The organism is Pseudoalteromonas sp. MB47, from assembly GCF_011319765.1.
GTDB classification, from domain to species: domain Bacteria; phylum Pseudomonadota; class Gammaproteobacteria; order Enterobacterales; family Alteromonadaceae; genus Pseudoalteromonas; species Pseudoalteromonas simplex.
On the sequence record NZ_VFBD01000008.1, the window covers coordinates 115,343 to 173,013 of the forward strand.

A 57,671-nucleotide genomic window follows, 5' to 3' on the forward strand; every position below is an offset into this window, starting at 1 on the left:
GCTAGCACTTGGCTTAGTGAGCAGTCACTATCAAGAAACCTTATATTTACTGCTACATTTATTATTTTAACCGTTGCGATTATCTCTAAAGGCGTCGAAAACGGCATTGAAAAATGGTCGAAGCGCTTAATGCCTGCCCTGTTAGGTATTTTGTTTATGCTGATCATCTATGTAATGACTCAAGATGGCGCAATGGCAGGCCTAAAAGCGTATTTAGTGCCAGACTTTTCATCGATTTTAAACCCTGAGTTATTAGTGAATGCGTTAGGGCAAGCATTTTTCTCACTATCGCTTGGTACCAGCGTAATGATCATCTACGGCTCATACATCAGCAAAAAGGAGAACTTAGTATCGTTAGGCGCTTATGTGACTTTAATCGATGTGTTCATTGCATTTGTTGCCGGTTTACTTATTATTCCTGCGATGTATGTAGCCCAGGCACAAGGTGTTGAGATTTTCTCTGCAGAAGGTGCACTACTTTCAGAAGATACCTTAGTATTCCAAGTGTTACCGGCGCTTTTCACCAGCATGGGTGATGTGGGTATTTTTGTTGGTTTTGCTTTTTTCGCGTTAATGAGTATTGCAGCATTAACGTCATCAATTTCGATGCTAGAAGCACCTGTTTCTTATGCTGTTGAACGTTTTGCGCTAAAGCGAGTGCAAGCGACTTGGATCATTGGCGGTATTATTGCCCTTATCAGTTTTACAATTGTCTTTAACCTAGGCACCTTATTTGGCTTTGTGATCACCTTAACAACTAAGATTGGTCAACCTATTCTAGGCTTAATGTGTTGTATTTTTGTTGGTTGGATTTGGCATCGCGGGTCGTTACTAAAAGAAATTCAACAAGGGTGCCCAGAAGCTGCTAGTAGTTTCTTTTGGAAAGTATGGCCATGGTATATCAAGTTTATTTGCCCACTCGCCATTGCACTCGTATTCGCGAACTCTTTGTTAAGCTAGTAAGCATTTATGTTTGAAGTGGCCCCATAGGCTACTTCAAACACATATCCTGATGTGGAATACCATCTTCTAAGTAATCATTCCCCACATTTTCAAAACCAAATTGCTGATAAAACCCTGTTAGGTAACACTGAGCACCAATCATAATCGCTTTATCAGGCCAATGCCTCTTACATGTATCAATCGCGGTTTGCACTAGCTTGGTTGCGAGTCCTTCACCACGAAATTGCTCTGCTACCAGCACACGACCAAATGCGCTAAATTGTTCATTCTTTTTATAGCATCGTGCATAGGCTGCCACCTGCTGACCTTTAAACAAGAACACATGTTGGGTCAGTTCATTGTTATCCACTTCGTCAATTTCTGGGTAAGGGCAAGTTTGCTCTACCACAAATACATCAACCCGCGCCCGTAAAATGGCAAATAACTCATCTTTACTGAGTTCGTTATAACTTTTAATAGAAAACATAATGCTCCTTAATGAAGACAAAAAACCCAGCCGTAGCTGGGTTTTAACTCGCTATTCAGTCGTTAATCTTTAAGCAAATAATCGCTCTAGCTGATCACACAGCTGCGACAGGTTTACATGATCATGCTCAATCGTTAAATCGACATAACCATCCCCTCTAAAGGCACGGTCAAGCTCGATTAATACATGAGTTTTATGTGCTTCAGGCACAAACGACAACTCAATCTCTTGTAAGCCAAATAGGCTTCGGCTATTTGGGCGATATTCAAGTTCTTGATAACAGCCTGAATGCGATTGAAAAGTAGGTGCTTTTAAATAACCCTTTTCTACATCTGCTTTCACTAAGCTAAAACCAAGTCTATCCATCGCTTCCATTAACGTGCTTACAGCGTCATTAGGATAAATGTGTAATGCATCACGGTCAGTTGGATCAAGGGCTAGATCAATGTCTAAGCCTGTTTCAAGCCAAACATGCGATTGGTTATAACCAGCGTTAATTTCAGTGATCGGGGTTTCAGAATGTAGGCGAGCTTCAAATGGGATATGCTTTTCAGCGCCCGCTGCAATCATGCCAATATCTGTAATTCGCCATTTTTCTATCACATGGTTTGTAAAATACTCACCGTCATCACTTTCAACTTTCACACGGGTCATAAGTGCTAGGTCTAAACCCGAAATTTCTTGATCAACATCACCACCTTTGATGACTATCACGGCATTAAATTTTTGACCAGGTTGTAAATGCTCTGTCTCAAGTACAGTGTCAACTTTTGCTGCACCAATACCTACTGATGCAAGGATTTTCTTAAACATCTATTCTCCTTAAGCCAGCTTCTTAGTTATGGCTTAAATTCCTTTGTTAATGCATCTTAACCACAATTAAAAGCTATTGTCAGCGAAAAAATGTTGCTTTTGGCGGATTAATCAATAAATCATGGATAAGTGCTTATTTTTTGAACTCCTCTTGCTCGATATTGTTTTCCAATAACGAATATTTCGCTACACTGCTAGCAAATGAAGCTAAAAGAACAATTATGGAACTTATCTACTTTGCTACCGCTTTCGTGTTTGGCTTTGCCATTTATCAATTAAAGCTACCTCCTCTCATCGGCTTTTTATTAGCAGGCTTTGCGCTTAATCTTTATGGCTATAAAACAACCGAACTACTAAATACATTAGCAAACCTCGGTGTAACACTATTACTTTTTAGCATAGGTCTAAAACTTAAAGTGTCTAATTTAATGAAACCGCAAGTGTGGGCGCCTGCCTCAATGCACATTGTTCTGAGCAGCACGCTGTTTAGTGGTTTTATGTTACTGCTAGGTGCCCTTGCACTGCCTTTATTTAGTGAACTTACTTGGCAAAGTGCATTGTTAGTCGGCTTTGCTTTTAGCTTTTCAAGTACCGTATTTGCCGTAAAAGTATTGGAAGAACGCGGTGAGATGGCAAGCCTGCATGGTAAAATCGCCATTGGCATTCTAGTTATGCAAGATATCTTCGCTGTTATCTTCTTAGCCATCAGTACAGGTAAAGCACCGAACATGTGGGCACTGGCATTATTAGTGGGATTGCCTATTTTACGTCCAGTGATGTTTTGGGTATTAAATCGCTCAAAACACGGTGAACTATTACCTTTATTCGGGTTTTTCTTTGCATTAGTTTTAGGTTACCAAGCATTTGAATTTGCAGGTCTTAAAGGTGATTTAGGTGCGTTGATTATCGGTATGATGTTCGCATCACACAAAAAAGCAGGTGAGTTATCAAAGTCATTACTGAATTTAAAAGATGTGTTACTGGTTGGCTTTTTCTTAAATATTGGTTTGAATGCCGAACTGACAAGTCACGCAGTGATTGTTGCACTTATCATTATACTCGTCTTGCCACTAAAAGTTGCACTTTATTATGTACTGACAAACGCATTTAAGTTACGTGCTCGTACTTCGTTATTAAGTGCATTTAGCTTAGCCAATTACAGTGAGTTTGGCCTGATCGTTTGCGCAGTTGCAGCTACCAGCAATTTAATTACTTCTGAATGGCTGGCAGTTATGGCTATTGCAGTTTCAATCACATTTGTTTTAGCCTCGCCTCTTAACAAACGATCTAATGAGATTTATGTCAAAATCGAACATTGGCTACTTAAATTTGAAAGTGATAGCCGTCTTGCTGAGGAACTACCTGTTAATTTAAATGATACTAAAATCGTGATATTTGGCATGGGCCGTATTGGCACAGGTGCTTATGAAACGATTAGCCAAACCCATCCAAATCTTGTCGCGGGTATTGATATCAAACCTGATGTAGTAGAAAAGCACATCAAACGTGGTCGTCGGGTATTACTCGCTGATGCAACAGACCCTGATTTTTGGCAACGTGTAAATCATTCACATGTCGGTATGGTAATGCTCGCTATGCCTAAACATATGCAGAATATTTTTGCTTTGGAGCAACTACGAGCCTCAGGTTATCAAGGACAAGTTACTGCAATTGCCAATTATCCAGATCAGCAAAAAGAACTAGAAGATATGGGCGTTGACTCTACTTATAACTTTTATTTAGAGGCAGGAAGTGGTTTTGCAGAGCATGTAAAGCAAAAACTTTTTTCTTAGCACCTAAAATAATTATTGGTACTTAAGGATGGTACCAATAATTATCTCTAAAATTTTCAGCAAGTTGCATAGTCAGGTTAAAATCACCTGTTTTTTAGTTCCCTTTATTAGGTCAACTCTATTTACAAAGCTTTACATGTAGATTAGCAATCACCAATAAAAAAAGAGTAGAATCCTAAGAGTACTAATAGCTTAGTATCTATTTTTAACACAAAGAAGTGACACAGTATAAGCATATTACGACTAGCATATGCGTAACTGTAAACTGATTAGGGTTGTTTAAATGAAGAATAAGTTTACCAACGAAGTTTTGGCAGACACGGATGATGCGCGTTCTGGGAAACTTTCAGACATTCAGCAGCAGCTTGATGAATTACAACAAAATGGCATGACCCCAATGGATATAAGGGCGGTGCTTTTTAACAAGATGCTCGATATCTATCAGGTACCTAATGATCACTTTCTGAGAGATGCAGAAACACCAGAAAGAATTGATGATCCGTCTATTGCATTGCAATTGCAACAGCTCGGTTTTTCAAAAAAACCTCGATATCAATTACACTAACTACTAGGCATTACTCTAGTAGTATCTATTCTGAGGGCCTACCTCCCTCACTAAATAGGCTGTTTCTTGCCCGTCACAGCCTATTTTCTCTCTTATTTTTACCGTATCATCTAACTTTAAAGTTTCTTTGAGATAAAGATGGATACAGCTGAACTCAAACGTGCCATAAATACTAAGATGCCATTTGGAAAGTATGCTGGCCGCCCTTTATTGTTACTCCCTGAGCCTTATTTAGTTTGGTTTAAACAGCAAGGATTTCCAGACTCTAAATTAGGAGCACAACTGGCGATGATGTATGAAGTGAAGCTAAATGGCCTAGAAAAAATGCTCATGCCATTATTAAATGAAAATAATTAAACTTTTTACGAACTTTTATAAATTGGTGCGGTCTATTACTTTGCTACTTGTTTATTTTTGGTTTTAATCTTTAAAAAGCGCCCTAGGCGCTTTTTTTATGCCTGTAATTTAAAGCGAGTTACTTTTAAATAAATGAATAGTAAATTTAGCTCCACCTAATGGTGAATCACACACCTCAGACTGCCCTTGATGCCAACTAACAATTTTAGCAACAATCGCAAGGCCTAAGCCAAAGCCGCCAGTTTTCTTGTCACGGCTTTTATCTAGACGAGTAAATGGCTTAAAAATACTTTGCCACTCAGACTTAGCTATCCCTGGGCCGTCGTCTTCAACACGTATTTGTATTGAATCACCCAACTCTTCAAGGCTGACATGAATTTTATGGTTTGCGTATTTTTGTGCATTGCCTAATAAATTTTGAATACAACGCGCCATAAAATGCTCGTCACACTCATAGTAAAGCTGCCTAGGCGCACTCACTGCTACATCGATATCAGTAGCAAATTCGAGCTTATTCACGACACTGTTAATAAGCGCTGTAAGGTCACACGAACGTGGCTTTAAGCTTGGTTGATGCGAATCAAGTCGTGCGTATTCAAGCATCTCAGACACTAGCGCTTCAAGCTCAGCAATATCAGCCTGCATATTATCTATATAACTATAAGATTTCTCATTTTCAATTTGCTCTTCAAGCATAGCAACGGCAAACTTTAAACGCGCCAACGGCGTTCTAAACTCATGAGAAACAGAAGAAGTCAGTTCTTGCTGCGCAGCTAGTAGGTACTGAATACGCTCTTGCATAGCATTAAGCGTGCCTGTAATTGGCAAAAAAAATGATTTAGATGCATCACGCAATTCGAAATCTTGCGAGCCGCCTACCGCCTCACAAGCTAAAGTGAGTTTGTTAAAGTCTCGCCAAAGTAACAAGCTCCAAAGACCAATAGGAAGACCAATAATGGCTAGTAATAAAAAATAGGGCCAAACAGAGCTAAAGTTAGGATTTGATATTGAGAGTGGACCAACTTGTAATAGCTGAGTCTCATTAATAGTAATGTACCAAATTACCTTCTGCTGCTGATTAAAAAGATACAGATAGTGATCATTTTGTAATTGTGTTTTGAGGTTTGTTGGTAGAGCGAGATCAGTTAAATCAATTAGCTCGCTATTAAACTCTTGCTGTAATTTAGCTAAGCCATTATCAGTTTGACTTAATAGCCATAATGATTTACCAAACTCTTGATCTAGAGCGATTTGTTGCTGTGTGTCTTCATAGGGCCATAACTGCTCTATGACCCCACTAACAAGAAACAGAGAAACTATTATGTAAAGATATAAGCTAGCAAACAGTTTCCCCATTAATGATTACATATCCCATGCATCAGAAACGAACAGGTAACCTTGCCCCCAAACTGTTTTAATTCGGTATGGTTTATCACTGTTATCACCTAATTTCTTACGGATACGCGATACACGTACGTCAACGGTTCGGTCTAAACCATCATATTGACGACCAATCATATGTTGATGAACATGCTCACGACTTAACACTTCACCTGCATTTGAAGCAAGCAACCAAAGCAGCTCAAATTCATGAGAAGTCAGTGTAATTTCACTGCCTTTAAGTGTAACAATGCGGCTAGTTTTATCAATGGTTAAATCGCCAAAGCTAAGCTCTTCTGGTGCTTTGTTTGTAGCTTGACCACGGCGTAACAATGCGTTGATGCGCGCTAATAATACGCGTGGTTCTGCAGGCTTAATAACATAATCGTCTGCACCTAGTTCAAGCCCAATTACTTGATCAAAGTCTTCACCTTTTGCTGTGAGCATTAGAATTGGTAAGTTGAATTTATCGCGTACCTGACGGCAAACACTAAAGCCATCTTTACCCGGTAACATGACATCTAAAATCATTAAATCAACTGGATTGTTCTCAAGGTATTCGAAAACTTCATCGCCGCGTTCAAGGACCGCAACATCCAATCCATTATGCTGAAGGTAATCGCGTGTTAACTGCTGTAAGCCGAGATCATCTTCAACAAGTAAAATCTTTGCCATTGGTTGCTCCTGATTTAAAAAAAGCTCCACGGTGAACGTAACCTACGCCTCGTTGTTTTTGCTTCAGTGCTTTGCACTTCGACTTTTGTGGTCGCAACTTTGCTCCCCGTGTGCGGATTGACTAAGGAGTATATTGTTTCAACCTGAACCCGCGCTTTATGGCTATAAAGCCCATTATTACTATCAGTCCAGCATTGAATTTGCTGGTTATTTTGGTATAAACACAGATCTTGAGGTTGAGCAGTTTTCCAGCTAATTTTTAATTCAAGATCACAAAATTCGTGCTGTTGTAATACAACACACACTTTTGGTGTGATATCAAACTGAGTCGCTTGTGCATAGCTTGGGGGAGCCCAAATAACAGCAACAAACACACACAGACTAAAAACAAAATACTTCATATTAAAAAATATGATTGAATCCTATAAAAGCAGTCATCGAATACGTGTGTTCAAAAAGCGGACTGTCATCCACGGCTGAGTAGTCATAATATGCTAAATGAAAACGAAGAGAGTTAGTCTCACCTAGAGGCCAACGGGCGTCGATTTTAGCATAAGGTTGCCAGCTACTGCCAACCTCTATTTCTCCGTATGATGATTCTTCGGCCGATAAACCATAAAAATAATCATTTAATTCGTTCGATTTATACCAAACACCTAAGCTCGGTGCGATACTTAAACGACCTAGCTGATGGTGAGATTGCCATTGTAAGGCACTGCGAGCCCCTTTATAAACCCCGGAGACATCAGCTAGAACCTGAACAGAGAATACATGATTACTGCGGATATAGTGATAACTCAAGCCCGCATCTAAAGCCCAGCGTCTTTTTTTTACGTCATTTGTTGTGACAACAGACTTTTCAACTAATTCATCACTACTCGTTGATTCAACAACGAAGCTATTTGACGTTTGCAAGGCAAATACATTACTAGGATGAAAATCTATAAAAAAACGGGTCTCGGGGTTAAATTCAGTGACAATGTTAACAACATGTGTGTCGCTTTCATGAAGGGAATAGCCTAAGCGACCATTATCAAAAAACCATTGTTCACCATAAAAAGCAACCTCTGGTAGCAGTATTAAAGGTAAATTGTCACCTCCATGCAATGGGTTTGTAATTACCCCAGCCCCAGTATTAACACTTAAGTGCCACTGCTCAGTATCAATTTGTTGATTTGCCATACGGCTTTCACGTTCAGTGCGAGTAGAATCATCAGCATACGCTTGACCCACACATACTAGCGCCAAAGCATAGAAAACTACGCAGAACCTGATCGTTAGAAACTTCATTATTATTTTACGACCAAAGAAAATTTTGCAATGTCAGCATAATATCAAGATGTGAACAAACTGTCCTCAGTAGGTTACAAGTATTCACAAATTTGATACATATTTCGATTAAGTTTGTTACTCCTCGACAATCTCTATGCGATTGCGACCATGTTCTTTAGCTAAGTAAAGCGCCTTATCAGCTTTAGCAATGAGCTGTTCAGGGTTACTATTTTTAGCTTTTATCGCAATACCAAAACTAGCCGTTACTTGACTCAACACCTTATCAGAATTTGGCTTCTTGATTTGTAATTTAGCGATAGTTTGGCGAAGTAGCTGTGTGAAATTAGTCATATCACTAATACTTGCAAACTGGGCCGTAAAGCAAAACTCTTCACCACCGTAACGATAGACTTGGCCAATACTGGAAACATGCTTTAATAGCTTAGCAGACACTGCTCGTAAAACTTGGTCCCCTTTTTGATGTCCAAAGTTATCATTAAATGATTTGAAATGATCAATATCTATCATGGTTAATACTGATACTTGAGCTAATTCATTGTTTTTACAAAAACGCTTTATATCCTCATCAAATTTGCCACGATTCAATAACCCTGTTAATGGATCTCTTTGCGCTTTATCTTTCGATCTAATCAACTCTTGTTTTAAGTCGGTAATTTCTGCATAAGCTTGTGCTAGTTGATTTTGAAAGTCCTGTGCCCTACTTTGTAAGGTCGCTGACTCGTCACTTAGACGTTCTACACAATCAAGTACATCATCAAAGCCTGTTTCTTGGCTGATATCTGCATTTTTTAGTTTCAAATGGCATTCTTGAAGCGTTTGGTTAAACTCTGTTGAGTAATTTATTGCTTCATTGATGTCTTGATGTACCTTTCCAACAACATCATTAAAACCACCTGATAACTGATAAAACAATGCTAAATCATCACTAGATAGAAACTGGTTGAACAGCGCTTTAGCATGCTCGTGGCTGCACGTTTTAAATTCATCAATAATTTTATCTAAAGCATCATTAAGTTCGGGGGTTTTATTGCTGACATACGCATACCAAATCGCATAATTTAGCGGTGTTATTGGCATCTTGTACTTAACCATGAGAGGAATAGCTTGTTTTAAACAGTGACTTGAATAACTTAGTGAATGCTCGGCTTGCGCAGAAAGTATCATGATTCTAGGCCATGAAAATTTTATTATTTTAAATTACGTTAACAACACCTTGAAAAAAAGCAATAAAAATGGATTTTATCCATTTAAAACCAGTAAAAAACACGAAAAATAAATGCAAAAACCAATACTAAATAACTATCAAAAATTAAACCTTTTATACCAACATCAAATCGTTAACGCTAAATAGCTTGCTGAGTAAGTGATTGAGCAATGCTCCAGATAGCATTGAGCGCAGGATCATGGCGCTCTTTATTCAAAACAGCTAAACCAATCTCGAAACCAGCAACAGTCTGCTCAGCATCACTTACGATTTGCACTTTATCTTTAAGCGGACTGTTGTCCAAAACTATCTTTGGCACCATGGCAATACCTAAACCTAAGCTCACCATAGACACCATCGCTTCATGGCCTGCAACCTGAGCGTAAATTCGGCCGTGAATATTCTTTTTACGCCACCACTGCTCAAGACGTTGCCTTGATAACCCTTGCTCAGCAACAATAAACTCTAAATCTGACCAATCAATTTGTTCACTGGCAGAAAGCTTTTCGCTGATCGGGCACGCTATTTTTGGTGCTATCAATACTAATGGTGAGTACCCGACACTGGTAAAGGCAATTTGCCCAGGTAGCTTTAAAGGTTTTGCGGCAATTGCCATATCTTCATGGCCATCTAAAACACGGTTTATTGCAAGAGCGGGATCACCGGTATTAAGGGTAATTTCAATATATGGATGTTGCATTCGCAATTGCTCGAGTATTTGATGTAAAAAACTATATGAGGCAGTTACAGAACAATAAATACTGACATTGCCATAAACATGCTGTTGCGGCTCTTGCACATTAGCCTTAAAACGATGCCAGTTAGCCAGCGTCGCATTTGCGTACTCAATGAATGACTCACCTTCGCGAGTTAATTTGACAGTGCGATTATCCCGATTAAACAACACCACCCCAACTTCTTCTTCGAGCTGTTTAATATTACGGCTCAAAGTTGGCGCACTGATATGGCAAAGCTCACTCGCTCTGGCAAAGTGTAGCGTCTTGGCTAACGCTAAAAAGTAATTAAGATGTTTGTGATCCATACCGCCACCATTTCATTTTATGAAATACTTTAATTCAAATATATCATTTTACGCAAGGTAAAAAATTGCATAGTGTTAATACATACAAAGAACATCACGTCGGTTCTTTGATTTTCTAACAAAATTGTATTTATAGGACACTAACAATGGCGAATTATTTTAATACTCTTCCTTTGAGAGAGCAGTTAGCGCAATTAGCGCAGTGTGAATTTATGGACCCAGCAGAGTTTGCTGATGGTGTAGACGCTTTAAAAGGGAAAAAACTCGTTATTGTCGGTTGTGGCGCACAAGGCCTTAACCAAGGTTTAAATTTACGTGACTCAGGCTTAGATGTTTCTTATACATTACGTGAATCAGCAATTACTGAGCGCCGTCAATCTTTCTTAAACGCATCTGAAAACGGTTTTACTGTAGGCACGTATGAAGAGCTTATTCCAACAGCAGATGTAGTTTTAAACTTAACACCTGATAAACAACATACGGCTGTTGTTAATGCCATCATGCCATTAATGAAACAAGGTGCAACACTTGCTTATTCACACGGCTTCAACATTGTTGAAGAAGGCATGCAAATCCGTGAAGATCTAACTGTTATTATGGTTGCACCTAAGTGCCCTGGTTCAGAAGTACGTGAAGAGTACAAACGTGGCTTTGGCGTACCAACATTAATCGCGGTTCACCCAGAAAACGACCCTCAAGGCCATGGTTTAGCGCAAGCTAAAGCGTATGCAGCAGGTACCGGTGGGCATCGTGCGGGTGTACTAAAATCATCATTCATTGCAGAAGTTAAATCTGACTTAATGGGTGAGCAGACGATTCTATGTGGCATGTTACAAACTGGTTCACTACTTTGCTTCGATAAAATGGTCGAAAAAGGCATTGATGCAAGTTACGCGTCAAAACTAATCCAATATGGTTGGGAAGTGATCACTGAAGCACTTAAGTATGGTGGTGTAACTAACATGCTTGACCGTTTATCAAACCCAGCAAAAGTGAAAGCATTTGAATTAAGTGAAGAGCTTAAAACAATCATGCGCCCACTTTATAACAAGCATATGGACGATATCATCAGCGGCGAATTCTCACGCGGTATGATGGCTGATTGGGCTGAAGATGACGCAAAATTACTCTCATGGCGCGCAGAAACTGCCGAAACTGCATTCGAAAAGCAACATAATACCGACCAAGAAATCAGCGAGCAAGCATTCTTCGACCAAGGTATTTTAATGGTTGCAATGGTTAAAGCAGGTGTTGAGCTTGCCTTCGAAACCATGACTGCAGCAGGTATCATCGCAGAATCTGCTTACTATGAATCACTACACGAAACGCCGCTTATCGCAAACACTATTGCTCGTAAGAAGCTTTTCGAAATGAACCGAACTATTTCAGATACTGCAGAGTATGGCTGTTACTTATACAACCACGCGTGTTTACCACTTTTACAAGACTTTATGAAAGACATCGATACAGATGTGATTGGTAAAGGTCTTGATAGTGCAAGCAACCAAGTCGATAACCAAACCTTGATTGCCGTGAATAAAGCACTACGCGAGCACCCGGTTGAAATCATTGGTAGCAAACTACGTGGTTACATGTCAGCAATGAAGAAAATTGTTTAACCCTGGAAAGTAAGTTTCGCTTGTTAGAAACCAAGCCCAATTGCTTATTTGCTTTGGGCTTTTTTTTTGTCCCTACATTGATTCGTCATCTGTAAAGTGTATGCTAAAATTACTGACTTAAATGTTGTAAACTAAGACACTTTCATGGCGTTAAATCAATTCACCATCACTAAAAAAATTACCCTACTTGGCAGTTCTATCGCCCTCATTGTTGCTGCGTTAATCGGCGCAACAGCGATATACAGTGCAAAACAAATCATTGAACAGCGAATGATTGAATCGGAACTACCGAGCAAACTACAAGCAATTGATAATTATATTACTCACGATATAAATCAAATGATCAGTGCAGCTGAGCAACTCTCCAGTAACGAGTTTGTATTAGAGTGGGCTAACTCTGGCAATACAGATGATAAAACACTGCTAAAAGAGCTTAACCGCCTTGTTACCCAGTACGATCTAGCAACGGCTTCTTGGGCTAATCGTGAAACAGCACAATATTGGAACCAAGACGGTTTCTTGCGCGTTTTAACTAAAGAGCAAGATGGTTGGTTTTTCGCGTTTACTAACACCGCACAACCCTTTTCGATCAGTATCTATCAAGAGTCACCGACTGATGTAAAAATGTTTGTGAACCACCAGCAAACTAATGGCATTGGTTTAGCAGGCCTTGCAAAAAGTATCGACGATATGCAGGGCATGCTTAAACGCTTTCAAATAGAAGAAACCGGTTTTGTATTTGTTGCAGATAAAAACGGCCTAATTCAGCTGCATAAAGACGAAAACAAAGTCGCTAAAGCTAAGTTGGATGACGTTTACAAAACGGACATCACACGGGCCCTACTAACGCAAAGCGACTTCAATTTACAAGAAATCAACCTTAATGGTGAAGCAACCTTAGTGGCGGCAAGCCCAATTAAAAACACTGATTTGTTTGTTATTGCCCAAGTGCCAAAGCACGAAGTGTTTTCGAGCATTCAAGTTTTACAATGGCAAATCATCAGCTTTGCGATTGTGATTGCGTTGATTGCAAGCTTTGCAGGTTTAGTACTGGCACGTACGCTTTCATCGCCGCTGTCGAAAATGGCTGAGTTGTTCACCCGTTTAGGCTCTGGTGATGCTAATTTAGCGTATAGACTTCCTGACTCTGAGCAACCTGAACTTGCAAACTTATCAGCGGGCTTTAACCAATTTATCTCTAAGATTGAAACTGCAATTAGCCAAGTTGCTCAAGAAAGTAGTGAAATTAGACAAAGCGCCGATCATGTGTTTCAGCAAGCACAAAAGAACTCAGTGGCGCTTGATAATCAAAAAGAGCAAACTATCTCGGTTGCTGCGGCGATTAATGAAATGGGTGCAACAGTGCAAGAAATTGCCTCAAGCGCAGCGAACACGGCTAAGCTCACTGAGAATAGCAAGCAAAACACTGAACAAAGCCATACTCAGGTAACGCAAAGTAAAGAAGCAATAATTGAATTGGCATGTGATATCGATAATATCACCGAGCAAGTAAACGAGCTGGCAAACAAAACACAAGCGATTGCCAGTATTGTCGACTCTATCAGAGGGATTTCGGAGCAAACCAACCTATTAGCACTTAATGCGGCAATTGAGTCTGCTCGTGCGGGTGAGCACGGTCGAGGCTTTGCTGTTGTAGCTGATGAAGTTAGAGCGCTTGCAAATCGCACGTCGCAATCAACAACTGAAATTCAAACCATGATCAGTGAACTAACAAATACGTCTGATTTAGTGGTTAATCATATCAATCATTCGAAATCACAAGCTCAATTGAGCGTTGATGCAATGCAGAGTTCTGTTGAATTACTTAATGCCATTAACGATGCTGCCAATGAAATAAACGATATGGCAACCTTAATCGCAACTGCAACTGAAGAGCAAAGTAATGTAGTGGCAGATGTCGGTCGTAACATTGAGCAAATAAGTGACATTAGTGATAACGTTATGCGTGAACAAATTGATAGTGAACAAGCAATCAAAGACTTAGCAAACAGTGCGCAAACCCTTGATGACCTTGTTGCAACTTTTGATAAACGCTGACACGTTTTGTAACAGTTAACCCTGACCCTTTTTCATTCACGGCCTATACTTAAATGGTATTAGGCCAAGAATTAAGAGGGTCAAATGAAATTAACTAGCATTGTTTTCGCCTCAAGCTTTTGCTTATTAACAGCGTGTAGTAGTACAGAAAATAACACCGCCCCACCACCACTTGCTTTGGTGCAAAGTAATACGTTTACCCAAACCTCAGTTGAAACCCAACAAGAAATTTTTGCATTAAGCAAACATGTCAAACAACAACTTGACAGTACTTTTCCCAAAGATGGTCGATCATTGCAAAGCACTAAAGGCTTACTCAGGTTTCTATTGCAAAATGGCGATGCGTCTTTATCTTATCAATCTGGTGCGACCTTAACGGCCAATCAAGCCTACGAAAATTTAAATGCTAACTGTTTATCGTTATCGATTTTAGCCTACAGCCTAGCTGACTACCTTGGCCTCGAAGGGCAATTTCAAAAAGTGCATATCCCAGAGTATTGGGCGCTGGATAATGGTTTTAACTTACTCACAGGGCATATCAATTTGAAAGTGAGTGAATCAACAAAACAAGTGTTAAATCGTAAAGTTATATACCCTCAAGAGCGCTCTTTGGTGATAGACTTTGACCCTAACAGTCGCCAAGAGGCGTTTAAAACCAGCAACATCAACAAAGCCCGCATCACAGCGATGTTTTATAACAATAAGGGCGCAGCTGCGATGTTAAAACATGATTACGACACTGCTTTTAGCTATTACAAAGCAGCAGTTGATATTGATAGCAACTACTCAGGTGCATGGGGCAACCTTGGGGTATTATTCAGATTAACGAGTGACTACCAAAGTGCTGAAACAGCCTATCAGTATGCGATTAGTTTAGATCCTGACAACAACACCGCGCTAGGCAATTTAGCAAGACTCTATAACCTGACCGATCGTAAAGAGCAAGGCCAAGCTATATTAGCCATGCTTGACAAGAAACGCCAAGCAAACCCTTATTACCATATTTCTTTAGGTAATGATGCCTATACAACCAGCCGTTACCAAGATGCCATAAAACACTACAAAAAAGCCCGTGACTTAAATTCAACCCTGCATGATACTGATTTTGGTTTAGCCAGAACCTATTATCAATTGGGTGACTTAAAACTGGCTAAAAAGTATTTAACTATGGCAAACAATAAAGCTGACTTTGATCATGATAAACAGCGTTACGAAAGTAAATTACAAGCGCTTCGCTCGCATACTGCAAAACTTATTGATTATCGCTAGTGCTGCACTGATAAGCACAGGGCACGCTTTTGCCAATACAAACTTAGTACAAGACGTTATAACGCTAACATCGCCTCAATTTGCTGGGCGGAAAACGAATACCGAGGGCGCTAAATTAGCCGCCGATTTCATAGCAGAGCGCTTTGTCGCTCTTGGCTATTCAGTAAATGAACAAATTTTTACTTATCAATCAGGTTTCTTTAGTGAGGCGGTTGGGAGAAACATTGTTGCGATAAAAAATAGCCCTTGTGAAAAGTGTAAAAAAATTATTTTTACAGCCCATTACGACCACCTTGGGCAACAAGGCAGTCGGCTTTACCCGGGTGCCAATGATAACGCCAGCGGCGTTGCAGCTTTACTTTATTTAGCTGACCACTTTGCACAAAGCCCTCAGCGCTATCAGTTAGTGTTTGTTGCAACCGATGCCGAAGAAAGTGGCCTACATGGTAGCGATTACTTGGTATCGACACTTAATACAGACAAAATAAAACTTAACATTAATTTAGATATGCTTGTTGTGAACCCACGTAGACCTCGTATCTATGCATTTTTAGATAAGCAATCATTAGCGCACTATAAAGATGACATTAAAGCTTTGTCTGATGAGCAGCTAACCTTTATGGCAACTAGCTCGTCGGCGAGGCTGAATCGATTATTTGATCTCAAAGTTGATTGGCGCAGAGCAAGCGACCACTATTCATTCGCTAAAGCGAAGATCCCATACATTTACTTTGGTATCGGGCACGATAAACATCATCATCAAACTACCGATACAACAGAACATATCAACTTTATTTTATTTGAAGCTGCGATGAAGAAAATAGCTCTATTTATTGAAAAGCTTGCAAGTTAGCTACTTTGGTAGCTCAGAGGTTAAAACAAACTGCCTTTTTTGCGCTTTGCTAAGCTTTTTTACGCTTATTTCAAGTTTAGTTGCTTCACTACGGTTACCCACTTGCTGTTGATAGATAAGTGTTAAAGGCCCCTTGCCTTTGAGGTTTTTAGCCCCTTTTCCCGCTTGATGCTGCATAAATCGCTTTTCAACATTGGTGGTGATCCCCGTATACCAATGACCCAAACGTGTTTGCACTATGTACAAATGCCACAGACTCTCTGAATTATCATTGTTTTTTATAGGCTGCTGTAAACTTTCTGGGTTTGCTGTGGTCAAATTTGTGCCTCTTGATTGTTAATCGCATTTGTGTAAAAACAATTACTGAAAAGGGTTTTACCTTCAGTGACTAATCGGTATCATGCAGTGTATAAAAAATAAGGATTCAAACAAATAATGCAGTCGTTTAAAACTTTTTCTTTTTGGTTAGTACTTACCCTTACTTTAAGTGCTACAGCAGGGTGTTCAAGCTGGGTTTACCGAATCAACATTCCTCAAGGTAACTTCTTAGAGCAATCAGATGTAGATAAGCTACGTGTTAATATGACGCGCGAGCAAGTACTGTATGTACTAGGCAAGCCAGTCGCTGAAGACTCATTTGATAAAAATACCTGGCACTACCTTTACGTATTCAACCTTGGTCGTAGCAACGAGCAACGTAAATCACTCACTATTAACTTCGAAAACGATAAGCTTGTTTCGTTATCGGGTGACTATGAACAACCTAGCGAATTTAATACGCCGCTTGAACAAGAGTAATAGCAGCGCAAATTATTAAGGGTAGCCTAGGCTACCCTTTTTTATGCCTTATTAAGCGGACGCCCGCCTGTAATTTTATTAGCTCGGCCCTCTTCTTTGGCTTTTTCAGCACGGCGCCTGCGTGCATCCTTTGGATCAGCAATAAGAGGTCGATAAATCTCAATACGATCGCCATCTTTTACTTCTTGATTCAGTTTGCAAGTACGATTCCAAATCCCAAGCGTTAAATTATTTGCGTCTATTTCTGGGCACTTCTCGATAATGCCCGACTTAATCACCGCTTGCTCAGCGGTAGTACCTACAGGCACTTCGACCAGTAAACTGGTTGCTGTTGTTGGTAAGGCGAAAACCACTTCAACAGTGATCATGGGCGAACTCCATATACAGTTTTAGCGCGTTGAGTAAATGCATTAACCATATTCTTAGCGACTTCGTTAAATACTTTTCCGAAAGCCAGCTCAATAAGCTTACTAGCAAATTCAAACTCAAGATGCAGTTGCACTTTACAAGCTTTATCGTCCAGCGGTAAGAAATGCCATTTACCCTGTAGCTTTTTGAATGGGCCATCAACTAGGCGTAGCGCAACCGTTTGCTCATCAATAAAGGTATTTTCGGTAGTGAACCACTTTTTTAAACCTGCTTTCGATATTTCTAGACTAGCTGTCATACCACTGGCTTGTTGTGTAATGATTTTAGCATCAGAGCAATGTGGTAAAAACTCTGGATATGCATCTACATCATTCACTAAATCAAACATTTCTTTGCTGCTGTACATTACCAGCGCACTTTTTTCTATTTGCGGCATATTCACTCCCAACTTTGTCGGCGAATTTTAGCAAGCTTTGACTATTTACCCAAATATTAGTGACGCGAAAATTTCTGCAAAGCCTTAAAAAAGCGATGTAAAAACGCTGTTTTTACGTATAATATGAGCCACTATGGCTAAGAAAAAATCATCTAAATCGACAAGTAATACCATCGCGCTAAACAAAAAAGCGCGTCATGAGTATTTTTTACACGATAAGTTCGAAGCTGGGGTTGAACTACAGGGCTGGGAAGTAAAAAGTATCCGAGCTGGTAAAGTAAACATCTCTGAGACTTATATTCACATTAAAAACGGCGAAGCATTTTTACTTGGCAGTCAAATTCAGCCTCTCAACAGTGCTTCTACTCACGTAATTTGCGATCCTTTAAGGTATCGTAAGTTACTTTTAAATAAGCGTGAAATCGATCGTCTTATCGGTGCTACAGAACGCGAAGGTTTTTCATTAATCGCAACTGCAATGTACTGGAAAAAATGCTGGGTGAAGTTGGAGTTCCACCTTGCTAAAGGTAAAAAGATGCACGACAAACGTGAAGACGGAAAAAATAAAGATTGGGCGCGTGAAAAAGAACGCCTGATGAAACATAAAGCTTAATTTATGAAATGAGCCTAACCTTTTTGTTAGGCTCGTACCCCCTACCAGTCCTGACTCTTACCACTTAAGAACCTTAACATCTTAATAAACCCATACTTTTTTGCTATTTCATTCACCGCTATTTACATGGTATCAATCTTTGTCGTGATTAATTCACAACACTTTCACAATTATACAAGGATTGAAATATATGAAGAACACCCATCGCTTTATACAACGACCTCTCTACGCATTTACAGTTGCCGCATTAGCAGGCACCAGTTTTATGTCTGTTGCTGCACAAGAAGATGGAGCTGAAAAGGTCGAGCGTATTGAAGTTACAGGTTCTCGCATCAAGCGCTCGGACATTGAGGGGCCATCACCGGTTCAATCAATCAGTCGTGCAGACATCGATAACATGGGCTACGACAACCTACAACAACTATTAGAGCGTATGCCTGTTGCCGGTAATGGTACTTTTTCTACTCGCGGTAATAACCAAGACTCTACAGCCAATGGTGCTGCAGCTGTTAGCCTTAGAGGTTTAGGCTCAGACGCTACATTGGTACTTATTAATGGCCGTCGTGTATCTATTAGCGCTTTTGCTGAGAGCATTACCAATTCATTTGTCGATATCAACTCGATTCCAGTCTCTGCGATTGAACGTATTGATATTTTAAAAGATGGCGCATCAGCTATTTATGGTTCTGATGCAGTTGCTGGTGTAGTTAATATTATCTTAAAGAAAGATATTAATGGCCTAGAAGTGAACCTTGGTTATGGCGGTACTGATGGTCCTAACTACGAAGAAAAAACAGCAAGTTTAGTATGGGGTACTAGTACAGAGAAAAGCAGCGCATCAATTATTATTGATTACTTTAACAACACAGCACTCTCATCTGATGAAATGGGCCGCCTAGGCACAGCCAACCAAGAACCATACGGTGGTATGGATTTTCGCTCATCGCGTGGCTTTCCGGGCTACTTCTATGTAGATGGTGAAAAAACCATTGATCCAGCCTGCCCAGCAGAAAATGCAACCGCAAGTGGCAGCTGCTTATTTGACTACGGCCCGTATGGTTACGTAACCCCAGCATCTGAGCGTGTCGGTGCTATCTCACAATTTGAATATAACTTCGACAATGGTATTTCAACTTTCTTAGAAGTTGCAGTACAACATAATACGTCGCAAGCAGCAGGTGCACCGACCCCGCTTGATGAAGATGCGGGCCTTACAGTACCTGCAAGCCATCCTAACAACCCGTTTGGCCAAGATATCGAAATTGGTCGCTACAGAACCGTAGATGCCGGCCCTCGCCAATGGGATATTGAATCTGATACGCTTCGCTTTGTTGCCGGTCTAAAAGGTGAAATAAATGACTGGAGCTGGGAAGCAGCTGTTCAAAAAGGTCGCAGTGAATCAATGCAAACAGGTAATAGAAGCCAAGGTTGGGTGCGCACTGATTTCCTACAACAAGAAATCGATGCAGGTAACTATAATCCATTTGGTGGCACCTATAATGACCAGGCAGTGATTGACCGTATCACGACAAGCTTAGTGCGCCGTGGTGAGTCTCATATGACCTCATTTGATGCAAATATTAGTGGTGAAGCATTCAGCTTTGGCGATGATGTAGTAATGATGGCTGCAGGTATTGAATACCGTGAAGAAGATGTGAGCGATATTCCAGACGACCAATTCCAGCGTGGTTTAATTTTTGGTACTGAGTCTGTATCAGCCGCTGCTGAACGCGACCAATACGCAGCTTACATTGAGTTTTCAATTCCGCTGGCTGATAACCTAGAACTGCAACTAGCTGGTCGATACGATGACTACAGCGATTTTGGCTCAACTACAAACCCTAAAGTAGCTGTTCGCTGGGCACCAACTGATTCAATCACTGTTCGTGGTTCGTGGGCTCAAGGTTTCCGCGCGCCTTCACTGGCACAAATTGGTTTAGGTCCGTCGGAAGAAAGTCAATTCTTTGTAGATACTTACCGCTGTCAGGCAACAGGGCTTGACTGTAACGCTCTAGATTACAATATCCAATTTGCAGGTAACCCAAACCTTGAAGCTGAGGAGTCAGAGTCATGGAATGTTGGCTTTATCTGGGCACCAACCGCTGAATTTGGTTTTGGAATCGATGTATGGAGCATTACACAAGATAATAAGATTGACGAGCAAGAGTTCGGCCCTATCTATGATGAAAACTGTAATGATCAAAACAGCACAGTCTGCGTGCGTTTAGCACCACAAAATGGTCAAAGCTTAGGTGTGATCCAAAAAGTTTATAGCACCTTTGAAAACGTCTCATCACAAGAAGTATCAGGTGTCGATGTATCGGCTAACTACACACATGCGATGAACGATTACGGCTTCTTAAAATTCAATTTAGAATGGGCTTACCAAAACGAATTTAAGAAAGATGGCCGCGATTACACTGGCGAATATCGTTATCCTGAAAACCGTTGGATTTTCTCAACAAATTGGGAAATGGGTGACTTCAACACGAATGTGAACGTTAGTTACACGGGCGAGTTTGAAGATACGCCAGATATCGACTTTGACGGTAATTTAGACTTTGATAGCAACACATCACGTATGGTTGATTCACAAACGCTGGTTGATTTACAAACAGCGTATAATTTCTCAGAGAAAATCAAACTTTCTGTGGGTGTGAATAACGTGTTTGATGAAGATCCTCCGTTTGCAATCGGTGATGGCGATGGCGACTTATATGGCTATGTATCAAGCGTACATAACCCTCGTGGTCGTTATTTCTATACTAAACTAACGATGCGTTTTAATTAATCTTGTTGTGCTTAAAAACAAAAACCCGCCAATTGGCGGGTTTTTTAATTCTTTAACTAAGGCCTAAATTATAGGTCGCCTTCGTTTTCAGAAAGGAACTTAGCAACACCTTCAGGGCTCGCGTCCATACCTTTTTTGCCTTCAGTCCAACCAGCTGGACATACTTCACCGTGCTCGCTGTGGAACGCTAGCGCGTCAACCATGCGGATCATTTCGTCGATGTTACGGCCTAGAGGAAGGTCGTTAACTACTTGGTGACGTACGTTACCTTCTTCGTCGATTAGGAAAGAACCACGGAAAGCAACACCTGCTTCTGGGTGCTCAACATCGTATGCTTGACAGATTTCGTGTTTAACGTCTGCAACTAGTGCATATTTAACTTGACCAATACCACCGTCAGCAACGGCAGTGTTACGCCATGCATTGTGTGAGAATTGTGAATCGATAGAAACACCAATTACTTCAACGCCACGCTTTTGGAACTCTTCAAAACGCTTGTCGAAAGCGATTAACTCTGAAGGACAAACGAAAGTGAAGTCTAACGGGTAAAAGAAGATAACTGCTTTTTTACCTTTGATAGTTTCTTTTAGGTTGAAGTTTTCAACGATTTCACCGTTACCAAGAACAGCTGCTGCAGTAAAGTCTGGTGCCTGACGGCCAACTAATACACCCATTTTTATCTCCAAATATTTGAGTTTATTTCCAATTGCCTAAGCAATACTCACATAGATATGGTTACTAAAACGCAAAAACCAAGTGTAAGTATTGATAAATTGCAAGATAGTGTAATGAGGTTACAGACAAATGAACAATCGAAAAAAGCGATATGCCTAATCGGAAAAATTGATTTATTAAAATATTACGTAACTCTTGAAGCAAACAATCGCACAGAGCTGCAAAATCAGCAGCTAAAATCTGATAAAATATGCCGAGCTAAGCAACTAGGTAGAAAAATGAAAGTTTTGATCACAGGTTCAGCAGGTCGGGTTGGCCGTGCAATTTATATCAAGTTAATGAGCAATTATAATGTCGTTGGGATGGATAAAGCGCCCTGCTCTACAGCTGACTTTGTGGGTGATATTCGTGACCAACACTTAATTCAGAGAGCTCTTCAAGACATCGACGTGATAATCCATACAGCCGCTTTACATGCCCCTCATGTTGGCCTGCACTCTGACGACGATTTTTACACTATAAATGTGGAGGCGACAGAACAGCTGGCACTGTTAGGTATAGAAGCAGGCGTAAAACAGTTTATTTTTACCAGCACCACAGCGCTCTATGGTTCAGCTTCAACGCCATTAGGTCAAGCGGGTTGGGTAAACGAGGATATTATTCCAAAGCCAAAATCCATTTACCATAAAACTAAAATTGCCGCCGAAGCCAAGCTTGAAGCTATTTCAGTAAAGCACAAATTACCAATCACAGTATTACAGATGTCTCGCTGTTTTCCTGAACCTGCAGATACGATGGCGCTATTTCGTAATAGCCGTGGCATCGACGCTCGCGATGTTGCCAATGCTCATTTATGTGCAATCGAGAAAAAACTAAGTGGTTTTAATCGCTTTATTATTTCAGGCGTTACGCCTTATTCAAAAAAAGATTGCCAGTCGCTTTATAAGCAAGCAGATAAAGTCATTATTGAAAAAATCCCAGCATTAGCAGATGCATTCAAGGAGCGAGGCTGGCTATTACCAACGAGTTTAGACCGAGTATACGATTCAACTAGAGCGCAGCAGCAACTTGGCTGGCATCCCAAACATGATTTTAATAGTGTTTTAGCAATGCTTGATGATGAAAGCGCTGAAGTACTCCCGGTGCTTAAAAGTAACTAACAAAAAACCCAGCTTTTAGCTGGGTTCTTAAATGAATATTAATTACGGTCGCTTAGTCCATGATATCTTCTGGCATATCACCACGAATTTGTTGCCAAATTTCACCTGTTTGATGACCATATTTACGCATCATTGAAATCGCACCGTCGTGTTCACGACGCTCTGCCAGTTCTGTTAAATCTTTATAAAATTGACGCGCTAATTCACGAGTTCGAGAATCAGAGAAGTAGTGGCAGCCAATTTTTGAGTAGAAACCTTTAAAGCCATTTAGGATAAGAACGTAAATGCGGTTATTACCCGCAACTGCTAATTCATGGTGAACTTTATAATCGTAATCAGCAAATGCTTGCGCACTGTCTTCTAGCTCTTCACTTTGCGATAAAATTTCAATTACACGCTCAGGAGCAAGCTTAATAGCCGCACGGGTATAAATTGCGCTGATATTAGTGCGAGCAGAAAGTAATTGATCTGTAAGCTCTGGCATTTTGTCTTCATCTAGTCGCGCTAGCGTTTCTAAAATGTTCAGGCCCGAGGTTTCCCAGAAGTTATTTACACGGGTAGGTTTACCGTGCTGAATCGTTAGCCAGCCATCACGGGCTAGACGCTGAAGTACTTCACGTAAGGTTGTACGTGTAACACCTATCAGCTCAGATAATTCACGCTCAGCTGGAAGAATTGAGCCAGGCGGAAAGTCACCATTCCAAATAGATTCAACAATGTATTCTTCAGCAAAACCTGCTGGGCTTTTCGCTTTAAAAATTCTCATTCACTTTCCACTTGAGTTAGCAACTACTTTTACCGCATTTGGTGTTCAACTCACTGATTGTACCAGATGATAAGCAACTAACAAGTAAACTAACTCGGCAGTACATAAAAATCTATAAGATCTAGTTAAATAAATGGCCTTTTGGATTAAAAGTACATCAAATAACAATACTATCGATATAATCAATTTCTATTTATTAACAATAATAACCAGCACTGATATAGGTATGGCCATGCAGCAGCGCGTTTTACCAGCTCTATTTAAAAATTTTTTAGGAACTTCACCAAAGTGGTATAAATACACCATTATTGCGTTTTTACTAATCAACCCGGTGTTATTTCAACTTAACCCTTATCTGGCAGGATGGGTATTAGTGTTAGAGTTTATTTTTACACTCGCCATGGCACTTAAATGTTACCCGCTACAACCGGGTGGTTTACTGGCAATTGAAGCCTTGTTTATCGGCATGACAACAGCAGGTCAAGTTGAACATGAGATAGTACAGAATATCGATGTGATCCTGTTACTTATCTTTATGGTTGCTGGTATCTATTTTATGAAAGACTTACTTTTATATATCTTTACAAAGCTGGTTGTTTCAGTACGAAGTAAAACCGTATTATCCCTGTCGTTTACGATAGCTGCCGCATTTTTATCTGCTTTCTTAGATGCGTTAACGGTGATGGCCGTTGTTATTGCCGTCGCGATGGGCTTTTACAGTATTTACCACAAGGTAGCATCAGGCAAAGACTCCAGCAGTGAGCATGATATTAATGACGATAACCAAGTTCGCCCAGTCAATCGTCAAGAGCTTGAAGAGTTTCGTGCTTTTCTTCGTAATTTATTAATGCATGCATCCATAGGTACTGCCTTAGGCGGTGTTTGTACTATGGTAGGCGAGCCACAGAACTTGATCATTGCAGAGCGTGCAGACTGGTTATTTGGCGAATTTTTCTTCCGAATGTTGCCTATTACTTTACCCGTTATGATTGCAGGTATTGCCACTACTTTCTTACTCGAAAAAACCAAAACCTTTGGTTACGGCGCAAAACTCCCTGCCCCCATCCACACGATTTTATCGGATCATGCTAAAAAGCTTGAGAAAAAACGCACCACACGCGACAAAGTGAACCTAGCGATTCAAGCTTTCATTGCTGTTTGGTTGATCATAGGTTTAGCCCTTCATTTAGCCACTGTTGGTTTAATTGGTTTGTCTGTAATTATTTTTGCCACAGCCAGTGCTGGTATTATTGAAGAACACCAGTTAGGTAAAGCATTTGAAGAAGCCCTACCATTCACAGCGTTACTTTGCGTATTCTTCTCAATTGTTGCAGTTATTATCGACCAGCATTTATTTACACCTGTGATCGCATGGGTACTTACTTTCGAAGGTCAGCTGCAACTGGTGATGTTCTTCATTGCCAACGGTATTCTTTCGATGGTCAGCGATAACGTGTTCGTGGGTACTGTGTATATCAATGAAGTGGCTGCTGCGTTACAGGCAGGTCAAATTACCCGTGATCAATTTGACCTATTAGCTGTGGCAATTAACACAGGTACTAATTTACCAAGTGTTGCTACGCCTAATGGACAAGCTGCCTTCTTATTCTTGCTTACATCAACATTAGCCCCTGTGTTAAGACTATCTTATGGACGCATGGTATACATGGCGCTACCTTATACCATAGTGTTGACGATTGTTGGCTTGAGCATGACCTTATTCAGCCTTTCAGATATGACTGACTTGCTGTATCAATGGGGCTTAATCAATCACCATAGCGGTGCGTTACCTGGCTCATTAGGTGGTCATTAAAACGATTATTTAAAACAAAACTGTTGAAACTAAAAAGCCCGCTTGATGCGGGCTTTTTTGATAGAGCTCTTTTTTGCTAGATTAGCTGTTTAATCAAGCACTTTCGCGTCGTTTGCTTTGTTGAGTAAGCTGCGGCTTTGCGTTAAGAAATGTGCAGTTGCATCAGAGAAGTATTCTTTTGCATCAGCAAATGCGGCAATCAATGATGCTTTATCCCCTGCTTTTAGCTTTTCTAGCGTGTCTGCAAAAGTATCTTGGTAGTTGGCAAGCAGTGCTTCTACATCTTCGAATTGTGCTAACATGATGTCAGAGTAAAGCTCTGGCGATTGGGCAAATAAGCGCCCGACCATCATTAACTCTAACTGATAAATGGGTGATGAGCAGCTGCGAAGCTCTGCAAGTGTATGGCTTTGCTTGGCAAGAAACTGGCCATATACAAAGGTTGTTAAGTGACGCATAACCTGAATGATCTGCATTGCTTCATCGTGTTTTTTAGCATCCATTTCAACTACTTGGCAGCCCCAAACTTGTAGTTGTGCCATTAACCCTTTAGCTACTTCATGATCTCGCCCTTCACACACGACCACCGTTTGTTTTACCCAATGTGAAATATCTGGGCCAAACATGGGGTGTAAGCCAACTACAGGGCCGCTATGAGCCGCCATAAGTGCTTTTAAAGGTTTTTGCTTAACAGAGGTAATATCAACCAGCAAACAGTCATCATCAAGTGTCGGTAGCGCTGCGACGACTTGCTCAAGTGCATTAATTGGCACACTGACAAGAACCAATTTTGCCCCTTTTAATATCGTCTCACTTTGTCCTTGCTGTGCTTTATCTAAAATACGCACTTCATAACCTGAACGAGTAAATTGTTGAGCAAATAACTGACCCATGGCACCTTCACCACCCACAATTACAATGGGTGATAATTGGGGTGCAACACAGGCAAGGCTACCTTGTTGGTTTTGATACGCTTCACGCATCATACGACGCAATATATCTTCAACTAACTCAGGGTTAACCCCTTGTGCGACAGCTTCTTGACGACGAGCTGCAAGTAACTCAGCCTCGCGATCTGGGGCATGTAATGGTGCTCCGATTTGTTGCTTAATTGCGCCTATTTTTTCTGTAATCCCATTACGCTTTGCCAGTAATGCCACCAATTGCGCATCACATTCATCTATTCCTGCTCTTAAATCAGCTAGATCATTCACTGTTACCACGTTACTACACCTCAAACCCTATAAACGTAAATATTTATATACAAAAAAGTAAAGCTTTTAATACAAATTATAGTAACAGGATAACAGCCAAAGCACAAAGCCCCAACGCTCTTGTAGCATAGCTTATAAAGGGATAAATAGGAGTAAGTAGATAAGTTAGAAGGGAGTATCTCTCAGAGGGGTAAATTATTTTTGTGGTATAAAAACCAAAACGGGTTGCAACCTAAGGCTGCAACCCGTTTTATTTTGCGTTGTAAAACAGCGCGTATTAGTTAAGTTTTTCTCTAATACGTGCAGATTTACCAGAACGCTCACGTAGATAGTAAAGTTTCGCACGGCGAACTGCACCGCGACGTTTAACTGAGATACTATCGATAAGAGGGCTGTGCGTTTGGAATACACGCTCAACACCTTCACCGCTCGAGATTTTACGAACTGTGAATGCTGAGTGAAGACCACGATTACGCTTAGCGATTACAACACCTTCAAAGGCCTGTAGACGCTCTTTGTTACCTTCTTTTACACGTACCTGTACAACTACTGTATCACCAGCGCCGAATGCTGGTACGTCTGTTTTAAGCTGCTCTTCTTCAAGCGCTTTAATAATATTTTGGTTTACTTTTGCCATTATATTTCTCACTTTCCTAGGTGTAACTGTCTTCTAGCCACAAGCTTGTTGGTACTCTTGCTGAAATTCAGCAAGGAGTGCCGCTTGCTCCTCAGTCAGAGCTAGGTTATGCAACAAGTCAGGACGACGAAGCCAAGTTCTACCAAGTGACTGCTTTGTGCGCCACTTAGCGATTTCTTGGTGGTTTCCGCTGAGTAATACAGCAGGCACCTGTTTATCATCCAATGTCTCTGGCCGTGTATAGTGAGGACAATCAAGCAAGCCATTCGAAAATGAATCCTGCTCAGCTGACTGGTTATGACCTAACACCCCTGGTACTAATCGTGCTACTGCATCAATTAGCGTCATCGCGGGTAGCTCACCACCACTTAAAATAAAATCACCAATTGACCATTCTTCGTCAACGTATGATTCTATGATTCGCTCATCTATACCTTCATAGCGACCTGCAATTAAAATCAGCTTTTCTGATTGTGCAAGCTCGCTTGCACCTTGCTGATCTAATTTGCGCCCTTGCGGGGACATATAAATTACTTTTGCACCATCACCTGCCGCTTTTTTGGCGTCAAGGATAGCTTGTTTCAATGGTTCAACCATCATTAACATGCCAGGACCGCCCCCGTAAGGACGATCATCCACAGTTCTATGCTTATCAGTGGCATAGTCACGTGGGTTCCAACAGTTAAAGTCGATTAGACCATTTTTAACTGCGCGACCTGTTACCCCTTGGGTGGTAATCGCATCAAACATGTCCGGGAAAAGGCTTATCACCCCTACCCATAGCGAACTCGTTTGTGACATTAAAACCCTGGGTCCCAGTCTACGGTAATTTCTCTTGCATCATGTTTAACTTCTTTAATAACAGAATCTGTTAAGAAAGGAATTAAACGCTCTGCTTGGCCAAATGCATCTTTTTTGTTTGCTTTCACAACCAAAACGTCATTTGACCCTGTCTCCATTAGGTCATCAACAGTGCCTAAGTTATAACCTTTATCAGTTATAACAGACATGCCGATCAGATCTCGCCAATAGAATTCACCTTGCGGTAATTCTGGTAGCTGCGCTGCATCTACTGAGATTTCTGCATTGGTTAAAGCCATTGCTTCGTCTCGGTCGTTTACTTGCGCAACTTTAGCGATAAAGCCTTTGTTGTGGCGACGCCAGTCGACCACTTCTAAGGTCTGCCATTTACCTTGTTGCCCTATCAACCATGGGCTGAAATCGAAGATCCCTTCGGGATCATCAGTAAATGAATGCACCTTAAGCCAGCCCTTTATACCATACGGGGCACCGAGCTTTCCTACTGTAATATACGAGGTGTTCTCTTGACTCATGGTTACTCTTACGCCTATTAAGCCGCTTTACGAGCGTCTTTAACTAACTTAGCTACGCGATCTGAAAGAGATGCGCCTTGACCTACCCAGTGATCAACACGAGATAAATCTAAACGTACTTTTTCTTCCTGACCAGAAGCGATTGGGTTAAAGAAACCTACTTTCTCGATGAAGCGACCGTCACGCGAGAAACGGCTATCCGCAACCACAATTTGATAGAAAGGGCGTTTTTTAGCGCCACCACGTTGCAAACGAATAGTTACCATACCGTCCTCTACATTAGATTGACTGTTTTCATTAATAAGATTTACTCCCCAATACGGGAAGCTGGGGAATTGTACGAGTTTTTTGCAACATTGCAAGTAAGAACTGCTGCAAAATGTAAGTTTAGTTGATTAAACACTGATCTGGGCTTTAAATCTTACATGCAGCTAACAACTACGCATAAATTATCTACAAAAAAAGGAGCTATATGCTCCTTTTTATACATTTAATAGACAGTACTATTAAAATTTAGGGCCACCACCCATCATCCCTGGTGGTAACATGCCTTTCATGCCGCGCATCATTTTCTTCATGCCACCTTTGCCTTTCATCTTCTTCATCATCTTCTGCATTTGCGTAAATTGCTTAAGCAGTTTATTGATTTCTTGCACCTGAGTACCAGAACCTGCTGCAATACGTTTTTTACGCGAGCCTTTGATGATTTCAGGACGGGCACGCTCTTTTGGCGTCATAGAGTTGATGATGGCTTCCATTTGTACGAAAGTTTTATCACCCATCTGGCCTTTTACAGCGTCTGGTAGGTTTTGCATGCCTGGCAGCTTATCAAGCATCGACATCATACCGCCCATGTTCTTCATCTGACGAAGTTGCTCAGCAAAGTCATCTAATGTGAAGCCATCACCTTTAAATACTTTTTCGGCAACTTTAGCTGCTTTCTCTTTATCTACTTTCATTTCGACTTCTTCGATTAATGAAAGTACATCACCCATACCTAGGATACGAGAAGCAATACGGTCGGGGTGGAATGGTTCAAGAGCATCAGTGCGTTCACCCACACCCATAAACTTAATTGGCTTACCAGTAATATGGCGAATCGATAATGCAGCACCACCACGGGCATCACCATCGGTCTTGGTTAAGATCACACCACTTAAAGGCAGTGCCTCATCAAATGCTTTTGCGGTGTTTGCCGCATCTTGACCTGTCATCGCATCAACAACGAATAAGGTTTCGATTGGGTTAATCGCGCTGTGAAGTGCTTTGATCTCGTCCATCATGTCGTTATCGACGTGTAAACGACCTGCAGTATCAACTAATACCACATCAATGAATTTTTTCTTCGCGTGAGAAATCGCATTGTTTGCGATATCAACCGGCTTTTGTGAAATGTCACTTGGGAAGAACTCAACACCCACTTCATCAGCCAGTGTTTCAAGCTGTTTGATTGCTGCCGGACGATAAACGTCGGCACTCACAACTAATACAGACTTCTTTTTACGCTCTTTTAAGAATTTAGCTAGTTTACCAACACTGGTCGTTTTACCAGCACCTTGTAAACCCGCCATCATCACTACCGCTGGCGGCTGTGCATTAAGGCTTAGCTCTTCGTTAGCTTCACCCATGGCTTTTTCAAGTTCTTCACGAACGATCTTAATAAAGACTTGGCCAGGGCTTAAGCTTTTTGTTACCTCAACACCTACGGCGCGTTCTTTAACTTGCTTAACGAATTCACGAACAACAGGTAATGCAACGTCCGCTTCCAAAAATGCCATGCGGACTTCGCGTAATGTATCTTTTATATTGTCTTCAGTTAGGCGTCCGCGGCCACTGATATTTTTTAAGGTTTTACCTAAGCGTTCTTGGAGATTCTCAAACATGTAAAGGTTCCGATAAAACGTGTTGCACCTGCAATGTACATAAATCAAACAAGTTTGGTGACAATACAGGCAATATTAAAATTTAATTCCTAGCAGTATACCGTAAATGGTGGTCGACAATACAGTGTTCAAGTGCGCAGTTTGAGTTTCTTTTTACAAACTCTATGCTTTTGCCTTGCTATAAAATACAATGGCATCAAAGAGACAAGGATTTATCGATATAAATTAAGTGGCCAAAACACGATGATTATTAGTTTAACTATTATTGCTAGTTTGTTTTATGTGTTAGCAACGTCACATGTGCTATCACGCCTTTTTCACAAACAAGGTCCAAGCCAAAAACTCACAGTCATTCTTAGCACTGTGGCTATCCTTGCTCATATGCTATTACTGGTTAATTCAGTTTTTCGTGCTGACGGCCAAGATTTAAGTATCGTCAACGTTGCTTTATTAACCTGTTGGGTCATTGTGGTGTCGGTAACTGCTGTGTCTCTCAAATTCCCTGCGACTTTATTGTTGCCAGTTGTTTATGGTTTTGCAGCCTTACTGACTCTTGCCAGCTTGTTTATACCACATCATGTGATTTTGCAATCAATCGATGTTGAGCTTGGTTTAGTTACTCACATATCGTTATCACTGCTAGCCTATTGTGTTTTGATAATCTCAACACTTTATGCTGTACAGTTCTACTTTATTGATAAGCGCCTCAAACGCAAAGACTTGGCAATTGTACACAGCCACCTCCCTCCTTTAATGGTGGTTGAGCGTCAGCTATATCAATTACTCACGCTGGGTACTATCTTACTGACTTTTGCTCTCCTTTCTGGGTTCATCTTCTTAGAGGGAATGTTTGCCAGTGAGTTTATCCACAAAACAGTCTTATCACTAATTGCTTGGCTCATTTTCACCGTGGTCACTGTAGGTCATTTACGCCAAGGCTGGCGTGGAAAGCCTGTGGTGTTTTCGATCATGATAGCCGCTTTTATCTTGTCACTTGCTTATTTTGGCAGCCGTTTCATCCAAGAAGTGGTTCTAAATAAGTTTTAACTTGACTCAGCAAGCTGTCTCTAGCTTAATATGCACTGATTTATAAAAAAAGGATCCATCCTTGGACGACATATCGACTAGTACCCTGTTTATTATATTGGGATTATTGATACTTATTTCTGCTTATTTTTCTGGTTCTGAGACTGGAATTATGTCAATCAACCGTATTCGCCTGCGTCATCTTGCTAAAGAAGATCACCGTGCAGCGAAGCGCGTCAGCAAACTATTAAGTCGCCCTGACAGACTCATTGGTCTGATCTTAATTGGTAATAACCTTGTAAATATCGCTGCAGCACAGGTTGCAACGATTATTGGTATTCGTTTGTATGGTGATCTCGGTATCGCTATTGCAACCGGCGCGCTAACGCTGGTTGTTTTAATCTTTGCCGAAGTAACGCCAAAAACACTTGCTGCGCTATACCCAGAGAAGGTTGCTTTTCCAAGTTCAATTGTGCTTAAAGGCCTTTTGAAAATCCTTTTCCCGTTTGTGGTTATCGTAAACTGGATGACTAACGGCATGTTACGCTTGTTTGGTATTACCACAGCACAAATTGAAGAGCACAGCTTAAGTAAAGAAGAATTAAAAACTGTGGTGAACGAATCAGGTGCACTATTACCTGCTCGCCACCAAAGTATGCTGACTTCAATTTTAGATTTAGAGCAAGTCACTGTTGAAGATATCATGATCCCACGCAACGAAATTGTTGCTATCGATATCAATGATGACTGGAAGCTTATCAGCCGCCAACTTACTCATGCACAACACACTCGCGTTTTGTTGTATCGTGATCAAATTGATGATGCTGTTGGCTTTATTCACTCACGAGATGCACTGCGCCTATTAACTAAAGAGCAGTTTGATAAACCATCACTACTGCGTGCGGTACGTGAAATTTACTTTATTCCTGAAGGCACATCACTGAACACGCAACTACTTAAGTTCCAGCAATCAAAAGAGCGTATTGGCTTAGTCGTTGATGAGTATGGTGATATTCAAGGTCTAGTAACACTTGAAGATATTCTTGAAGAAGTTGTGGGTGATTTCACTACAACGCAAACGCGTACACCGAGTGAAGAAGTAACAGAGCAAGATGATGGCTCAGTACTTGTTGATGGCGGTGCTAATATTCGTGATTTAAATAAAGAAATGGGTTGGGAGCTACCGATTGATGGCCCGAAAACGCTAAGTGGTTTAATTGTTGAATACTTAGAGGACATCCCAGACTCAAACCTAAGCTTGCGTATTGCCGGCTACCCTATTGAAGTTATTGAGATAAAAGAAAATATGGTGAAGTTAGTTAAAGTTATTCCAAGTAAACGCACTGAATAGCTTTCAACTTAACCTAAACAAAAGGAGTAGCTTGCTACTCCTTTTTGTTACTTATAGCTTAATTACCTCTGAAGATTCACATTTTAAAAGCTAACCCGCACAACCAAACACAAATTCCTCTACTATTATTTTCTTTTGCATATATTGATATAAAAGGGAAAATAATGGACGAAATATCAATCGAGAAAATCTATAACCAAGCTATCGAATTGCTGATGCTTTACGGGCCAAAGTTTATCCTCGCAATACTGGTTTTAATTATAGGTTGGTGGTTAATTGGTAGAATTGCCAATATGGCTGAAAAATCAATGAATAAGGTCAAATTCGAAGTTGGCCTTACGCACTTTTTAGTCTCTTTTATCTCAGTCATTCTAAAAATACTATTACTGATCTCTGTTGCTTCGATGATTGGTATAGAAACCACGTCATTTATTGCAATGCTAGGTGCTGCTGGCCTTGCGGTGGGCATGGCACTACAAGGTAGCCTTGCTAACTTTGCAGGTGGCGTGCTTATTTTATTCTTTAAACCCTTTAAAGTGGGTGATGTAATCGAAGCACAAGGCTATATGGGGAAAGTTGTTGAAATACAAATTTTTGTCACCGTTTTACTCACCTACGACAATGAAAAAATCATTATCCCTAATGGCACGCTATCAAACGGCTGCGTTAAGAATAAGTTCGCAGAACCTCTACACCGTGTTGCAATCGAATTTGGTATTAGTTACGGAGATGATGTTCATAAAGCACGTGATGTGCTTATGAGCGTGCTTGATGATTATGATTTGGTATTAAAAGACATCGAAGATAAGAAACCATCTGTTCATGTTAGCCAGCACGGTGAAAGCCATATCGGCATGTTGGTATGGGCGTGGGTGGAGTCTGATAACTACTGGCCAGTGTATTTTGGCTTGTACGAGCGAGTTAAAATTGCCTTCGACGCTGCTGATATTACTATTCCATTCCCGCAAAGGGATGTTCATATTCACCAGTTTCCAGGTAAATAAAGAAAAAGAAGCCCGCTAATTGATGCGGGCTTTTTATTTATGTATTAACTAAATAAACGCTCAAACCAGTTCTTATCTAAATCTGCTTCACATTTTTTAAGTTGAGCGCCATAGCGGCTTGCTCGATGTTTAACTTTATTTGCAACACTCATTAGCCACTTCTTACTTTTGTAAGTGCCTCGCTTATAGCCGCCCCACCCTTCGTGATAATTAAGGTACTGCGCATAGGCATCCCACTTTGATATACCATTTACTTTATGGGTTTTGTAAACGAACCAGGCCATAAAATCGATTGCATCGTCAAAATCATCTCTGTCTGCACCGCTATTACCTGTTTCGCGAATGTAATCAGACCATGTTGGGGTTTTTGCTTGTGAGTAGCCATATGCCGAGCTGGCACGGCCGATTGGAATTACCCACAAGAAGTACTCCATTGGCGGCGCTGCATCATGACGAAATGAACTTTCTTGATACATCATGCTCATCAGTACATGTTTTGGCGAGCCCCATTTTTCTTGTGCATCACGGGCATCGTAATACCAATCGGGTTTTTCTTCAAAAATTTTACAAATATCATGAGGTTGCTCAGGAGGAGCCGTTGCACAACCAGCCAATGATGCGGCCAGCGATAAAATAATTATACTTTTTTTCATTTTTTTATGGATCTCGCTGAACTTTTTCTCGTCAGGTCAGTCTGAACTTATGAATGCAGCAGTATAGCATTGTTTCATCCCTGAAGAATCTTTGACGCAGCCTCCCTAGGCTGCGTTTTTTTATGCCTACAACATACTAAGCTTTAGAAAAATAGTCATCTAAAAATGCAGTGAAAGATACACTGTCTGCCGCTTTAACTTCACGCTCTTTAAGCACCGAGTCAGCAGCTTGCTCTGCCAAAAATGCTTGATCATAAAATTGGTAATCTGCATCAAGGTGACTTTGCTTGTACTGCTGTGCAAGTGCTAAAGCGAAATGACCATTATCCTGGTTTTCATTTGCAAGTGCTGCTACATATCTACCAGAAAAGGTTTTACTAGGATCCTCGACCCAGGTTACCATTTCTTTTATAGTTTCAGAGTAATAGCTCACACCGTAAGCTTTATCCATGTACTGTGCTACTGGGTGTAATTTATCAAAAATAGCATGCGCCCACTCAGTTAAGCTAGTAGCCCGCCCCTCTTTTGTTAACATTAACTCTGGATCACGACCATCATTAACGACCGCATCTAAATTTGCAGTACTTAATTTTTGCTCTTGCCAATCCATTTCTGGAGATTCGCTTAATAGGCAATAGGTTAAGAAAACATCTAAGAAGCGAATTTGCTGTAGATCAATTCCAGTTTCACTAAACGGATTAACATCCAATGCACGTACTTCTATATATTCTATACCGCCACGTAACAACGCATCAGTCGGTGTTTCACCCGAAGCTGCATTACGCTTAGGACGAATTGGCGAGTAAAACTCGTTTTCGATTTGCAGTATGTTTTTGTTTAGCTGCTTTGGTTCGGCACTTTTATAATCATCAAGATGACCATACAAATCCGAAGATAAGTGGATTGCTTCTTTTAACCCAGCCACATATTCTTCTAATGAGTTATACATAACACGTAAAGACGATTGTGCACTATTTGTGTAGCCAAGATTTCCCAGACGTAGTGCTGTACCGACTTCTAAATAAAGCGTGCCTTTACCCAATTTTTTAAAGGGTAAATCTGTTTCACGCCCTTGTAGAAACGAATTACACAAAGCCGGTGAAGCACCAAACAAATAACTGATAAGCCAAAGCTCACGCTTAAAATTGCGGATCAGACCTAAATAACCTTGTGATATAAAGTCCGACAAGCTTACTTTACTTTCATTTAGCTGATATAAGCTCTGCCATAAGGTTTCAGGAAATGAAATATTAAAGTGAACACCAGCAATCGCTTGCATCATACTGCCATAACGATTTTTAAGGCCTTCACGATAAAGTGTTTTCATACGCCCTATATTTGAATCACCAAACTGCGCCAATACAATGTCGTCTTGATGCTCAATAAAACATGGCATACTAATCGGCCATAGAAGTTCATCATTCATATGTGACAATGTGAACTTTTGTAAGTCTTTTAGCTGGGCTAGGGTTTGCTCAGCTGATGTGCTCACTGGAGTGATAAATTCTAGCAAAGATTCAGAAAAGTCAGTCGTGATATGCTCATTAGTTAACGCACTCCCAACGCCTTTTGGATGCCCCAGCTTTGATATGTGACCACTTGGTTTGATCCTTAAAGCTTCTCGCTCGATACCACGTTTAATCCCATTAATTGCGTTAGGAAATTGAGCTGTTAACGCTGCTAGCGTTTTATTTAAATCATGTTTTATCAAAAATGCTTCCTCGAGCCAGGTGGCTTTAATCCTAAGTGTATGGGGGCTAAAAATAATTACTCAAGAGCCAATTATAAGTTTCTGAAAAGTCCTTACACTGAAAGTTAATCTTGCCACTGTGAGTCATATTATACAATTGCTTTAGTGACCGCAGTGACGAGTATAAATTTTATTAGTGCAAACAAAGACCGAAACAAGATAACAATTCTTTCATCCAATACTAAAGAACTAGAGCAACCATATTTTTTCTGCTTCGTTATTGTTCTAGATCAATTCTCTTAAACAATTTTTAAAAGTTTAACAAAGATCAATCTTCAAGCTCTTCCCTTACATTTTTCTGAGTTTATAATCCGCGCACCATAAAAAAGTATATTTCAAGGACTCATATGCGTCGTGGGCAAGAAATCATTAATCAGGAAGTAACATACTCTGACAATCAAGAGCTTGTCTCTACCACTGACTTACGTGGTGTTATCACATACGTAAATAAGGAATTTTGTGCTATTGCTGGTTACAGCGAAGAAGAACTCCTCGGAAAAAACCATAACATAGTACGCCACCCTGATATGCCTAAAGCGGCATTTAAAGAGATGTGGGAAAAACTAAAACAAGGTCACTCTTGGCGTGGCATGGTGAAGAACCGCTGCAAAGATGGTCGCTACTATTGGGTCGATGCGTTCGTAACGCCAATTTACGAACATGGGCAGTTAGTTGGCTATCAATCTGTACGTACCAAACCAACTGAGCAATTAAAGAGTCGTGCAAAAGCGCTCTACACTAAAATTAATGATGGTAAATCAATCGCATCATTGCGTGAGAATATTTCAATAAGACAAATAGTATCAGCTATTTTATTAGTTGCAGGTATTGTTGGTTTAGCTGTGGCCGCGTCATGGATGGTTGCTTTAGCCGCATGTGCGCTTATAGCGCTACTTTTTGCTCTAAATTATGACGAACTGGTTGTTACGCCTAGCCATTTAAAGCAGCAACGTGCAGAGTTTGATTCAGTATCAAGGTATGTCTATTCAGGATCACATCCATTTAGCATTGCTGCCTTTAATCAGCAAATGCTGTTTGCAAAGCTCAGAACGGTGCTCGGTCGTGTTAAAGACTCTACTTACTCGTTTAAAAATATTGCCACCAGCTTAGATAAACAATCGTCACTAACTGAGCAAGGCATTGCTGCACAAAGTCAACGTTTGAGTGATATTGCCACAGCAATGACGCAAATGAGCGCAACGATTGGCGAAATTTCTGCTAATACTCATCATACAGCTGATAAGGTTAAGACAACTTATCAAAGCTGTAACGATATCAAACTGCATATTGAAGATAACAGTAGCATGGTGTCTGATCTAGCTAACCAAGTAGAGCAAGCTGCCACTACTGCTAACTCTCTTGCTAGTGAAGCTGACAAAATAGGCCAAGTAATGAGTGAGATTGAAGGCATTGCTGAACAAACAAACTTATTAGCACTGAATGCAGCAATTGAAGCAGCACGTGCAGGTGAGCATGGCCGTGGTTTTGCAGTTGTAGCAGATGAAGTACGCGCACTTTCTTCACGTACTCAAAATGCAACTTCGCAAATTCACAGCTCAATTAAAGAAATTCAAGATACTTTATTTAGCTGGTCTAAAGTGATGCAATCAACTAAAGCGCAAGCAGATAGTTGTGTTGATACGACTGCTCACACTCAAACTGAGCTAGCGAGCATCTTCGCGCAAATTGATGAAATATCAGGCCTTGCGACTGAGATATCGACGGCTGCTGAGGAACAACAAGTTGTCAGCACCGATATTCGCGAAAATGTAGAAAGCATAAAAGGACACAGCGAAGAGAACTTAAAGCTTAGCTACAACGTGGCTAAAGATGCAGCGGGGCTAGTTGAAGGCTCACGCAAAGTTAACGATATGCTGTTAACCTTTAAAGTTTAAACTTAACTGATACAAAATGCCGCATCATAAATGATGCGGCTTTTGTTTTTTAGGCTAATTAACGACTCGAGAATACAAGTCCATTCTCATCAGCATCAATATGAATGATGGCACCTGGCTGGTAATCCCCGCCTAATAATCGCTGTGCTAATGGGTTTTCAATGGTATGTTGAATAGCACGTTTTAAAGGCCTTGCACCATACACAGGATCAAAACCACTTTCTGCGATGCGGTCTAAAGCTGCATCTGTAACTTCAAGAATGTAGCCTTTTTCAGTTAATCGCTCACGTAGCTTACTTAACTGAATATCAGCAATTTCTTTAATGTGCTCATTAGCAAGTGGGTGGAATACCACGGTTTCGTCGATGCGGTTAATAAACTCAGGGCGGAACTGACTGACCAATACACCCATCACTTTTTCTTTCAACCCGGCATAATCATTTGAACCCGCTTGCTCTTGGATAATATCTGAACCCAAGTTAGAGGTCATGATGATCACCGTATTTTTAAAATCAACGGTGCGACCCTGACCATCTGTTAAGCGGCCATCATCAAGCACTTGCAGTAAGATGTTAAATACATCAGGGTGCGCTTTTTCGACCTCATCCAATAAAATGACTGAATACGGACGACGGCGTACAGCTTCAGTTAAATAGCCGCCCTCTTCATAGCCAACATAACCCGGAGGTGCACCGACTAAACGTGCCACCGAGTGTTTCTCCATAAACTCCGACATATCAATGCGCACCATGGCATCTTCAGTGTCAAACATAAAGCTGGCTAGTGCTTTTGTCAGCTCAGTTTTACCCACCCCTGTTGGGCCTAAGAATAGAAATGAACCGATTGGGCGATTTGGATCAGCAAGCCCAGCGCGAGAGCGACGAATTGCATTCGCAACAGCGACAACGGCTTCATCTTGACCAATCACTTTGTGATGTAATTGATCTTCCATTTGCAGTAGTTTTTCACGTTCACCTTGCAGCATTTTCGATACCGGAATGCCTGTCCAGCGCGATAAAATCTCCGCAATTTCGTCTTCACCTACTTGGTTTTTAAGCAAGCTCATTTCTTGCATTTCAGCTTGCGAAGCAAGGTCGAGTTTACGCTCAAGCTCAGGTATACGACCATATTGTAGTTCAGACATGCGCTGTAAATCACTAGCACGACGTGCCACTTCTAAATCAAGGCGCGCTTGCTCAAGCTCAGCTTTAATAACTTGCGTGCCTTGCAATGAGGCCTTCTCGGCATTCCACACTTCGTCTAGCTCGCGGTATTGTGCTTCAAGTTCAGTGATCAGCTCTTGCATTTCGGTGCGGCGCTTTTGACTCGCTTCGTCTTTTTCTTTCGCCAGCGCATTGTCTTCCAGTTTTAACTGAATAATACGACGTTCTAGCTTATCTAAAGACTCAGGTTTTGAGTCAATTTGCAAACGAATTGAAGAACCCGCTTCGTCAATTAAATCTATTGCCTTATCTGGTAATTGGCGATCGCTGATGTAACGGTGCGACAACTGCGCCGCAGCAACAATAGCCGGATCGGTAATATCAACTGAGTGATGCAGCTCATAACGCTCTTTTAAACCACGTAAAATCGCAATGGTGTCTTCAACCGATGGTTCATCAACAAACACTTTTTGGAAACGACGCTCAAGTGCCGCATCTTTTTCGATGTATTGGCGATACTCATCAAGGGTTGTGGCACCCACGCAATGTAACTCACCACGGGCAAGTGCAGGCTTTAACATATTACCCGCATCCATTGCACCGTCTGTTTTACCTGCGCCTACCATAGTATGAATTTCATCAATAAAAAGGATGACTTGACCTTCTTCTTTGGCAAGTTCATTCAATACTGATTTTAAACGCTCTTCAAATTCACCACGGTATTTAGCACCCGCAACCAAAGCACCTAAATCAAGCGATAATACTCGCTTGTTTTTTAAGCCTTCAGGTACTTCTCCATTGATAATTCGTTGCGCAAGGCCTTCGGCAATTGCCGTTTTACCTACCCCCGGCTCACCAATTAACACCGGATTATTTTTAGTACGGCGTTGTAATACTTGGATAGTACGACGAATTTCGTCATCACGGCCAATGACTGGATCAAGCTTACCTTGCTCTGCTCGCTCAGTTAAATCGATGGTGAATTTTTTTAATGCCTGACGAGTTTCTTCAGCATTTGGATCTTCTACTTTTTGGCCGCCACGAATGGCTTCAATTGCAGATTCAATCTTGCTAGAAGTAATATTCAGTGCTTTAAAAATTTCGCCTAATGGACCTTTATCATCACACGCGGCAAGGACAAATAACTCACTCGAAATGAATTTATCTTTTCGTTTTTGAGCGTATTTATCACATAAGTTAATTAACGAAATCAGGTTATTTGACAGCTGAACATCGCCACCAATGCCTTCAACTTTAAACAGTTTTTCGATTTCTTGAGATAACTTGGTATTTAACTCATCAGCACTGACACCTGCTTGTGCAAGTAGCGCACGCACGCTTGAACCATTTTGCTGAAGCAATGAATACATTAAATGCACAGGCTCAATAAATTGATGATCGCGCCCAAGTGCTAATGACTGCGCATCTGAAAGCGCAGATTGAAATTTACTTGTAAATCTATCTAAACGCATAAGGGTTTACCTATTAAAAAATCTAATTGCTTAATTAATGGGTATGCTTAGTGATTTGTTCAAGTAAAAGAAGAAAATTTAATCGTATAAAAGGCGTATTAATTGCGCCAGATCAAGCTCGCCATACGGCCTGTTTGTCCGTCGCGGCGATAAGAGAAAAACTGTGATTTATCAGTGACAGTACAGTACTCACCACCATATATTTTAACCACGCCTAATTGTGCCAGTTGCTGACGTGCCAGTAAGTAGATATCAGCCATGTATTTTTCATGTTTGGCTGTAAAGGCTTGTTGATGCACAGGGTTTTGTAAGCAAAAACACTCTTTAACGTCTTGCCCGACTTCAAATTGCGAAGGACCAATGGCAGGGCCTAACCAAGCAATAATATCGCTCGCTGGCGCTTGAAAGTGCGAAACCGTGTTTGCCAATATACCTTGCGCTAAACCACGCCAGCCACCATGGACAGCAGCGACTTCATCCCCAGAACTCGAGCAAAGCAATACTGGTAAACAGTCTGCGGTCATTATCGCCAGCGGCTGCTTTATTAATCGGGTGTAAAGCGCATCAGCAGAGCGTAGTTCGCTTAAATCAGACTGCTCATCAATCACGACTACATCGCTGCTATGTGTTTGGTTTAACCACACAGCAGGGTTTGGCAGCTGATTTGTAAGTAAGGCGCGATTTGCAAGCACAGCTTGCTCATCATCACCAACATGTAAACCCACATTAAAACTATCAAAGAGTGCAGCCGAAACACCGCCCTGTCGGGTGGTACTCAGTGCGCTAACAGAGTTTGGGGCAGTCCATGCTGGTGTGATCATAACGCTTAAAACTCGATATTTGGGTTTGCTTTAGTATCAGCGCGTAAAGCTTCTGTCATAGCTGCCATATCATCTGGAATTGGCGCTTGCCAAGTCATTAGCTCACCAGTGATTGGGTGCGCAATTGATAGCTTAACAGCATGTAATGCTTGGCGTTTAAAGTCGCGTAGCATTTGAAACAGCTCAGGTGTAGCACCTTTTGGCGGGCGCGGACGACCACCATACAGTTGGTCGCCAACTAATGGGTGGTTTAAATAAGCCATGTGTACACGAATTTGGTGAGTACGGCCTGTTTCTAGGCGTAAACGTAAGCGTGTATGTGCACGGAATTTTTCTGCAACACGATAATGCGTAACCGCTGGTTTGCCCATTTCATGCACGGCCATGTGAGTACGTTTTGTTGCATGACGACCAATTGGTTTTTCAACCATGCCACCAGCAGTCATTGTGCCATTACAAATTGCTTCGTATTCACGGGTGAAGTTTTCACGCTTCTGTAATGCAGATACTAAATGTGTTTGTGCCGGAATTGTTTTCGCCACCACCATTAAACCAGTAGTGTCTTTATCTAGACGATGCACAATACCCGCACGAGGTACATTAATAATGTCAGGATAATGGTGCAGTAAAGCATTTAATACCGTGCCATCTGGGTTACCCGCACCTGGATGAACGACTAATCCCATTGGTTTATTAATTACCAAAATATCATCGTCTTCATAAACGATGTTTAATTTGATATTTTGTGCCTCATATTCACGAGGGGCTTCGATGGTTGTTTCTACACTCACCATTTCGCCACCGAGTAGTTTTTCGCGCGGTGTGTTTAATATTTCACCGTTTACAGTGATTTTATCATCCAAAATCCACGTTTTTATACGTGATCGAGAATAATCAGGGAACAATTGCGCTAATACTTGGTCTAGACGTTTACCGCCAAGGTCAATTGGAACCTCGGCTTGGAGAGAAATTTGCTCTGACATTAGTAACTTTACCCAATTTACCAGTGCAAGCTGTGCTCGACTGGGTTAGAATCGCTTTAATATAATACGTATAGTTTACTCGGTTTTCCTCACTTGGCCTAGCCGAAGACATCGAAGGTAAGAAATAAAATGATAAATAAAATAGGGAAACGTGCGTTCGCCATAGTTTTTTCAGTATCTGTACTTGGCTTAGGTGCCTGTTCATCAGCACCGGATCAAGAAGATATCCAACGCGTTCCTAATAAATCTGCACAAGCTTTATATGAAGATGCAAAACAAACATTAGATTCTGGCTTATATGCCCGTGCAATTGAGCTATTAAGCGCTATTGATTCTCGCTACCCTTTTGGTCCTTTATCAAAACAAGTACAAATGGACTTAGTGTATGCGCATTATCAAGCAGGTAATACTGAGCAAGCACTCGCAACAATCGACCGTTTTATTCGCTTAAACCCAAACCATAAAGACTTAGACTACATGTACTACATGCGTGGCTTGGTAAACATCAAAGCGGATGAAAACGCATTCCAAGAATATTTTGGTGTAGACCGTGCTGACAGAGATGCAAACCGTACTCGTGTCGCATTTACTGATTTATCAACGCTTTTAAAGCGTTTTCCTAACAGTGCTTATGCACCAGAAGCGAAAAAACGTTTAGTGTGGCTACTGAATAAAATGGCTCGCTATGAGTTAAAAGTTGCTGAATACTACTATGAGCGTGAGGCATACCTTGCTGCAGCAAACCGTGGTAAATACGTGGTTGAGCACTACTCACAAAGCAGCTACCTTGATCAAGCGCTAGAGATCATGGAAAAAAGCTACAACAAACTTGGCTTACCTGAGCTGAGTGAACACGCTAAAGCAACACGTGAAGCTAATAAGCGTTAAAAATAAACTAAAAGCAAAAAAGGCGCCTAAGGCGCCTTTTTTAATATTTGCGATCGAATATACCCAAACCACCTCAAGGTGCGAGTTTCAGTTGGAATTAAATCGCATCTTCGTCTTCTTCAGCGGTACGAATTCGTACTACACGCTCAACGTCAGTGACAAAGATTTTACCGTCACCAATTTTACCTGTTTGCGATGTTTTAACGATAACATCGATAGCACGGTCAACATCTTCATCGCTTAATACGATATCTAATTTTACCTTAGGTAAAAAGTCCACCATATACTCAGCACCGCGATAAAGCTCGGTGTGTCCTTTTTGACGGCCAAAGCCTTTTACTTCGCTTACCGTCATACCTGTGATGCCCACATCTGATAATGCTTCGCGCACATCATCAAGCTTAAATGGTTTAATAATTGCTTCGATTTTTTTCATTTTCGGATTACTTATTATTTCTCGATTGCCTCGATTTTAGACAATCCCATTGCTGATGGCAAACAAAGCTATGAATTACGGTGATTAAATCAGCAATCATGATATTATTAAACAAAGTGATTCAAAATAGAGACAACAATGAAATCATTGCAACAGGGTTTTACATTATTGGAGTTAATGGTCACGATTGCTATTGTAGGTATTATTGCAACTATTGCGATCTGGGATAGCTCAGACATGCTTGAAAATGACCGTGCAGAGAGCTATTTGTTAGAGTTAAAACGCACACTCAGTTTTGCACGCGCAAAAGCAACAAGTAGTGATGCAATTATTGTTGTTTGTAGTGGCAATACTTCAAGAGTTGAAAGTAACAGACGAGTTCCATGTTTAAACGATTGGAGCCAAGGTACTGTATTCGTCTTTTTCGATTCGAATCAAAATGGCGTTTATAACCCAAGAGTTGGCGATATCATTTTAAGAGTCATGGAAGAAGTTCCAGAAAGCAGTCAGTTAAATTTCACTGGAGATAATTCTATTATTTTTGATACCAGCGGTATGCTCACGTCAAGTCAAGGAAAGTTCACTTACTGCCCTTCAAAAGCTGATGACGATAATAACAAACAACTAGAAGTATTTACCTCAGGGACTGCTTTATATATTGGTACTACGACAGATGGCTGTAATTAAGCTTGGTAAATTGACAGCCCACACTCTCGAATTATAGTTAAATAAACAGTCGCAATTTTGGAGTCTTCAAGGATGAAGGCATTTACAACTCTGCGCAGCCTCAATGGAGCGACGTTAATTGAAAGCCTAATAGTGTTATCAATTTTATCACTCCTGCTGCATTTCGTCTTATTTGAATATAAGCCACTTCTGGCCAAAAACCGTTTAGAAAGCAACATGCAAACGGTGAAAAGAGCGCTGCAGTTTACTCGCCTAAAAGCGCAAACAAATGATGCCTATGTCACCTTCTGCGCCTTAAAACACAACAGATGCAACAAAGCTATATGGCACAAATCGTTAACCGTTTTTGTAGACAGAGGCGTGCTAGGTGTATTTGAAAGTGGTGATACTAAACTAATGGAAATCGAAGCAATAAGTAAGTTCGACATGCTGACGTACCAGCGTCATTCAGTCACATTTAGCCCAGCAGGTATGCCGATGGGGCTAGGTAATGGTACTTTTATCTACTGCCCAGAATATAGTAAAGCAAGCCTCAAAGGGCTTGCTATAAGCGTTAGTCCATTTGGACGGGTCAGGTTAATTGATACTGATAAATGCCAAACTGATAATTGATAAAGCTTATTTACCCCAACATGTGCTTGAATCAGCAGACCCTGTTGACGTTTTTAAACCCGTATCAGAAATAGATAAAGTTTTGCACTCGCTATCCTGTAACGGCGGTCCAGACTCAGGTGTTGCCTTAAATATAAATGTACCTGCGTCATTATCTACCTCGACACTAATGGTATAAAAGTTATTTTCTGTAGTACTAGAAACACCTAAATCAGCAATTGTGCTTGTATATTCTCGATTATCGACAAAATACTGCTCTTGCTTATTAGCTGCATCTAATAACGAAGTAATTGCCTCAGTTCGAGCAGTACGTTTTACGTGCTCAAAATAACTAGGAATAGCAATGCTCGCGATGATCCCCAAGATAGCTACAGTAATCATAAGCTCGATTAGCGTAAAACCGTTATGACCCTTTGTTCTTATAAAGTTCATTTTTTAAAAACCTATATGATTGTTTTTTTACAGGAATTACCCCTATTTGTTCTTATCTTAGATGGCTAACAATAATTATGCAATTAAGGCGAGTATTCAAATCGCTACCACATGCTCTGCCTTAACATCTAAGGCAGAGCATTCGCTTAGTGCTTTATTGGCTATTATCGTTTCGCTCTTGCTTGTAGATGAAAGTTTGTTGTGTTTTAAAGCCAAAGCCAATAGGCACTGCATCACTAACAAGCTTAATTTTACCGTCTTCAACAGTTATACCTGGACCTAAGATTTCTTGAACCTTAAATGGGTTTTCTTGCCCCTTAATACCAGGTCCAATTGTTAGAAATTGACTTAACTCTTCAACTTTATCTTCAGTATCTTTAATGACATCTGGGTTGTCAGGATCAGGTAAGTCATCACAATAGCCATTATTATTATTATCAACACAACTATTCCCCACGCCAAAATACAACTGAGGTGTGTCCGGAACATCATTGGAAGTAGTAAATTTCAGGCTATCGTAAACCTTTGTGCCATAGTGTAAATGAAAGGCATATACGCTTCCTGAGCCACCAGTTAACGAGCACTGGTTAGTTGTCTCGGTTGCAGAAGCAGGGGTATAGCTTGTGAAATAGGCAACCCCCCCTATAACTGTACTCGCAGCAAGTGATTTTTCTCCCACTGACGGAAGGTTATAATACCAGCCTTTATAAGCTCCAAGTTCAACTTCTAGCTTGGTAAATTTATCGACATTATCAAGCGCATTACCAAATGGATCTGAGTCCATATTCATTAAATCAGATTGAGTAATTACCTTGGGTACGTCACTACCTACAAAAGATTGAGTAACTGTATTAATATCTCGAATCATGAAAAGTTGATCCTTAGTTACTGTTGAAGTTGGCTTTGAACGATTACCACTGCCAACTAAAACTGCATCAAAGGGTGTATCTCGTCGAGAAAATATTTTTTTCCCATTAATAGTTGTTTCTGTGACCTTGCTGAACATAGTTCTTGCTATCAGCGGCTTGTAGAAAAAACGCCTATCTTGCGTACTCAAAGAACTGCCCAAACTTGCAAGTTTGAAGTGAGTCCAAGGACTATCAGAGCTATTTGGTTTTTCACTCGGCATATCTATTCGCCAAATATCACCACCTGTGTCAGTTGCATATAAACGGTCAACAAAGCCATCATAATCCGAATCAAGAACACTAACATCAGCCGCAATACTGTGCTTACCTTTAAAACCGTTTTCGGTTGGAGTTAGTGCCCAAATTTTATTTCCTGTTTGCGCATCAACAATATAGATCCCGCGGCCTTCGTTATCATCTGTTCGGATCACGTTATCCTTGTTAGTGTCGTAACCCGCACCAAAAATCAATACAGGGCGGTTTTTATAGCCTTCCATATTAATATAGGTAACCGTAGGCTTAGACCAAGTTTGACCTAACTCTTTGAAGTCACCGGAACCACCTTCAATAGGTTGATTCCACAGTAAACTTGGTGAGTCGGGGTTTGTAATATCTAAGCCATAGTAATAGTTACCACCACGCCTCAAACCAAAAAATGCCCAAACACGATCACTCCCATCTACCACACCATCATTATTTTTGTCATCGAAAAATACAGATATTGGACCATCAACACCATATACTTTAGTGTTCGCTTGATTCTCTCGTAGCGGCTTAATTATTTTGTACAAGCTACTTGGAATAAATGCCCAGCTTTCTTTAAGAACGTCCTTTTTATCTTGGAAAAAGTGTAAAAAGCCTGCATTTGTACCAATTAAAATGCGAATGTCATCATTACCATAATCAATTGTAACGGGTTTAGAATGTAGCGGATCACCGAAAATATCTTGTCGCTGGTCCACTGATGAAGAATCTCCATCCTCGTTATCAACATCTATCCCGCGCGCCCAATCTATTGTTTTTTGTAATTGTGACTTATCAACCCCAAACAACTTCGCGGCTTTTTCATCGCCACCTAAGGCACTCGAAACATTTGCTTTTGTAAAATCTACTAGACTAGACTTACCCGCGTCTGTGTATAACTTTCGCGATGCTAGTTTCGTTAAATGTAGATTTACGCCACCACGTTGCACTGTATTTCCATCAGCTTCTTCATTAGTTGGTAGCCAGAACGTTCTCGCTTTATTAGAAATCAAACCATCTTCATTAAGTGCTGATTTACCTGTTGAATCAACAATTTGATCACCAGACACTTTTAATTTTTTCAAATTTCCACGCCAACGCGCACCCGTTTCAGGGTAAAACATAGCGTAGTAAATCGATTCGCGGCTACGGGTTTGATCAACATTGTTACTCGCGATTGACGGTGAAGTGAAACTATCATTTACTTCACGGATTTGGGTGATTGTATTTTTCAATGCCTCGGATAATTGCTCCGACGTATTCGCATGCAGGTACTGGCCACCGCCTAATCGAGCGGTTTCCGAAAGTAGATTTTTACCGTTATTACTCATCCCACTACCAAAGCCGATGGTATATACACGCCCTGTTTCATGGATATCCGTTGTGGTTGGCCTTAAGTCGACTTCAACATCATCAGTGCCATGTATGATCTGAGCTAACTTGTGTAGAAGAACCCCTGCAATTTTATCGTCATTTGATAATGAGCTACCAAAATACGACTTATATAATGCGCTAATATTAGAGTCTTGCTCATTATCAGATCCTGCAGATGGGTCCCCATCTGTCATGTAGATAATATTAACGGAGTTATCACAGCGCTTTACTTCATCAGGATTATCAAATGGTGAAATATATGAGAAATTAGTGATGACTTCATTTTCCCAACGACACCCCCACCAGTAACATTTACGAACTCTGTTTGTTGTAGTTGATTTATTCTCTACGGAAGTATCACGTAAAAGCTCATTGACTTTTTCACCATAGAATAAGTTTTGCCCTGTAATATATAAGTATGCTTCCCACAAAGTTTCAGTCAGCGGCGTACCACCATCAGCAGGTAAATTGGCAATCGTCGTTTTCAACGTTGACATTGGCGAGCCAATACCAGCAAGTACATAACCACCTTCAGTACTATTAAAGCGCATTATGCCAAAATCAATATCATCGTTACCATCAACCAGTTTAGTAATAGCATCTTGTGCAACGCCTAACCGACTATCTGAACACGGGATATACAAACCATTTGAGAACCCACAACTGTTACCCGAACTAGTAGAAAAGGCCATACTTCCAGAAGTATCGAATACAATTAATACGCGAGGTTTCTCATCGAGATCAACATTATGATTTACATAAAGCTCTATATCTTCTGCTGAACTAGAAAAGCTAACCGCAGCAAAGGCACAAAGAAGTATCCTGTTTACTGTTTTACTAATTTTCATTACTTATCCCGTCACCTTAACGCTATTAATTTAGCGATTAGCTTTGTTATTGCCGAACTTCTGCTTTGTGCTTTTCTGCAGCAGTTGAAAACCTTAACAGTGCGATAAATTACAACACCCTTATGTTTGAGTTGCTGCAATACTTATACAGAACCATAAAAAAGGCTAAAAAGCATTTTATAAAATTCAAACTCACTATAATTATTATAATAAAAAGCTACTACTATTCCACACATTTCTTATCTAAATTAATAATAAAAAAAATAATTAGAGCATAAAAGAGAAATAAGAAAAAAAGACCGGAAAAATAATCCTGAATGGATTGGTAAAACAGCGAAAATAAAAATAAAAGTATAAAATAAACAGCAACTTAACAGAGGATAGAAATATTAATTTAATATAGAAAAAACACTGACAATGAGTTCACCCAAGTTAAGCTTATAAAACGGGTGACTGAGAAAATAAATACTCAAAAACTCATAAAATCAGTGTTCAAAAAAGGATGTTATTTAATCTAGTAACTTCTGTCGTTCTCTTCTTTTTTATATATGTAAGTTTGTTGGACTTTAAAACCTAGAGGCGCATCACTCACTAATTTTATTTCTCCATTTTCAATAGTTAAACCGGGTCCATTTACCCCTTTGACTTTAAATGGGCTTTCTTCACCTACGATTTTGGGTCCAACAGTCATAAATTGGCTTATCTTTATTTGCTCAATTTCACCTTCGTAGTCATCACAATAACCATTGCCGTTTGTATCTTTACAGCTGTCAGTTTCGCCAAAAAAGAGTTTTGGGGTGTCTGGTACATCTGTGCCTGTCTTAAACTTCAAGTTATCATATATTTTTGTACCGTAATGAAGATGAAATGCGTATAGGCTTCCGACACCACTTACAACCTCACATTCATTTACCTTATCTTCTAATGAAGGAGGAGTATAACTTGTAAAATAAGCAACCCCACCAATCACAGTACTAGCTGCCAGAGACTTTTCACCTGCAGACTGAAGATTGTAATACCAGCCTTTAAACTGGGCTAACTCAACCTCAAGTTTGACAAATTCATCAACCTTATCAAGTACTTTCCCGAAAGGGTCTGAATTAACATTCATTAAATCAGCTTGTGTAATATGATCAGGTGCATTACCGATGAAAGACTGTGTAACAGTGTTTTCATCTCGAATCATAAATAATTGATCGTTAGTTTCTAAAGATGTCGGTTTTGCTCGGTTACCACTACCAATTAACACTGCATCAAAAGGAGTATCCACACGTGCCGTAATTACTTTACCATTAATCTTTGTTTTTGAGACTTTGCTAAACACACTTCGTGCAATAGTTGAGTTATAAAAAAAACGTCTATCTTGGCTCTTACCCTCACCACCTAGGCTCGCAAATTTAAAGTGGGTCCAAGGTTGCTTTGCATCCTTCGGGTTGTCAGATGGCAAGTCAACACGCCAAACATCTCCTCCAGTGTCAGTAGCGTATAACCTGTCAATAAAGCCATCATAATCTGAATCTAACAGACTGATATCTGAGGCAATACTGTGTTTACCCTTGAATCCATTTTCTGATGGCGTTAAAGCCCACACTTTATTACCCGTTTCAGCATCAACGATATAAATGCCCCGCCCTTTAGTATCGTTACTACGATTCGAGTTATCTTTATTGTGGTCATAACCTGCACCAAAAACTAACAGTGGGCGATCTCTATAACCTTTTATGTCAATATACGTTACTGAAGGCTTAGACCAAGTTTGTGCTAACTCTTTAAAGTCTCCTTGCCCACCAACTATTGGCCCTTTCCACATCAATTTAGGTGAATTTGGCTTTGTAATATCCAAGCCATAATACTCAGTTCCACCTCGTCTTAGACCAAAAAACACCCAAACTCTGTCAGCGCCATTTACAACACCATCATTATTTCTATCATCAAAGAAAACCGACATAGACCCATCTATACCGTAAACTTTAGCCCCTTCTTTATTATCTCGAAGAGGTTTAATAATTTTATACAAGCTTCGGGGTATAAAGGCCCAGCTTTCCTTGAGTACATCATTTTTATCCTGAAACATATGCAAATAGCCTGCATTGGTTCCAATCAAAATACGTACGTCATCGTTGCCATAATCGATTGTTGTTGGCTTTGAGTGAAGCGGATCTCCAAAGATATTTGGACGGGTATCATCGGTTGAACCATCACTATTTTCATCATCCACATCGCGGCCTCTAGACCAGTCAATAAGATCAAACACTTCATCTGGATCAGACTCAAAATCCTCTGCAGCTTTAAAACGATTTCCGTAATGGATAATGACCCTATAGTCAGTGAATGGAAGCATTCGACCACCAGAGACATTTGTCAAAACCTTCCTGTCTTTATTCGGTATGCTTGATTGTTGAGATAAATATGAATTGACTCCTCCATATTCAACAGCATTGCCGTCAGCTTCACCACTACCGTCTGGCCAAAAGGTGTGAGCATCTTTGTTTATTTGCCCATTTTCATCTAGTGCTAGATTACCTTTAAAATCAACGATAGTATCACCCGATACTTTTAATTTTTTCAGATTGCCGCGCCAGCGTGCGCTGGTACTTGGGTAAAACATTGTGTAGTATAATGAATCTCTACTACGTGTTTGATCAGCGTTATTCGAAGCCACCGAAGGGGACGTAAAAGTTCCAGCTTCAGCCCTAAGACCATTAAATGTTTGCTCTAAAGAATCAGCTAATTCTTTTGGGTTTTCTGCTTTGAAGTAGCTTCCCCCCCCTTCATTCGCGGTCTTTTTTAGTAATGCTTCACCTCTTTCTAAAAGCCCATTACCAAAACCTATTGTATTGATAAATACCTTGTCTTTTATCTTCGCCGTTTTTGGAAATATGTCTATATCCACATCATCTGTGCCATGCATAACTTTAGCAAGGGCTGCTAAGTAGCTGTTTGCATTGTAATCATCAAGGATAGGCGTTGCGGGCTTTCCAAAAAATTGCCGGTGCAACAAATCTATTTTATTATTTCTAGCATCATCAAAGTAAGGGGAACCATCGGTAATAATTAAAACATTCACACTGTTATCACAACGTTCATCTTTTGTGAGTCTAGAGTCAAAAGGAGAAAGATATTTTTTACCAATTTCTGCCGAAGTATCGCGCAACGAAGGATCTATAACGCTTGCAAAATCAACTTTTTGCCCAGTTAGGTACATGTATGTTTCCCACAATGTTTCAGTAATAGGCGTGGAACCACCAGCAAACGTATCGCTTATAATTGATTTTAACTTACTATGCTCTGTGCCAACTTTGGCTCTAAAATACCCACCTTGATTTGGCGCAAATCTCACAAACCCGTAATCAAGATCAGGGTTATTATTTATTGTTTTTATGATTGTATCTTTTGCTACCTTCATCCGGCTGTCAGGACATGGAAACCAATAACCATCGGTCGGGTGAAAACATTTGTCTCCTGTATTAGCAGATTGCATCATGCTTCCAGATGTATCTAAAATAAATATTACACGACCTTTTTCTGTAAGGTCTTTATCGTAATTAACATACAGCTCTGTATCATCGGCATAGCTTTTGCCATCCAAAAATAGAGAGCAAATAACTGAAAGACAAAGTAATAAATTTAAGCTTTTCATAGCGACCTCCTTATCAACCACCCGTATTCAGGCTCGCCATCTCCTGGGCAACCCCTGTTGTAATCGTCAAAGTATGCTTACTTTTAGTGCCATAGGTAATGGTGGTATCAACTTGAACCATGTTGCAGGAGATACCTGCAGTGAAGTTAAATTTACGCGGACAAGGTAAATCAAGAACACCGTTATTTAAATTTGTCATCGTATTGGTTGCGTCGCCAACCTTTCCCATTGCATAGCCACCATCAGGAATTTCTGCCGCTTTCATTAAAAATGCACTGTCGCCACCCGCGGCAGCTTCGTTTGCAATAACTTGCTGAACAGTTCCTATTAATTCATTTTCTGCTGTTTCTCGCTCTTGGGCTGCATTAGTAATTTTAATATCTATGCTACTACTACTCATCAAAGAAACGGCAATACCTGTAACAGCTACCACCATAATCAAAGCAACGATTAACACCACCCCTTGTTGTTTCTTTTGCAAGGTTAAATGCGCCATAAATTTGCTCCAACATTATTTAAACGAATCGTTGTAGTAAACACCGCCCGACGATAATTATCTGTAAATGTTAGCTCTTTTCTGCTCGCATCTTCACCAAGCGTATATTTTTGATTTTTGATTTTTAGATTCGGATCAGGCAATAGCGCTCTAACCAATAAAAACACTTGCACTGTCAAAATACCACGGCGGTTCTCCCAATCACTGTTCGTCATTTGACTAATACTTCTATAAGTATCTACACGGCTGTTGTTCGTGGTATCTAGACCAAATACAAAATGCATATTCTCCACGCCTTCCATCACGCTTTCAGTTCTCATCGTTTGGCTAGTAGTTAACCTTTTTCTGCGTAAAATGGGAACTTTAATTGATTGATCATTTATCGTGTATGAGTCTTCAAAGATGTAGTAAACATGATGACGGTAACGCCAAATCGTCGCATTACCATTGATAGTTGAGGCCGCGATTGGGCCTTGTCTAAATTCAGCCCGTTCTTGCTCAGCAATGAAGTAATAATAGTCACTGCTCGTCTGGTTAGGTTGGATCTGCAGCCCTTCAAGAAACTTCATCTGTAAAACTTCAGTATTTTTCTTTGCATTGTTGATACAACTAAGCGCAGAACCATCTGAGGTTTCTACAGCATAAACCGAGCGAAAATTACTAGTTGCACTGTCAGCAGGGAAGCTCGCATTATTGAGGCCTTCTGAGCAGTCACCTGTAGGGTTATTTACAGCATTCGTATTGGTATTTTCGTCTGAGAATGAGTCTTCATAGAATGTCCCCCAAAAGCCAATTTGTTCTATATCACGCTGCATGATATTTAAAGCTAACCGACCTGTTTCCTGCAATTCACCAATCGTCATGGTGTCTCGTGTTGTTACTTTCATACTCAAATAAGTAAACATCACCCCACCAAGCACTATGCCGCCAATGAATAAAGCGACCATCATCTCAACAAGTGTAAATCCAGTTTGCTTTTTCATCTTATGACCTTAAGTGTATGTAGCTTTCAAGCACAACTATACGGCGCTTGTCGTTTTGTGTTCCACAATCAATAGCAGCTGTCGCATTATTTGCTTTTTGTTCCTGCCTACCTTGCCAGCTGATCACCACCCTTATATTAAATTCACTCGCATTTCCTGCTGCGACTGGGGTGTTATTTATACACACAGTGGCATTATCTAAAGCACCCGTATTTTCACGAGCTTGAATTGCGCGGATCCATTGTTGCTTATCAAACTCAGCTATATTTTTTGCAGTACAAGCGGAATTAAAACATGTCTGAGCTTTGTCGGCTGATGATTGACTACTAAACTCTCCATTGTATAAACCGGCAAAACCCGAAGAGTCATTTGCTCTCATACGTTGGATTATGTCATTACCAAGTGCCACAGCAGCTGCACGCTGCATTGAATCAAAGCTAGCTTGTTTTGCTTTAGCTTGTAAGGCCACGGCACCTAATAAACCAAAACTCAAAATAACAAAGGCAATAAGCACTTCAATAAGCGTAAAGCCTTTCTGCTCAGAATGTTTAATCATGGTGAAGTTCATTGATACTTTTACATACCATAAGAATATTACGACACAGATAAATAACAATCTGTATATGGACAAGCGGTCATAATGCGCGATAAACGGTACCGAAACTTTCTTCAGAGCAAAGTAATAAACAATAAAGAAGCTGGGACTTTAGGAGATAAGCTGCTGCATTGAAAGTTTTTATTATTTACCCATTACGGCTTTTACATTTTTAAGCTCTCGACGACTAACAGACAAAGGCTCTTTAAACTGCTTCATCGTGACTGTATGCCCACCTGAAGATGGGTTATTAAGGCTTACAATTTGTTGCTTATTGACAAGTGTATTACGATGAATTCTGAGTAGCCGCAGAGGATAGGTTTGCTCAAGTTGTTTTAAACTTTGCTCAACAAGTGCTTCACCTTCAAAAAACACCACCCGCGTGTATTTTTGCTCTGCAATACAGCAAATAACATCATCTATATTTACTCTTCTTAATACGCCTGCAAGTTGATAGCAAATATAGTTATTTTCAGGAGTTAATACTTGAGTTCGGTTTAATTTACTAAGCTGCGCCATTGCTTTTGTTAAAGCTTGCTCGGATACAGGTTTAACTAAATAGCCATCTACTGCGAGCTCAAATGCAGTTAGCGCATGCTCAGGATGCGCTGTTAAAAACATCACTGCAGGGGGGATCGAAAACTGCTTTAGTTCAGCAGCTACTTCAAGGCCCGACTGCTTGGGCATATTAATATCTAGCATCACTAAATCAGGCTGGAGCTGCTTACAAAGTTCAATCACCTGTTCGCCGTTACTGGCTTCACCTACAACTGTGCAAAGTTCGTTGGTAGCTAATAAACGTTTAATACGCGCCCTTGCTAAAGGCTCGTCATCAGCAATTAAAATTTTTATCATGCGCTTCTCTTCTTAGGTATCACCAGTTTCACCCTAAAGATCTCATCACGAACAGTCGTAGTCAGTTGCGCTTTTTGATGATAGAAAAGTGACAAACGCTGACGGATGTTTTCAAGTGCCATACCGTTGCCTGCTCGTGAATGGCTCCCTTGCTTCGCTACAGGGTTAGTTATAATGAAAGTATAAGCTTTGTTCGATTGATACATCTCGACAGAAATGTTGCCCTGCTCTGCTGGCTCTACGCCATAAAAAACCGCATTTTCAATAATCGGCTGTATTGTTAGACACGGAATATCTATATCTGGCAACTCGTCAGGTAATTTCCAGCTTAATGCTAGGCGTTCGCCATAGCGCCAACGTTCAAGTGCCACATACTGCTGGCATAAAGTGATTTCATCAGCAAGCTTTATGGCTTTACCGCTGCGCATTGCGGCCTGCGACAGCGCCGCCAGCGCCAAAATTGCTTGTTCAGCCGCCTCAGCATCATAATGGGTAAGCTCAGCAGCAGTGTTTAAACTATTAAACAAAAAGTGAGGGCGTATTCTTGCTTGTAATGCATCAAGTTCAGCCTGCGCTAACGCTTTCGTTTGTTGCTCTTTTTGATTATGAATAAGCAGGAATTGGCTGAACAACGCGGTGACCAAAAATATGATCAGTAAATTACTGACAATAAAGTTAGCTCTCGACTCCATAGCGAACACATCTGAAAACACAGACAAAAACAGCCAGCTAAAAACAGACGTTAATGCCAGTAAAGTGGATATCAGAATGAATAACTGTTTAGGGTGCGACAGCTTTGTAAGTAGAGCCCGGCATACATACAGTAACGACAAGCTTGAAAGAAAAATTAGATGTAAAAAGCAGCTAAATATAGCTAGACGTAACCAAACATCACCTAAGCTCATTGGTGAAAAGGCGAGTAAAATAGCAATGACTTGGCTGACGATCAGTGTGGCAAGGACACCACGAGATTGAAAAAGAGCCGCAATCAGCAAGCCGTTTGAATTAGGCTGTTTGCTCATGGGCTCCTCTTTTAACTGTTGACTACTATTTGCTTAGATTAGCGTAGCTCAACAGGAACGGCAAATACTATGTTCTCTTCTTCGCCAGGATTTTCAACAACTTGATTGCCACCCAATTCTTTTAGACGAGCAATAACTTGTTGAACTAAAACTTCTGGTGCAGATGCACCTGCAGTAACACCCACCGCATTTACATTGTTGAACCAATCAGCTTCAACATTACTTGCATCATCAATCAAATAAGCCGTAGTGCCCATTTTATCGGCAAGCTCACGTAAACGATTAGAGTTAGAGCTATTTTTAGCCCCAACTACAAGCAATACATCCACTTTATCAGCTAAGTCACGCACTGCATCTTGACGGTTTTGCGTAGCATAACAAATGTCATCTTTACGCGGGCCATCAATTGCTGGAAACTTAGTGCGTAATGCATCAATCACATCTGCTGTATCATCTACAGATAACGTTGTTTGGCTACAGTAAAACAGGTTCTCAGGGTTTTTAACCGTTAAGTTTGCAACATCTTCTGGCGTTTCTACTAAGTAAATACCACCCGCTTCGTTGTCGTACTGCCCCATTGTACCTTCTACTTCTGGATGACCATGATGGCCAATTAACACACACTCAGTACCTTTACGGCTTGCACGTGTTACTTCCATATGTACTTTTGTTACCAACGGGCAGGTTGCATCAAA

The 57,671-nt window shown here is 40.6% G+C and carries 54 protein-coding genes (2 of these 54 running past the window's edge); 20 read left to right on the forward strand and 34 right to left on the reverse strand.

Annotated features, from left to right (window positions below; all coding sequences use genetic code 11):
• Positions 1-960: the 3' portion of a sodium-dependent transporter gene (locus IMPJCBKJ_RS04635; RefSeq protein ID WP_166338993.1), read on the forward strand. It extends 393 nt beyond the left edge of the window; the window shows 960 of its 1,353 coding nt (coding positions 394-1,353); the start codon falls outside the window, past its left edge; the stop codon is at positions 958-960.
• 31 nt (positions 961-991) lie between these two features.
• On the opposite strand, the gene IMPJCBKJ_RS04640 is transcribed toward IMPJCBKJ_RS04635, so the two are convergent.
• Together IMPJCBKJ_RS04640 and IMPJCBKJ_RS04645 are read right to left on the reverse strand one after the other, a co-directional pair.
• Positions 992-1,429, reverse strand: coding sequence for a GNAT family N-acetyltransferase (locus IMPJCBKJ_RS04640; protein ID WP_166338995.1), 438 nt, complete (start codon positions 1,427-1,429; stop codon positions 992-994).
• Positions 1,430-1,498: 69 nt separating this feature from the next.
• Positions 1,499-2,242 (reverse strand): sporulation protein, encoded by a 744-nt coding sequence (locus tag IMPJCBKJ_RS04645; protein WP_054551711.1) that lies wholly within the window; start codon positions 2,240-2,242, stop codon positions 1,499-1,501.
• A gap of 221 nt (positions 2,243-2,463) precedes the next feature.
• Between IMPJCBKJ_RS04645 and IMPJCBKJ_RS04650 the strand changes: the two genes are divergently transcribed.
• The 3 genes from IMPJCBKJ_RS04650 (at position 2,464) to IMPJCBKJ_RS04660 (ending at position 4,957) form a co-directional block, all read left to right on the forward strand.
• Positions 2,464-4,035, forward strand: a complete 1,572-nt coding sequence (locus IMPJCBKJ_RS04650; RefSeq protein WP_054551712.1) for a cation:proton antiporter family protein — start codon at positions 2,464-2,466, stop codon at positions 4,033-4,035.
• 283 nt (positions 4,036-4,318) lie between these two features.
• Positions 4,319-4,600, forward strand: a complete 282-nt coding sequence (locus IMPJCBKJ_RS04655) for a hypothetical protein (RefSeq protein WP_054551713.1) — start codon at positions 4,319-4,321, stop codon at positions 4,598-4,600.
• Between the two features lie 138 nt (positions 4,601-4,738).
• Complete coding sequence (locus tag IMPJCBKJ_RS04660; protein WP_054551714.1) at positions 4,739-4,957, forward strand: DUF3820 family protein; 219 nt, start codon at positions 4,739-4,741, stop codon at positions 4,955-4,957.
• A 108-nt stretch (positions 4,958-5,065) separates the two neighbouring features.
• Here the strand turns inward: IMPJCBKJ_RS04660 and IMPJCBKJ_RS04665 are convergent, their stop codons facing one another.
• The 6 genes from IMPJCBKJ_RS04665 to ilvY all read right to left on the reverse strand — a co-directional run bounded on the left by IMPJCBKJ_RS04665 (position 5,066) and on the right by ilvY (position 10,551).
• Complete coding sequence (locus IMPJCBKJ_RS04665) at positions 5,066-6,313, reverse strand: ATP-binding protein (protein WP_166338997.1); 1,248 nt, start codon at positions 6,311-6,313, stop codon at positions 5,066-5,068.
• A 6-nt stretch (positions 6,314-6,319) separates the two neighbouring features.
• A complete protein-coding gene (locus IMPJCBKJ_RS04670) occupies positions 6,320-7,012 on the reverse strand; it encodes a response regulator (protein ID WP_054551952.1) in 693 nt (230 codons plus the stop codon).
• Positions 7,013-7,026: 14 nt separating this feature from the next.
• Positions 7,027-7,413: a DUF3019 domain-containing protein gene (locus IMPJCBKJ_RS04675; RefSeq protein WP_054551716.1), complete on the reverse strand. Its 387-nt coding sequence runs from the start codon at positions 7,411-7,413 to the stop codon at positions 7,027-7,029.
• A gap of 1 nt (position 7,414) precedes the next feature.
• Entirely contained in the window at positions 7,415-8,194 is a 780-nt protein-coding gene (locus IMPJCBKJ_RS04680; protein ID WP_138617086.1) for a MipA/OmpV family protein, read from the reverse strand.
• Between the two features lie 225 nt (positions 8,195-8,419).
• Positions 8,420-9,469 (reverse strand): GGDEF domain-containing protein, encoded by a 1,050-nt coding sequence (locus tag IMPJCBKJ_RS04685; protein ID WP_054551717.1) that lies wholly within the window; start codon positions 9,467-9,469, stop codon positions 8,420-8,422.
• A 179-nt stretch (positions 9,470-9,648) separates the two neighbouring features.
• A complete protein-coding gene (ilvY, locus tag IMPJCBKJ_RS04690; protein WP_054551718.1) occupies positions 9,649-10,551 on the reverse strand; it encodes an HTH-type transcriptional activator IlvY in 903 nt (300 codons plus the stop codon).
• A gap of 146 nt (positions 10,552-10,697) precedes the next feature.
• On the opposite strand from ilvY, the gene ilvC reads away from it, so the two are divergent.
• The 4 genes from ilvC to IMPJCBKJ_RS04710 all read left to right on the forward strand — a co-directional run bounded on the left by ilvC (position 10,698) and on the right by IMPJCBKJ_RS04710 (position 16,350).
• Positions 10,698-12,170, forward strand: a complete 1,473-nt coding sequence (gene ilvC / locus IMPJCBKJ_RS04695; protein ID WP_166338999.1) for a ketol-acid reductoisomerase — start codon at positions 10,698-10,700, stop codon at positions 12,168-12,170.
• Between the two features lie 144 nt (positions 12,171-12,314).
• Positions 12,315-14,228: a methyl-accepting chemotaxis protein gene (locus IMPJCBKJ_RS04700; RefSeq protein WP_166339001.1), complete on the forward strand. Its 1,914-nt coding sequence runs from the start codon at positions 12,315-12,317 to the stop codon at positions 14,226-14,228.
• An 84-nt stretch (positions 14,229-14,312) separates the two neighbouring features.
• A complete protein-coding gene (locus IMPJCBKJ_RS04705; RefSeq protein WP_166339003.1) occupies positions 14,313-15,497 on the forward strand; it encodes a tetratricopeptide repeat protein in 1,185 nt (394 codons plus the stop codon).
• A complete protein-coding gene (locus IMPJCBKJ_RS04710; RefSeq protein ID WP_166339005.1) occupies positions 15,484-16,350 on the forward strand; it encodes a M20/M25/M40 family metallo-hydrolase in 867 nt (288 codons plus the stop codon). Before IMPJCBKJ_RS04705 ends, IMPJCBKJ_RS04710 begins: the two co-directional genes overlap by 14 nt.
• On the opposite strand, the gene IMPJCBKJ_RS04715 is transcribed toward IMPJCBKJ_RS04710, so the two are convergent.
• Positions 16,351-16,668, reverse strand: coding sequence for a GIY-YIG nuclease family protein (locus tag IMPJCBKJ_RS04715; protein ID WP_054551723.1), 318 nt, complete (start codon positions 16,666-16,668; stop codon positions 16,351-16,353).
• Positions 16,669-16,785: 117 nt separating this feature from the next.
• Between IMPJCBKJ_RS04715 and bamE the strand changes: the two genes are divergently transcribed.
• Positions 16,786-17,148, forward strand: coding sequence for an outer membrane protein assembly factor BamE (gene bamE / locus IMPJCBKJ_RS04720; RefSeq protein ID WP_054551724.1), 363 nt, complete (start codon positions 16,786-16,788; stop codon positions 17,146-17,148).
• 41 nt (positions 17,149-17,189) lie between these two features.
• Here the strand turns inward: bamE and IMPJCBKJ_RS04725 are convergent, their stop codons facing one another.
• Together IMPJCBKJ_RS04725 and IMPJCBKJ_RS04730 are read right to left on the reverse strand one after the other, a co-directional pair.
• Positions 17,190-17,516 carry an RnfH family protein gene (locus IMPJCBKJ_RS04725; RefSeq protein ID WP_138601550.1) on the reverse strand — a complete coding sequence of 109 codons (327 nt, stop codon included), beginning with the start codon at positions 17,514-17,516 and terminating at the stop codon, positions 17,190-17,192.
• A complete protein-coding gene (locus IMPJCBKJ_RS04730) occupies positions 17,513-17,953 on the reverse strand; it encodes a type II toxin-antitoxin system RatA family toxin (RefSeq protein ID WP_054551726.1) in 441 nt (146 codons plus the stop codon). The genes IMPJCBKJ_RS04725 and IMPJCBKJ_RS04730 overlap by 4 nt, the downstream gene beginning before the upstream one ends.
• Positions 17,954-18,086: 133 nt before the next feature.
• Here IMPJCBKJ_RS04730 and smpB point away from each other — a divergent pair, with 133 nt between their 5' ends.
• Together smpB and IMPJCBKJ_RS04740 are read left to right on the forward strand one after the other, a co-directional pair.
• Positions 18,087-18,566 (forward strand): SsrA-binding protein SmpB, encoded by a 480-nt coding sequence (gene smpB, locus IMPJCBKJ_RS04735; protein ID WP_054551727.1) that lies wholly within the window; start codon positions 18,087-18,089, stop codon positions 18,564-18,566.
• A 265-nt stretch (positions 18,567-18,831) separates the two neighbouring features.
• Complete coding sequence (locus tag IMPJCBKJ_RS04740) at positions 18,832-21,357, forward strand: TonB-dependent receptor (protein ID WP_240921003.1); 2,526 nt, start codon at positions 18,832-18,834, stop codon at positions 21,355-21,357.
• A 68-nt stretch (positions 21,358-21,425) separates the two neighbouring features.
• Here IMPJCBKJ_RS04740 and IMPJCBKJ_RS04745 read toward each other — a convergent pair whose 3' ends face one another.
• Positions 21,426-22,031 carry a peroxiredoxin C gene (locus IMPJCBKJ_RS04745; protein ID WP_054551729.1) on the reverse strand — a complete coding sequence of 202 codons (606 nt, stop codon included), beginning with the start codon at positions 22,029-22,031 and terminating at the stop codon, positions 21,426-21,428.
• A gap of 279 nt (positions 22,032-22,310) precedes the next feature.
• On the opposite strand from IMPJCBKJ_RS04745, the gene IMPJCBKJ_RS04750 reads away from it, so the two are divergent.
• A complete protein-coding gene (locus tag IMPJCBKJ_RS04750) occupies positions 22,311-23,192 on the forward strand; it encodes an NAD(P)-dependent oxidoreductase (RefSeq protein WP_166339233.1) in 882 nt (293 codons plus the stop codon).
• Positions 23,193-23,244: 52 nt separating this feature from the next.
• Here the strand turns inward: IMPJCBKJ_RS04750 and fadR are convergent, their stop codons facing one another.
• Positions 23,245-23,958, reverse strand: a complete 714-nt coding sequence (fadR, locus tag IMPJCBKJ_RS04755; RefSeq protein WP_054561887.1) for a fatty acid metabolism transcriptional regulator FadR — start codon at positions 23,956-23,958, stop codon at positions 23,245-23,247.
• Positions 23,959-24,190: 232 nt separating this feature from the next.
• Between fadR and nhaB the strand changes: the two genes are divergently transcribed.
• Positions 24,191-25,771 (forward strand): sodium/proton antiporter NhaB, encoded by a 1,581-nt coding sequence (gene nhaB, locus IMPJCBKJ_RS04760; protein WP_166339009.1) that lies wholly within the window; start codon positions 24,191-24,193, stop codon positions 25,769-25,771.
• A gap of 89 nt (positions 25,772-25,860) precedes the next feature.
• Here nhaB and tyrA read toward each other — a convergent pair whose 3' ends face one another.
• The 6 genes from tyrA to ffh all read right to left on the reverse strand — a co-directional run bounded on the left by tyrA (position 25,861) and on the right by ffh (position 30,839).
• A complete protein-coding gene (gene tyrA / locus IMPJCBKJ_RS04765) occupies positions 25,861-26,994 on the reverse strand; it encodes a bifunctional chorismate mutase/prephenate dehydrogenase (protein ID WP_166339011.1) in 1,134 nt (377 codons plus the stop codon).
• A 268-nt stretch (positions 26,995-27,262) separates the two neighbouring features.
• Positions 27,263-27,622, reverse strand: a complete 360-nt coding sequence (gene rplS / locus IMPJCBKJ_RS04770; protein WP_054551733.1) for a 50S ribosomal protein L19 — start codon at positions 27,620-27,622, stop codon at positions 27,263-27,265.
• Between the two features lie 33 nt (positions 27,623-27,655).
• On the reverse strand, positions 27,656-28,423 hold the full coding sequence (trmD, locus tag IMPJCBKJ_RS04775) for a tRNA (guanosine(37)-N1)-methyltransferase TrmD (RefSeq protein ID WP_054551734.1): 768 nt from the start codon (positions 28,421-28,423) through the stop codon (positions 27,656-27,658).
• Entirely contained in the window at positions 28,423-28,956 is a 534-nt protein-coding gene (gene rimM, locus IMPJCBKJ_RS04780) for a ribosome maturation factor RimM (protein ID WP_054551735.1), read from the reverse strand. Before rimM ends, trmD begins: the two co-directional genes overlap by 1 nt.
• A 17-nt stretch (positions 28,957-28,973) precedes the next feature.
• Positions 28,974-29,222 carry a 30S ribosomal protein S16 gene (gene rpsP, locus IMPJCBKJ_RS04785; RefSeq protein WP_054551736.1) on the reverse strand — a complete coding sequence of 83 codons (249 nt, stop codon included), beginning with the start codon at positions 29,220-29,222 and terminating at the stop codon, positions 28,974-28,976.
• Positions 29,223-29,462: 240 nt separating this feature from the next.
• Positions 29,463-30,839 carry a signal recognition particle protein gene (ffh, locus tag IMPJCBKJ_RS04790; protein WP_054551737.1) on the reverse strand — a complete coding sequence of 459 codons (1,377 nt, stop codon included), beginning with the start codon at positions 30,837-30,839 and terminating at the stop codon, positions 29,463-29,465.
• A gap of 243 nt (positions 30,840-31,082) precedes the next feature.
• Here ffh and ccsA point away from each other — a divergent pair, with 243 nt between their 5' ends.
• The 3 genes from ccsA to IMPJCBKJ_RS04805 all read left to right on the forward strand — a co-directional run bounded on the left by ccsA (position 31,083) and on the right by IMPJCBKJ_RS04805 (position 34,220).
• A complete protein-coding gene (ccsA, locus tag IMPJCBKJ_RS04795; protein WP_054551738.1) occupies positions 31,083-31,886 on the forward strand; it encodes a cytochrome c biogenesis protein CcsA in 804 nt (267 codons plus the stop codon).
• A gap of 61 nt (positions 31,887-31,947) precedes the next feature.
• Positions 31,948-33,216, forward strand: coding sequence for a CNNM domain-containing protein (locus IMPJCBKJ_RS04800; protein ID WP_130051057.1), 1,269 nt, complete (start codon positions 31,948-31,950; stop codon positions 33,214-33,216).
• A 164-nt stretch (positions 33,217-33,380) separates the two neighbouring features.
• On the forward strand, positions 33,381-34,220 hold the full coding sequence (locus tag IMPJCBKJ_RS04805; protein WP_138601540.1) for a mechanosensitive ion channel domain-containing protein: 840 nt from the start codon (positions 33,381-33,383) through the stop codon (positions 34,218-34,220).
• 44 nt (positions 34,221-34,264) lie between these two features.
• On the opposite strand, the gene IMPJCBKJ_RS04810 is transcribed toward IMPJCBKJ_RS04805, so the two are convergent.
• Both IMPJCBKJ_RS04810 and gshA read right to left on the reverse strand, forming a co-directional pair.
• Complete coding sequence (locus IMPJCBKJ_RS04810; RefSeq protein WP_054551741.1) at positions 34,265-34,873, reverse strand: hypothetical protein; 609 nt, start codon at positions 34,871-34,873, stop codon at positions 34,265-34,267.
• 136 nt (positions 34,874-35,009) lie between these two features.
• Positions 35,010-36,584, reverse strand: a complete 1,575-nt coding sequence (gene gshA / locus IMPJCBKJ_RS04815; protein ID WP_054551742.1) for a glutamate--cysteine ligase — start codon at positions 36,582-36,584, stop codon at positions 35,010-35,012.
• A gap of 386 nt (positions 36,585-36,970) precedes the next feature.
• On the opposite strand from gshA, the gene IMPJCBKJ_RS04820 reads away from it, so the two are divergent.
• Positions 36,971-38,518, forward strand: coding sequence for a PAS domain-containing methyl-accepting chemotaxis protein (locus IMPJCBKJ_RS04820; RefSeq protein WP_166339013.1), 1,548 nt, complete (start codon positions 36,971-36,973; stop codon positions 38,516-38,518).
• 58 nt (positions 38,519-38,576) lie between these two features.
• On the opposite strand, the gene clpB is transcribed toward IMPJCBKJ_RS04820, so the two are convergent.
• The 3 genes from clpB to rluD all read right to left on the reverse strand — a co-directional run bounded on the left by clpB (position 38,577) and on the right by rluD (position 42,957).
• Entirely contained in the window at positions 38,577-41,153 is a 2,577-nt protein-coding gene (clpB, locus tag IMPJCBKJ_RS04825) for an ATP-dependent chaperone ClpB (protein ID WP_138601533.1), read from the reverse strand.
• A 98-nt stretch (positions 41,154-41,251) separates the two neighbouring features.
• Positions 41,252-41,974 (reverse strand): peptidoglycan editing factor PgeF, encoded by a 723-nt coding sequence (gene pgeF, locus IMPJCBKJ_RS04830; protein ID WP_166339015.1) that lies wholly within the window; start codon positions 41,972-41,974, stop codon positions 41,252-41,254.
• Between the two features lie 5 nt (positions 41,975-41,979).
• On the reverse strand, positions 41,980-42,957 hold the full coding sequence (rluD, locus tag IMPJCBKJ_RS04835; protein WP_054551746.1) for a 23S rRNA pseudouridine(1911/1915/1917) synthase RluD: 978 nt from the start codon (positions 42,955-42,957) through the stop codon (positions 41,980-41,982).
• Positions 42,958-43,086: 129 nt separating this feature from the next.
• On the opposite strand from rluD, the gene IMPJCBKJ_RS04840 reads away from it, so the two are divergent.
• Entirely contained in the window at positions 43,087-43,845 is a 759-nt protein-coding gene (locus tag IMPJCBKJ_RS04840) for an outer membrane protein assembly factor BamD (RefSeq protein WP_054551747.1), read from the forward strand.
• Positions 43,846-43,942: 97 nt separating this feature from the next.
• Here IMPJCBKJ_RS04840 and IMPJCBKJ_RS04845 read toward each other — a convergent pair whose 3' ends face one another.
• Positions 43,943-44,281 (reverse strand): P-II family nitrogen regulator, encoded by a 339-nt coding sequence (locus IMPJCBKJ_RS04845; protein WP_054551748.1) that lies wholly within the window; start codon positions 44,279-44,281, stop codon positions 43,943-43,945.
• Positions 44,282-44,419: 138 nt separating this feature from the next.
• Between IMPJCBKJ_RS04845 and IMPJCBKJ_RS04850 the strand changes: the two genes are divergently transcribed.
• The gene (locus tag IMPJCBKJ_RS04850; protein ID WP_166339017.1) at positions 44,420-44,968 is read left to right on the forward strand and encodes a GspH/FimT family pseudopilin; all 549 of its coding nucleotides are present in this window, start codon (positions 44,420-44,422) and stop codon (positions 44,966-44,968) included.
• A gap of 72 nt (positions 44,969-45,040) precedes the next feature.
• The gene (locus tag IMPJCBKJ_RS04855; protein ID WP_166339019.1) at positions 45,041-45,580 is read left to right on the forward strand and encodes a GspH/FimT family protein; all 540 of its coding nucleotides are present in this window, start codon (positions 45,041-45,043) and stop codon (positions 45,578-45,580) included.
• A gap of 6 nt (positions 45,581-45,586) precedes the next feature.
• Here IMPJCBKJ_RS04855 and IMPJCBKJ_RS04860 read toward each other — a convergent pair whose 3' ends face one another.
• The 9 genes from IMPJCBKJ_RS04860 to ispH all read right to left on the reverse strand — a co-directional run.
• A complete protein-coding gene (locus IMPJCBKJ_RS04860; protein ID WP_166339021.1) occupies positions 45,587-46,012 on the reverse strand; it encodes a type IV pilin protein in 426 nt (141 codons plus the stop codon).
• A gap of 154 nt (positions 46,013-46,166) precedes the next feature.
• Positions 46,167-49,385, reverse strand: coding sequence for a PilC/PilY family type IV pilus protein (locus IMPJCBKJ_RS04865; RefSeq protein ID WP_166339023.1), 3,219 nt, complete (start codon positions 49,383-49,385; stop codon positions 46,167-46,169).
• Positions 49,386-49,899: 514 nt separating this feature from the next.
• On the reverse strand, positions 49,900-53,025 hold the full coding sequence (locus IMPJCBKJ_RS04870) for a PilC/PilY family type IV pilus protein (RefSeq protein ID WP_166339025.1): 3,126 nt from the start codon (positions 53,023-53,025) through the stop codon (positions 49,900-49,902).
• Between the two features lie 13 nt (positions 53,026-53,038).
• Positions 53,039-53,521, reverse strand: coding sequence for a hypothetical protein (locus IMPJCBKJ_RS04875; RefSeq protein ID WP_054561904.1), 483 nt, complete (start codon positions 53,519-53,521; stop codon positions 53,039-53,041).
• Complete coding sequence (locus IMPJCBKJ_RS04880) at positions 53,509-54,504, reverse strand: PilW family protein (protein ID WP_166339027.1); 996 nt, start codon at positions 54,502-54,504, stop codon at positions 53,509-53,511. The genes IMPJCBKJ_RS04875 and IMPJCBKJ_RS04880 overlap by 13 nt, the downstream gene beginning before the upstream one ends.
• A gap of 1 nt (position 54,505) precedes the next feature.
• On the reverse strand, positions 54,506-55,060 hold the full coding sequence (pilV, locus tag IMPJCBKJ_RS04885; protein ID WP_166339029.1) for a type IV pilus modification protein PilV: 555 nt from the start codon (positions 55,058-55,060) through the stop codon (positions 54,506-54,508).
• A gap of 183 nt (positions 55,061-55,243) precedes the next feature.
• Positions 55,244-55,954 carry a LytTR family DNA-binding domain-containing protein gene (locus IMPJCBKJ_RS04890; protein WP_206004095.1) on the reverse strand — a complete coding sequence of 237 codons (711 nt, stop codon included), beginning with the start codon at positions 55,952-55,954 and terminating at the stop codon, positions 55,244-55,246.
• Positions 55,951-56,976, reverse strand: a complete 1,026-nt coding sequence (locus tag IMPJCBKJ_RS04895; RefSeq protein ID WP_138601504.1) for a histidine kinase — start codon at positions 56,974-56,976, stop codon at positions 55,951-55,953. Before IMPJCBKJ_RS04895 ends, IMPJCBKJ_RS04890 begins: the two co-directional genes overlap by 4 nt.
• Before the next feature lie 38 nt (positions 56,977-57,014).
• A protein-coding gene (gene ispH / locus IMPJCBKJ_RS04900) for a 4-hydroxy-3-methylbut-2-enyl diphosphate reductase (protein WP_054551757.1) crosses the window boundary here: on the reverse strand, positions 57,015-57,671 show its 3' portion. It continues 273 nt past the right edge of the window; the window shows 657 of its 930 coding nt (coding positions 274-930); its start codon lies beyond the right edge, outside the window — the gene reads right to left on this strand; its stop codon occupies positions 57,015-57,017.

What these genes read in the sequence shown, in the direction of transcription:
- IMPJCBKJ_RS04640 (WP_166338995.1), bottom strand. Translation starts at nt 1,429, where the DNA reads ATGTTTTCTATTAAAAGTTATAACGAACTCAGTAAAGATGAGTTATTT.
- IMPJCBKJ_RS04645 (WP_054551711.1), bottom strand. Translation starts at nt 2,242, where the DNA reads ATGTTTAAGAAAATCCTTGCATCAGTAGGTATTGGTGCAGCAAAAGTT.
- IMPJCBKJ_RS04650 (WP_054551712.1), top strand. Translation starts at nt 2,464, where the DNA reads ATGGAACTTATCTACTTTGCTACCGCTTTCGTGTTTGGCTTTGCCATT.
- IMPJCBKJ_RS04655 (WP_054551713.1), top strand. Translation starts at nt 4,319, where the DNA reads ATGAAGAATAAGTTTACCAACGAAGTTTTGGCAGACACGGATGATGCG.
- IMPJCBKJ_RS04660 (WP_054551714.1), top strand. Translation starts at nt 4,739, where the DNA reads ATGGATACAGCTGAACTCAAACGTGCCATAAATACTAAGATGCCATTT.
- IMPJCBKJ_RS04665 (WP_166338997.1), bottom strand. Translation starts at nt 6,313, where the DNA reads ATGGGGAAACTGTTTGCTAGCTTATATCTTTACATAATAGTTTCTCTG.
- IMPJCBKJ_RS04670 (WP_054551952.1), bottom strand. Translation starts at nt 7,012, where the DNA reads ATGGCAAAGATTTTACTTGTTGAAGATGATCTCGGCTTACAGCAGTTA.
- IMPJCBKJ_RS04675 (WP_054551716.1), bottom strand. Translation starts at nt 7,413, where the DNA reads ATGAAGTATTTTGTTTTTAGTCTGTGTGTGTTTGTTGCTGTTATTTGG.
- IMPJCBKJ_RS04680 (WP_138617086.1), bottom strand. Translation starts at nt 8,194, where the DNA reads ATGGCAAATCAACAAATTGATACTGAGCAGTGGCACTTAAGTGTTAAT.
- IMPJCBKJ_RS04685 (WP_054551717.1), bottom strand. Translation starts at nt 9,469, where the DNA reads ATGATACTTTCTGCGCAAGCCGAGCATTCACTAAGTTATTCAAGTCAC.
- ilvY (WP_054551718.1), bottom strand. Translation starts at nt 10,551, where the DNA reads ATGGATCACAAACATCTTAATTACTTTTTAGCGTTAGCCAAGACGCTA.
- ilvC (WP_166338999.1), top strand. Translation starts at nt 10,698, where the DNA reads ATGGCGAATTATTTTAATACTCTTCCTTTGAGAGAGCAGTTAGCGCAA.
- IMPJCBKJ_RS04700 (WP_166339001.1), top strand. Translation starts at nt 12,315, where the DNA reads ATGGCGTTAAATCAATTCACCATCACTAAAAAAATTACCCTACTTGGC.
- IMPJCBKJ_RS04705 (WP_166339003.1), top strand. Translation starts at nt 14,313, where the DNA reads ATGAAATTAACTAGCATTGTTTTCGCCTCAAGCTTTTGCTTATTAACA.
- bamE (WP_054551724.1), top strand. Translation starts at nt 16,786, where the DNA reads ATGCAGTCGTTTAAAACTTTTTCTTTTTGGTTAGTACTTACCCTTACT.
- IMPJCBKJ_RS04725 (WP_138601550.1), bottom strand. Translation starts at nt 17,516, where the DNA reads ATGATCACTGTTGAAGTGGTTTTCGCCTTACCAACAACAGCAACCAGT.
- IMPJCBKJ_RS04730 (WP_054551726.1), bottom strand. Translation starts at nt 17,953, where the DNA reads ATGCCGCAAATAGAAAAAAGTGCGCTGGTAATGTACAGCAGCAAAGAA.
- smpB (WP_054551727.1), top strand. Translation starts at nt 18,087, where the DNA reads ATGGCTAAGAAAAAATCATCTAAATCGACAAGTAATACCATCGCGCTA.
- IMPJCBKJ_RS04740 (WP_240921003.1), top strand. Translation starts at nt 18,832, where the DNA reads ATGTCTGTTGCTGCACAAGAAGATGGAGCTGAAAAGGTCGAGCGTATT.
- IMPJCBKJ_RS04745 (WP_054551729.1), bottom strand. Translation starts at nt 22,031, where the DNA reads ATGGGTGTATTAGTTGGCCGTCAGGCACCAGACTTTACTGCAGCAGCT.
- IMPJCBKJ_RS04750 (WP_166339233.1), top strand. Translation starts at nt 22,311, where the DNA reads ATGAAAGTTTTGATCACAGGTTCAGCAGGTCGGGTTGGCCGTGCAATT.
- fadR (WP_054561887.1), bottom strand. Translation starts at nt 23,958, where the DNA reads ATGAGAATTTTTAAAGCGAAAAGCCCAGCAGGTTTTGCTGAAGAATAC.
- nhaB (WP_166339009.1), top strand. Translation starts at nt 24,191, where the DNA reads ATGCAGCAGCGCGTTTTACCAGCTCTATTTAAAAATTTTTTAGGAACT.
- rplS (WP_054551733.1), bottom strand. Translation starts at nt 27,622, where the DNA reads ATGGCAAAAGTAAACCAAAATATTATTAAAGCGCTTGAAGAAGAGCAG.
- trmD (WP_054551734.1), bottom strand. Translation starts at nt 28,423, where the DNA reads ATGTCACAAACGAGTTCGCTATGGGTAGGGGTGATAAGCCTTTTCCCG.
- rimM (WP_054551735.1), bottom strand. Translation starts at nt 28,956, where the DNA reads ATGAGTCAAGAGAACACCTCGTATATTACAGTAGGAAAGCTCGGTGCC.
- rpsP (WP_054551736.1), bottom strand. Translation starts at nt 29,222, where the DNA reads ATGGTAACTATTCGTTTGCAACGTGGTGGCGCTAAAAAACGCCCTTTC.
- ffh (WP_054551737.1), bottom strand. Translation starts at nt 30,839, where the DNA reads ATGTTTGAGAATCTCCAAGAACGCTTAGGTAAAACCTTAAAAAATATC.
- ccsA (WP_054551738.1), top strand. Translation starts at nt 31,083, where the DNA reads ATGATTATTAGTTTAACTATTATTGCTAGTTTGTTTTATGTGTTAGCA.
- IMPJCBKJ_RS04805 (WP_138601540.1), top strand. Translation starts at nt 33,381, where the DNA reads ATGGACGAAATATCAATCGAGAAAATCTATAACCAAGCTATCGAATTG.
- IMPJCBKJ_RS04810 (WP_054551741.1), bottom strand. Translation starts at nt 34,873, where the DNA reads ATGAAAAAAAGTATAATTATTTTATCGCTGGCCGCATCATTGGCTGGT.
- IMPJCBKJ_RS04820 (WP_166339013.1), top strand. Translation starts at nt 36,971, where the DNA reads ATGCGTCGTGGGCAAGAAATCATTAATCAGGAAGTAACATACTCTGAC.
- clpB (WP_138601533.1), bottom strand. Translation starts at nt 41,153, where the DNA reads ATGCGTTTAGATAGATTTACAAGTAAATTTCAATCTGCGCTTTCAGAT.
- pgeF (WP_166339015.1), bottom strand. Translation starts at nt 41,974, where the DNA reads ATGATCACACCAGCATGGACTGCCCCAAACTCTGTTAGCGCACTGAGT.
- rluD (WP_054551746.1), bottom strand. Translation starts at nt 42,957, where the DNA reads ATGTCAGAGCAAATTTCTCTCCAAGCCGAGGTTCCAATTGACCTTGGC.
- IMPJCBKJ_RS04840 (WP_054551747.1), top strand. Translation starts at nt 43,087, where the DNA reads ATGATAAATAAAATAGGGAAACGTGCGTTCGCCATAGTTTTTTCAGTA.
- IMPJCBKJ_RS04845 (WP_054551748.1), bottom strand. Translation starts at nt 44,281, where the DNA reads ATGAAAAAAATCGAAGCAATTATTAAACCATTTAAGCTTGATGATGTG.
- IMPJCBKJ_RS04850 (WP_166339017.1), top strand. Translation starts at nt 44,420, where the DNA reads ATGAAATCATTGCAACAGGGTTTTACATTATTGGAGTTAATGGTCACG.
- IMPJCBKJ_RS04855 (WP_166339019.1), top strand. Translation starts at nt 45,041, where the DNA reads ATGAAGGCATTTACAACTCTGCGCAGCCTCAATGGAGCGACGTTAATT.
- IMPJCBKJ_RS04860 (WP_166339021.1), bottom strand. Translation starts at nt 46,012, where the DNA reads ATGAACTTTATAAGAACAAAGGGTCATAACGGTTTTACGCTAATCGAG.
- IMPJCBKJ_RS04865 (WP_166339023.1), bottom strand. Translation starts at nt 49,385, where the DNA reads ATGAAAATTAGTAAAACAGTAAACAGGATACTTCTTTGTGCCTTTGCT.
- IMPJCBKJ_RS04870 (WP_166339025.1), bottom strand. Translation starts at nt 53,025, where the DNA reads ATGAAAAGCTTAAATTTATTACTTTGTCTTTCAGTTATTTGCTCTCTA.
- IMPJCBKJ_RS04875 (WP_054561904.1), bottom strand. Translation starts at nt 53,521, where the DNA reads ATGGCGCATTTAACCTTGCAAAAGAAACAACAAGGGGTGGTGTTAATC.
- IMPJCBKJ_RS04880 (WP_166339027.1), bottom strand. Translation starts at nt 54,504, where the DNA reads ATGAAAAAGCAAACTGGATTTACACTTGTTGAGATGATGGTCGCTTTA.
- pilV (WP_166339029.1), bottom strand. Translation starts at nt 55,060, where the DNA reads ATGATTAAACATTCTGAGCAGAAAGGCTTTACGCTTATTGAAGTGCTT.
- IMPJCBKJ_RS04890 (WP_206004095.1), bottom strand. Translation starts at nt 55,954, where the DNA reads ATGATAAAAATTTTAATTGCTGATGACGAGCCTTTAGCAAGGGCGCGT.
- IMPJCBKJ_RS04895 (WP_138601504.1), bottom strand. Translation starts at nt 56,976, where the DNA reads ATGAGCAAACAGCCTAATTCAAACGGCTTGCTGATTGCGGCTCTTTTT.